This window comes from Rhizobium sp. TBD182 (genome assembly GCF_001950375.1).
GTDB classification, from domain to species: Bacteria; Pseudomonadota; Alphaproteobacteria; order Rhizobiales; family Rhizobiaceae; genus Agrobacterium; species Agrobacterium tumefaciens.
In genome coordinates this window covers 61,734-119,404 of the sequence record NZ_BDLN01000008.1, presented here as the reverse complement: position 1 = coordinate 119,404, position 57,671 = coordinate 61,734, and the positions used below count along the sequence as shown (strand labels likewise).

Annotated in this window: 51 protein-coding genes (2 of these 51 cut by a window edge); 17 read left to right on the top strand and 34 right to left on the bottom strand. The window is 58.5% G+C overall.

Annotated features, from left to right (window positions below; translation table 11 throughout):
* From T18_RS20875 to T18_RS20845, 7 genes are all read right to left on the bottom strand, one after another.
* Positions 1–270, bottom strand: partial view of an SDR family oxidoreductase gene (locus tag T18_RS20875; RefSeq protein ID WP_013762241.1) — the 5' portion only. Its footprint begins 462 nt before the window's first position; only the first 270 of its 732 coding nucleotides appear in the window; it begins with the start codon at positions 268–270; its stop codon lies beyond the left edge, outside the window.
* A gap of 38 nt (positions 271–308) precedes the next feature.
* Positions 309–1,286, bottom strand: coding sequence for an ABC transporter permease (locus T18_RS20870; protein ID WP_003518202.1), 978 nt, complete (start codon positions 1,284–1,286; stop codon positions 309–311).
* Positions 1,276–2,778: a sugar ABC transporter ATP-binding protein gene (locus T18_RS20865; RefSeq protein ID WP_013762240.1), complete on the bottom strand. Its 1,503-nt coding sequence runs from the start codon at positions 2,776–2,778 to the stop codon at positions 1,276–1,278. The genes T18_RS20870 and T18_RS20865 overlap by 11 nt, the downstream gene beginning before the upstream one ends.
* A gap of 71 nt (positions 2,779–2,849) precedes the next feature.
* Complete coding sequence (locus T18_RS20860) at positions 2,850–3,761, bottom strand: ABC transporter substrate-binding protein (RefSeq protein ID WP_013762239.1); 912 nt, start codon at positions 3,759–3,761, stop codon at positions 2,850–2,852.
* A gap of 95 nt (positions 3,762–3,856) precedes the next feature.
* Entirely contained in the window at positions 3,857–4,741 is an 885-nt protein-coding gene (locus T18_RS20855; RefSeq protein WP_003518205.1) for an AraC family transcriptional regulator, read from the bottom strand.
* A gap of 378 nt (positions 4,742–5,119) precedes the next feature.
* Positions 5,120–6,157: an NAD(P)-dependent alcohol dehydrogenase gene (locus tag T18_RS20850; protein WP_019566879.1), complete on the bottom strand. Its 1,038-nt coding sequence runs from the start codon at positions 6,155–6,157 to the stop codon at positions 5,120–5,122.
* 295 nt (positions 6,158–6,452) lie between these two features.
* Positions 6,453–7,043: a TetR/AcrR family transcriptional regulator gene (locus T18_RS20845; protein ID WP_003518207.1), complete on the bottom strand. Its 591-nt coding sequence runs from the start codon at positions 7,041–7,043 to the stop codon at positions 6,453–6,455.
* 121 nt (positions 7,044–7,164) lie between these two features.
* On the opposite strand from T18_RS20845, the gene T18_RS20840 reads away from it, so the two are divergent.
* Positions 7,165–8,391, top strand: coding sequence for an MFS transporter (locus T18_RS20840; protein ID WP_025595119.1), 1,227 nt, complete (start codon positions 7,165–7,167; stop codon positions 8,389–8,391).
* An 84-nt stretch (positions 8,392–8,475) separates the two neighbouring features.
* Here T18_RS20840 and T18_RS20835 read toward each other — a convergent pair whose 3' ends face one another.
* Genes T18_RS20835 through T18_RS20810 form a run of 6 tightly spaced genes read right to left on the bottom strand, consistent with a single transcriptional unit; the run spans position 8,476 to position 14,531 of the window.
* Positions 8,476–9,318: an amidohydrolase family protein gene (locus T18_RS20835; protein WP_038494846.1), complete on the bottom strand. Its 843-nt coding sequence runs from the start codon at positions 9,316–9,318 to the stop codon at positions 8,476–8,478.
* Positions 9,319–9,343: 25 nt separating this feature from the next.
* Positions 9,344–10,333, bottom strand: coding sequence for an aldo/keto reductase (locus tag T18_RS20830; RefSeq protein ID WP_038494843.1), 990 nt, complete (start codon positions 10,331–10,333; stop codon positions 9,344–9,346).
* On the bottom strand, positions 10,330–11,523 hold the full coding sequence (gene uxuA / locus T18_RS20825) for a mannonate dehydratase (RefSeq protein WP_038494840.1): 1,194 nt from the start codon (positions 11,521–11,523) through the stop codon (positions 10,330–10,332). The genes T18_RS20830 and uxuA overlap by 4 nt, the downstream gene beginning before the upstream one ends.
* A gap of 3 nt (positions 11,524–11,526) precedes the next feature.
* Positions 11,527–12,999, bottom strand: a complete 1,473-nt coding sequence (locus T18_RS20820) for a mannitol dehydrogenase family protein (protein WP_038495874.1) — start codon at positions 12,997–12,999, stop codon at positions 11,527–11,529.
* A gap of 19 nt (positions 13,000–13,018) precedes the next feature.
* On the bottom strand, positions 13,019–13,759 hold the full coding sequence (locus T18_RS20815) for an SDR family NAD(P)-dependent oxidoreductase (RefSeq protein WP_003518213.1): 741 nt from the start codon (positions 13,757–13,759) through the stop codon (positions 13,019–13,021).
* A 22-nt stretch (positions 13,760–13,781) separates the two neighbouring features.
* A complete protein-coding gene (locus T18_RS20810) occupies positions 13,782–14,531 on the bottom strand; it encodes a GntR family transcriptional regulator (protein WP_025595124.1) in 750 nt (249 codons plus the stop codon).
* Between the two features lie 151 nt (positions 14,532–14,682).
* Here T18_RS20810 and T18_RS20805 point away from each other — a divergent pair, with 151 nt between their 5' ends.
* The 4 genes from T18_RS20805 to T18_RS20790 all read left to right on the top strand — a co-directional run bounded on the left by T18_RS20805 (position 14,683) and on the right by T18_RS20790 (position 19,437).
* The gene (locus T18_RS20805; protein ID WP_038494837.1) at positions 14,683–15,723 is read left to right on the top strand and encodes a sugar ABC transporter substrate-binding protein; all 1,041 of its coding nucleotides are present in this window, start codon (positions 14,683–14,685) and stop codon (positions 15,721–15,723) included.
* Positions 15,724–15,862: 139 nt separating this feature from the next.
* Positions 15,863–16,903, top strand: a complete 1,041-nt coding sequence (locus tag T18_RS20800) for an ABC transporter permease (RefSeq protein WP_038494834.1) — start codon at positions 15,863–15,865, stop codon at positions 16,901–16,903.
* A gap of 10 nt (positions 16,904–16,913) precedes the next feature.
* Entirely contained in the window at positions 16,914–17,891 is a 978-nt protein-coding gene (locus T18_RS20795; protein ID WP_038494831.1) for an ABC transporter permease, read from the top strand.
* 4 nt (positions 17,892–17,895) lie between these two features.
* On the top strand, positions 17,896–19,437 hold the full coding sequence (locus T18_RS20790) for a sugar ABC transporter ATP-binding protein (protein WP_038494827.1): 1,542 nt from the start codon (positions 17,896–17,898) through the stop codon (positions 19,435–19,437).
* A gap of 55 nt (positions 19,438–19,492) precedes the next feature.
* Here T18_RS20790 and T18_RS20785 read toward each other — a convergent pair whose 3' ends face one another.
* The gene (locus T18_RS20785; RefSeq protein ID WP_038494825.1) at positions 19,493–20,479 is read right to left on the bottom strand and encodes a GlxA family transcriptional regulator; all 987 of its coding nucleotides are present in this window, start codon (positions 20,477–20,479) and stop codon (positions 19,493–19,495) included.
* Positions 20,480–20,619: 140 nt separating this feature from the next.
* Between T18_RS20785 and T18_RS20780 the strand changes: the two genes are divergently transcribed.
* From T18_RS20780 to T18_RS20755, 6 genes are all read left to right on the top strand, one after another.
* A complete protein-coding gene (locus tag T18_RS20780) occupies positions 20,620–21,870 on the top strand; it encodes a sarcosine oxidase subunit beta family protein (RefSeq protein ID WP_038494822.1) in 1,251 nt (416 codons plus the stop codon).
* Positions 21,871–21,880: 10 nt separating this feature from the next.
* On the top strand, positions 21,881–22,171 hold the full coding sequence (locus T18_RS20775; protein WP_003518230.1) for a sarcosine oxidase subunit delta: 291 nt from the start codon (positions 21,881–21,883) through the stop codon (positions 22,169–22,171).
* Positions 22,168–25,092, top strand: coding sequence for a sarcosine oxidase subunit alpha family protein (locus tag T18_RS20770; RefSeq protein ID WP_019566865.1), 2,925 nt, complete (start codon positions 22,168–22,170; stop codon positions 25,090–25,092). Before T18_RS20775 ends, T18_RS20770 begins: the two co-directional genes overlap by 4 nt.
* Positions 25,085–25,660: a sarcosine oxidase subunit gamma gene (locus T18_RS20765; RefSeq protein ID WP_019566864.1), complete on the top strand. Its 576-nt coding sequence runs from the start codon at positions 25,085–25,087 to the stop codon at positions 25,658–25,660. The genes T18_RS20770 and T18_RS20765 overlap by 8 nt, the downstream gene beginning before the upstream one ends.
* Before the next feature lie 236 nt (positions 25,661–25,896).
* On the top strand, positions 25,897–26,217 hold the full coding sequence (locus T18_RS20760) for a hypothetical protein (protein ID WP_233284967.1): 321 nt from the start codon (positions 25,897–25,899) through the stop codon (positions 26,215–26,217).
* 204 nt (positions 26,218–26,421) lie between these two features.
* The gene (locus tag T18_RS20755; protein WP_019566862.1) at positions 26,422–26,940 is read left to right on the top strand and encodes a hypothetical protein; all 519 of its coding nucleotides are present in this window, start codon (positions 26,422–26,424) and stop codon (positions 26,938–26,940) included.
* A 164-nt stretch (positions 26,941–27,104) separates the two neighbouring features.
* Here T18_RS20755 and nadE read toward each other — a convergent pair whose 3' ends face one another.
* The 9 genes from nadE to T18_RS20710 all read right to left on the bottom strand — a co-directional run bounded on the left by nadE (position 27,105) and on the right by T18_RS20710 (position 39,299).
* Positions 27,105–28,103: an NAD(+) synthase gene (gene nadE / locus T18_RS20750; protein WP_038494818.1), complete on the bottom strand. Its 999-nt coding sequence runs from the start codon at positions 28,101–28,103 to the stop codon at positions 27,105–27,107.
* Positions 28,100–29,632 carry a class I adenylate-forming enzyme family protein gene (locus tag T18_RS20745; RefSeq protein ID WP_038494815.1) on the bottom strand — a complete coding sequence of 511 codons (1,533 nt, stop codon included), beginning with the start codon at positions 29,630–29,632 and terminating at the stop codon, positions 28,100–28,102. Before T18_RS20745 ends, nadE begins: the two co-directional genes overlap by 4 nt.
* An 18-nt stretch (positions 29,633–29,650) precedes the next feature.
* Positions 29,651–29,914 carry an acyl carrier protein gene (locus T18_RS20740; protein WP_003518245.1) on the bottom strand — a complete coding sequence of 88 codons (264 nt, stop codon included), beginning with the start codon at positions 29,912–29,914 and terminating at the stop codon, positions 29,651–29,653.
* Positions 29,911–31,863, bottom strand: a complete 1,953-nt coding sequence (asnB, locus tag T18_RS20735) for an asparagine synthase (glutamine-hydrolyzing) (RefSeq protein ID WP_038494812.1) — start codon at positions 31,861–31,863, stop codon at positions 29,911–29,913. Before asnB ends, T18_RS20740 begins: the two co-directional genes overlap by 4 nt.
* Complete coding sequence (locus T18_RS20730) at positions 31,863–32,798, bottom strand: hypothetical protein (protein WP_233284966.1); 936 nt, start codon at positions 32,796–32,798, stop codon at positions 31,863–31,865. Before T18_RS20730 ends, asnB begins: the two co-directional genes overlap by 1 nt.
* Positions 32,799–33,232: 434 nt before the next feature.
* The gene (locus T18_RS20725; protein WP_019566858.1) at positions 33,233–36,022 is read right to left on the bottom strand and encodes a bifunctional aconitate hydratase 2/2-methylisocitrate dehydratase; all 2,790 of its coding nucleotides are present in this window, start codon (positions 36,020–36,022) and stop codon (positions 33,233–33,235) included.
* A 338-nt stretch (positions 36,023–36,360) separates the two neighbouring features.
* A complete protein-coding gene (locus T18_RS20720; RefSeq protein WP_003518253.1) occupies positions 36,361–36,918 on the bottom strand; it encodes a fasciclin domain-containing protein in 558 nt (185 codons plus the stop codon).
* Between the two features lie 262 nt (positions 36,919–37,180).
* Positions 37,181–38,437, bottom strand: a complete 1,257-nt coding sequence (locus T18_RS20715) for a Zn-dependent hydrolase (protein WP_038495868.1) — start codon at positions 38,435–38,437, stop codon at positions 37,181–37,183.
* A gap of 19 nt (positions 38,438–38,456) precedes the next feature.
* Positions 38,457–39,299 (bottom strand): BtpA/SgcQ family protein, encoded by an 843-nt coding sequence (locus tag T18_RS20710; protein ID WP_038494808.1) that lies wholly within the window; start codon positions 39,297–39,299, stop codon positions 38,457–38,459.
* Positions 39,300–39,323: 24 nt separating this feature from the next.
* Here T18_RS20710 and T18_RS20705 point away from each other — a divergent pair, with 24 nt between their 5' ends.
* Positions 39,324–40,220 (top strand): ribokinase, encoded by an 897-nt coding sequence (locus T18_RS20705; protein WP_019566855.1) that lies wholly within the window; start codon positions 39,324–39,326, stop codon positions 40,218–40,220.
* A gap of 31 nt (positions 40,221–40,251) precedes the next feature.
* Here T18_RS20705 and T18_RS20700 read toward each other — a convergent pair whose 3' ends face one another.
* The 6 genes from T18_RS20700 to T18_RS20675 are packed head-to-tail and all read right to left on the bottom strand — an operon-like array spanning position 40,252 to position 45,941.
* On the bottom strand, positions 40,252–41,022 hold the full coding sequence (locus tag T18_RS20700) for a glutamine amidotransferase (RefSeq protein WP_003518260.1): 771 nt from the start codon (positions 41,020–41,022) through the stop codon (positions 40,252–40,254).
* Positions 41,023–41,047: 25 nt separating this feature from the next.
* A complete protein-coding gene (locus tag T18_RS20695; RefSeq protein ID WP_013762214.1) occupies positions 41,048–42,115 on the bottom strand; it encodes a phosphotriesterase in 1,068 nt (355 codons plus the stop codon).
* A 4-nt stretch (positions 42,116–42,119) separates the two neighbouring features.
* Positions 42,120–43,124: an ABC transporter permease gene (locus T18_RS20690; protein WP_038494805.1), complete on the bottom strand. Its 1,005-nt coding sequence runs from the start codon at positions 43,122–43,124 to the stop codon at positions 42,120–42,122.
* Complete coding sequence (locus T18_RS20685; RefSeq protein WP_013762213.1) at positions 43,121–43,930, bottom strand: ATP-binding cassette domain-containing protein; 810 nt, start codon at positions 43,928–43,930, stop codon at positions 43,121–43,123. The genes T18_RS20690 and T18_RS20685 overlap by 4 nt, the downstream gene beginning before the upstream one ends.
* Positions 43,927–44,880: a substrate-binding domain-containing protein gene (locus T18_RS20680; protein ID WP_019566852.1), complete on the bottom strand. Its 954-nt coding sequence runs from the start codon at positions 44,878–44,880 to the stop codon at positions 43,927–43,929. The genes T18_RS20685 and T18_RS20680 overlap by 4 nt, the downstream gene beginning before the upstream one ends.
* 35 nt (positions 44,881–44,915) lie before the next feature.
* Positions 44,916–45,941, bottom strand: coding sequence for a LacI family DNA-binding transcriptional regulator (locus T18_RS20675; RefSeq protein ID WP_013762211.1), 1,026 nt, complete (start codon positions 45,939–45,941; stop codon positions 44,916–44,918).
* A 527-nt stretch (positions 45,942–46,468) separates the two neighbouring features.
* Between T18_RS20675 and T18_RS20670 the strand changes: the two genes are divergently transcribed.
* Positions 46,469–46,756: a hypothetical protein gene (locus T18_RS20670; RefSeq protein ID WP_019566850.1), complete on the top strand. Its 288-nt coding sequence runs from the start codon at positions 46,469–46,471 to the stop codon at positions 46,754–46,756.
* A gap of 111 nt (positions 46,757–46,867) precedes the next feature.
* On the opposite strand, the gene T18_RS20665 is transcribed toward T18_RS20670, so the two are convergent.
* The 5 genes from T18_RS20665 to T18_RS20645 form a co-directional block, all read right to left on the bottom strand.
* Positions 46,868–47,137 carry a DUF1488 domain-containing protein gene (locus T18_RS20665; RefSeq protein WP_013762208.1) on the bottom strand — a complete coding sequence of 90 codons (270 nt, stop codon included), beginning with the start codon at positions 47,135–47,137 and terminating at the stop codon, positions 46,868–46,870.
* On the bottom strand, positions 47,134–47,427 hold the full coding sequence (locus tag T18_RS27800) for a hypothetical protein (protein ID WP_025595135.1): 294 nt from the start codon (positions 47,425–47,427) through the stop codon (positions 47,134–47,136). The genes T18_RS20665 and T18_RS27800 overlap by 4 nt, the downstream gene beginning before the upstream one ends.
* A gap of 607 nt (positions 47,428–48,034) precedes the next feature.
* Positions 48,035–49,987 carry a putative bifunctional diguanylate cyclase/phosphodiesterase gene (locus T18_RS20655; protein ID WP_019566848.1) on the bottom strand — a complete coding sequence of 651 codons (1,953 nt, stop codon included), beginning with the start codon at positions 49,985–49,987 and terminating at the stop codon, positions 48,035–48,037.
* 159 nt (positions 49,988–50,146) lie between these two features.
* Positions 50,147–50,827, bottom strand: a complete 681-nt coding sequence (locus T18_RS20650; protein ID WP_038494801.1) for a DUF2161 domain-containing phosphodiesterase — start codon at positions 50,825–50,827, stop codon at positions 50,147–50,149.
* A 309-nt stretch (positions 50,828–51,136) separates the two neighbouring features.
* Positions 51,137–53,080, bottom strand: a complete 1,944-nt coding sequence (locus T18_RS20645) for a methyl-accepting chemotaxis protein (protein WP_038494799.1) — start codon at positions 53,078–53,080, stop codon at positions 51,137–51,139.
* A 597-nt stretch (positions 53,081–53,677) separates the two neighbouring features.
* Between T18_RS20645 and T18_RS20635 the strand changes: the two genes are divergently transcribed.
* The 4 genes in view from T18_RS20635 to T18_RS20620 are tightly spaced (at most 53 nt apart) and all read left to right on the top strand, a layout consistent with a single transcriptional unit that may run on beyond the window.
* Positions 53,678–55,276, top strand: coding sequence for a peptide ABC transporter substrate-binding protein (locus tag T18_RS20635; RefSeq protein WP_038494796.1), 1,599 nt, complete (start codon positions 53,678–53,680; stop codon positions 55,274–55,276).
* A gap of 53 nt (positions 55,277–55,329) precedes the next feature.
* The gene (gene oppB, locus T18_RS20630) at positions 55,330–56,253 is read left to right on the top strand and encodes an oligopeptide ABC transporter permease OppB (RefSeq protein ID WP_038494793.1); all 924 of its coding nucleotides are present in this window, start codon (positions 55,330–55,332) and stop codon (positions 56,251–56,253) included.
* A complete protein-coding gene (locus T18_RS20625) occupies positions 56,246–57,376 on the top strand; it encodes an ABC transporter permease (RefSeq protein ID WP_003518322.1) in 1,131 nt (376 codons plus the stop codon). Before oppB ends, T18_RS20625 begins: the two co-directional genes overlap by 8 nt.
* A gap of 1 nt (position 57,377) precedes the next feature.
* Positions 57,378–57,671 carry the 5' portion of an ABC transporter ATP-binding protein gene (locus T18_RS20620; protein WP_038494790.1) on the top strand. 1,317 nt of this gene lie beyond the right edge of the window, so only the first 294 of its 1,611 coding nucleotides appear in the window; its start codon is at positions 57,378–57,380; its stop codon lies off the right edge, out of view.

Genomic DNA, 57,671 nt, shown 5'->3' with positions numbered 1-57,671 from the left:
GCCTGCGTTGCAGTAGAGAATATCGATGTGATCGACCTTCTCAAGGATTTCCGGGATCATGGCATTGCAGCTGTCTGCATCCAGAAGGTTCGTGACTTGCGCGATGGCGCGCTTGCCGAGTTTACCGACAAGTTCATTCAGGGCTTTCTCGTTCCAGTCGACCATGACGACGGTTGCACCGTTTTCCAGTAGCGCCTCGGTGGTGGCGAGGCCAATACCGGACGCGGCGCCGGTGATGACCGCGATCTTGCCTTGCAGCAATTCAGACATTTAATTCTCCTGCTTCTTTGAAGATATGACGTGTGGGCTCAACGCCAGTCGCGCCCGATATAGATGGCGAGCAGAATGATGCCGCCCTTGATGACATCCTGCAGATAAGGGTTGATACCCATGAGATTGAGGCCGTTATTCAGGATGCCGAGCAGCACCGCGCCGATAAGGGTACCAAGAATGAGCCCGCGTCCGCCGGCAATCGCCGTGCCGCCGAGAACCACGGCCGCAATGGCATCCAGCTCGAAACCGACACCCGCATTGGGCTGTCCGCTCATCAGCCGGCCGGTCAGAATGAGAGCTGCAAGCGCTGCCGTCACGCCTGAGATACCATAGACGGCAAGCTTGACGCGCCGGGTCTTGACGCCGGAGAGGCGCGCGGCCAACTCGTTGCCGCCGAGTGCATAGACGTGACGACCGAAAGCCGTACGCTGCAAAAGCACCCAGGCCACGGCGTAAATCACCACCATGATGATAACAGGCACCGGCACGACGCCAACGCGGCCGACGCCAAACCAGGAAATCCAGCTCGGAATGCCGCTGACGGGATAACCGCCGGAATAGATGAGGCCGAGACCGCGCGCCATTCCCATCGTCGCAAGCGTGACGATGATGGCCGGCATCTTGCCCCAGGCGACAAGTGCTCCGTTGAAGATACCGATGCCAAGTCCGATGAACAGCCCGGCCGGCAAGGCGAGCGACGCAGGCAGGCCGGTATTCACCATCAGGCCTGCAGACAGCGTGCCGACAAGCGCCATGACCGCGCCGACCGACAGGTCGATGCCGCCTGTGAGGATGACGAATGTCATGCCCACGGCCAGAATGCCCACGACTGAAACCTGTCGCAGCACGTTCATGATGTTGTTCACGCTGAAGAAATTGTCGCTCGCAAGACCCATCAGGATCGATACGACAATCAGGCCCGCCAGAGGCAGGGCGAGTGGCGAGCGCAGCATGCTGCCAAGGCCGAAACCGCTCGTCTTTTCGGCAATGCCGGTATTTGCATCAAGCGACATGTTCAACCCTCCCGGTGGTGGCGTTTGTCATTATTGTTTCTGAATTGATGTCTGCGCCCTCGACGGTGGCGACGATGCCCCCGGAGCGGAACACGCAGACGCGGTCCGACATGCCGATCACTTCCGGCAGCTCCGAAGAGATCATGATGATCGAATAGCCCTTGGCTGCGAATTCGCGCATCAGCGCATAGATTTCCGCCTTCGCGCCGACATCAATGCCGCGCGTCGGTTCGTCGAAGATCAGGACGCGCATGTCATGGTTCAGCCAGCGGGCGATAACGATCTTCTGCTGGTTTCCACCGGACAGCGTGTCCACGCGGGCATAGGGTCCCTGTGCCTTGACCTGAACCTGCGCCATCGCCTTTTTCGTGTGCTCCAGCTCTTTTTTCAGGTCGATAAACCAGTGAGCCTTCTGGTACTTGCGATAGTTGTTGAGGGAGATGTTCTGCAGGATGGAGAAACTGGTGATCAGACCCTCTTCCTTGCGGCTTTCCGGCAGCAGGCCAATGCCGCGCATCAGCGCCTCATCCGGGCCGGAAAAGCGGGTCTCGACGCCATCGACCTTGATCTTGCGGCGCGAAGCGGAATGCGCGCCAAGCATGGCCAGCACCGTTTCCGTGCGCCCGGAACCGACAAGCCCGGCAAAACCGAGTATCTCACCCTGCCGCAGGGTAAAGCGCGAGACCGGCCCGCCTTTTTTCAGTTGAAGCTCTTCGACCTCGATCACGTTGCGCGCAGCTGTATCGATCTTCGGTTTGGGCGGAAAATTGGCCTCGATGCGCCGGCCGACCATCATCTCCACCAGACGGTCATTATCGACGTCAGAGGTGAGGCAGGAGCCGATGAGTTCGCCATCACGCAGGACGGTGATGCGGTCGCAGATCTCGAATATTTCCTCGAGATGATGGGAAATGAAGATGATAGCGACACCCTGACGCCGCAGCTCGCGCATGACCTTGAAGAGATGCTCGGTCTCGGACGGGGTAAGCGTCGCAGTCGGCTCATCGAGAACGAGAATACGGGCATCGAGTGAAAGCGCCTTGGCAATTTCCACGAATTGCTGCTGGGCAACGGAAAGGCGGTGCACCGGCACATCGAGCGGAACGTCCACGGCCAGACGGCTCATGATTTCGGCGGCACGTTTACGCATCGCGCGCTTGTTCAGCAGGCGCAGCGGTCCGCGGATTTCGCGTGCCAGAAACATGTTTTCAACTGCATCGAGATAGGGGATCAGGCTGAATTCCTGAAACACGATGCCGATACCGGCGGCAATCGCCTCATCGTAATTGGCGAAGCGGCGGTCCTTTCCGTCAATGCGGATCGTGCCCTCCGAGGGCTGCAAAATGCCGCACAGGATTTTCATCAATGTCGACTTGCCAGCGCCGTTCTCTCCCAGAAGCGCATGCACCTCGCCGGCGCGCGCCTGCAGGTCAACGCCGCGCAGGACCTCGATCTTGCCGAAGCTTTTTCTTATTCCATTCAGTTCCAGCATTTTACCCTCCTCGATGGTCGGGACATGTCCCGCCCCCACACGAGGCGGGGACGGAACCTGGGGAGGAATTCTTACCAGCTGAAGTCGCCGGCGTTCTTGCTGTCAACGACCATGACGTCGATCGGTACTTCCTTCGGAACGACGCGGGCGCCCCACTTCTGGGCAAGCGCCATGGCAAGGCCAACGCGCACCTGGTCACGCGGGAACTGCGCAGTCGTTTCGATGAAAGGGCCGCCGTCGGCAATTGCCTTCACAGCTTCGGGAGCACCATCAACCGAGGTCAGCTTGATGTCCTTGCCGGAGCCCTGGATCGCAGCGAGTGCACCCATTGCGCCGCCATCATTCACCGAGAAGATACCGGCGAGGTTCGGACGGGACTGGATCATGTTTTCAACGACGCCGAGCGCAACGGAGCGGTCCTGACGACCATTCTGCGTGTCGACAAGCTTGATGTCGGCAAATTCGGCAAGCGCTGCCTTGCAGCCTTCGACGCGCTGCAGGATCGGCACGACCGGGATACCGTCGAGGATTGCAACTTCACCCTTGCCGCCGAGCGCATCACCGAGATGCTTGCAAGACTTGTAGCCTGCGTCACGGTTCTTCGAGCCGACGAAGGTGTCGACCGGGCCGTTTGCGTTGGCGTCGACAGCAACGACAATCACGCCGGCAGCTTTGGCAGCGTGCACGGCGGCTTCGATGCCGGCGCTGTCGGTCGGGTTCAGAAGCAGGATGTCGATCTTCTGCTGCAGCATGTCTTCCACGTCGGAAATCTGCTTTGCCACATCGTGGCCGGCGTCGGTGACGACAACATCAGCGCCGATGCTTGCCGCGGCTTCCTTCAGCGCTTCCTGCATGGAGACGAAATAGGGGTTGTTCAGTTCCTGGAACGTCATGCCGATTTTCAGCTTGTCCTGTGCCAATGCCGGAGCGGCCATCATTGCAAGTGCGGCCGATGCCATCAGGAACTTGGATTTCATTCTCATAGTAACTTCCTCCCGTTTGGAAAATCTGGGCAATAAGAGCCCGTTTCCGGACAGTCCTCTGCCCGAATTGGTGAAAAATCGCGATGTATCTTGGTTTAATCCGCCATGACCGCTGCCTTCTGGGCCGCGAATACCGTACGAAACCTCGATGGCGACATTCCCTTCAGCTTCAGGAAATGCCTGTTGAAATTCGAAAGGTTTGAAAAGCCCACGTCGTAGCAGACTTCCGCCACCTTCACGTCCTGATCCACCAGAAGCATCTGGCAGGCCAGATCGATGCGCAGCTGATTGCGATAGCGCACCAAAGTCGTTCCCGTATGTCGCTTGAAGGCACGGGAGAAGGCACTCTGGCTCTGGCCAACCATGTCGGCCAGATCGATTTCCTCGACCTGTTCGGTCAGGTGCTGGCGCAGATGCGACAAGGCGCGGTTGATGCCGCTATCGCCGATGCCCGTCAGGTCCAGCTCGTAGCTCAGGCTCGCCAGCACCTCGGGCGCCGGCGCATTGACCAGCAGATCGAGAATTTCCCAAAAAATCGCAAGACGCTTCAACCCCTGCGCCTCGATCAAACGCAGTATCAGCGGGCGAACGCGATCGCTGGTCTCATCGTCGAACAGAATGCCGCGGCGGCTGCGGTCCAGAAGGGCGCGAACTACCTCCATCTCGGACATGGAAGCGCAGGCATCCTCGATAAAAGCTTCCGGAAACTGGATGACGAGAGAGCGCGTGGGAACGATCTCGTCCGGCTCGATCTCGCTGATCCAGTTTTGAGGGAGATTTGGGCCAGTCATGATTAGCTGGCCCGGGCCGAAGCGACCGACGAAATCGCCAATGTAGAACGTGCCTGACGTCGCCACGACCAGATGAATTTCATATTCGGGATGGTAATGCCAGCGCACGGTGCGGAACGGATAGCCATGCCGCCAGGCGGCGAAGGATTCGCCCTTGCGGATATGTACCAGTTCCAGATCGGGCTGCATCGATGTTTCCTCCCATCGGTCACGTCCGCCGTATTCGCGGAGCAAAGCCATTCCTCTTTATGGCTCGTCCCAGGCGTTGATGGGGAGCATATGGCCTGCGGCACATTTACTTCCACATCATACCGGGGAAATTACCGATACTTTTTTGACTGTTTTTTGTCAGAAATTGAAGAGTGCCGTGCATCCGCCGACAACTAAGCCAGCGGTTGCGCCCATTTTTTCGCGCAGTTGCACGCCATACGCCCAGAAAATGCGCATCTTAAAGATCGATGTGATGATTTTTTGAAGCTCGACCCGCCGATCACCGGCAGGTCGAGCTTATACTTTTCCGAAGGGTTTTTGACGCCCCTGCATCGGCAGGCGGCTTGCCGGAAGGGATTATTGCGGCATCAGAATTTGCAGCTTCACGTCCGTTTCCCTTGCCTCCACCGCACGATCAAAACCGGCAATGCTGTCTTCGAAGGGAATGGTCGCGGAGATCAGCGGCTTCAGATCGACCTTGCCGGACGCGATGAGAGCGACCGCACGGTCATACACATTGGCGTAGCGGAAAACCGTCTCTACCCGCAGCTCTTTTGCCTGCAAGCCGACGATATCGACCGGCACCGGATCGACCGGCATACCGACGAGGACGATGGCGCCGCCGGGACGTGCGAGTTTCGCCATACCGAGCACGGCGGGTGCAGCGCCAGAGCATTCGAAAACGACATCGCAACCCCAGCCATCCGTCGCATCAGCCACGGCCTGCGACAGGTCACGTTCGCGGATGTTGACGGTCTCGATGCCGTCATAGGCTGCGATGATATCCAGCTTCGGCTGGGCAAGATCGGCAACGATCACCTTTGCGCAACCGCCGGCTAGCGCCGCCAGCGCAACCATCATGCCGATCGGACCGGCGCCCGTCACGATGGCAACATCGCCGGGCTGAATACGCGCCCTGAGCGCTGCCTGCATGCCGATGGCGAAGGGTTCCACCATGGCGCCTTCGGCAAAGGAAACGTTGTCGGGCAACTTGTATGTAAAGGCGGCGGGATGAATGACTTCCGGTGTCAGGCAACCGTGAACGGGTGGCGTTGCCCAGAAGCTGACCGCCGGATCAACATTGTAAATGCCAAGTTTGGATGCGCGCGAGGTCGGATCGGGAATGCCCGGCTCCATGCAGACGCGATCACCCGGCTTCAGATGCGCAACCTCGGCACCGGTCTCGATTACCGTTCCGGAAGCTTCATGGCCCAGCACCATCGGCGCATGCACAACGAAATGGCCGATTTTGCCATGGGTGTAATAATGGACGTCCGAGCCGCAAATCCCGACGGTATGGGTACGGATGCGCACATCCTTGGGTCCGAGCTTGCCGGGAATGTCGAACTCCCTGAGCGAGAGCTTTCCTTTTTCTTCCAGCACCAGTGCTTTCATCTCATCCTCCGTAGTTTGCGAAAGGCCTTACAGCGAATTCAAACAGCGTGATGCGTTGCAATTTCGACAAAAGTAAACAGAAATCAGCCGGATCGGCCGGTTTTTCTTCAAGGAGGAAAAACTGTATCGATGAGCCCGCAATTTCTTATCATCCCTGGCGCGTTAACGAGTCTACGGGGGAGAGAGACAGCACGATTCGCTCAGCGCGCTTCAGGGAATATCGCCTGCTCGGGGTTACCCACTCAGCCGGAACGAGATTGACCCTGATGTGTACGCAGAACCGGCGACAAGCGGATCAGCGTGTGATCCTCAGCCCTTCCAGAAAGGTGCGGAAACTGTCGACGGCGCGTTTCGAGGTCGTTTCGGGGTCGTCGGAATTCGCGATCCACTGGGCTGCACTGCTGCTCGCCGCATTGATGAAACGCGCACAGGCCTCCGGATCAATGTCGACGATCGTCCCTTCCTGCTTCAGTGCATCGAGACTTCGCGCAACGGCCGAGATACAACCATTGGCATTTGGCCAGCGTGAAGGGTCGCCGAGAACGGCCGGTCCATCACGGAACATGATCCGCTGGATTTCCGGCTCCAGAGCCATGAGAATGTAACCGACATTTTCCTCGACAAAACCCTCCCAACGCGTCGCGGCCCTAGACGAGATGTCACAGAGCCTTTTCGTCATCTCGGCGTCGATCTCACCCACAACCGCCAGCAGCAGGCCTTTCTTGTCGCCAAAATGGTGATAGAGCGCGCCGCGGGTCAGCCCTGCTTCGGCAGTGAAGTCGTCCATCGAAGCTTCGGCATAGCCGATGCTGCCAAATGCCTTGCGGCCAGCGACCAGAAGCTTCGCCCGCGTCTCGGCAATCATTTCACTGCGAGGTTTGCGCATTTTTTCTCCGAATTCTACATACGTCGCGTATACTAGTTGACATACGCGACGTATGCAATTATTTCATTTGCATACGCCACGTATGTTTGTGGTGGATACTCCCTAAACAAGGTGCATCCCGATGTCTAATCCATATAGAGAAATTTTCCGGGCTCCGGGCGCCAAAGGCTTTTCCGCCGCAGGCTTCTTTGCCCGTCTTCCGATTGCGATGGCACCGATCGGCATCGTCGCCATGCTTTCCCAGACCCATGGTGAATATTGGCTTGCCGGTGCGGTCTCGGCAACCTTCGCGCTGACCAATGCCGCGGTCGCGCCGCAGATTTCCCGATTGGTGGACCGCAAGGGCCAGAGCAGCGTCCTTGTCCCGGCCACCATCATATCGGTCATCGCCTTTGCTATCCTGATTATCGCGACCAACCAGAGATGGCCTGCCTGGACGCTCTTTCTTTCGGCCTTCCTCGCCGCGGCCATGCCGAGTATTCCCGCGATGATGCGCGCCCGCTGGACGGAAATCTTCCGTGACCGGCCTGAGCTGAACACTGCGTTTGCATTTGAATCCGCCGCCGACGAACTTGTCTACATAGCCGGCGCCTCGCTCTCCGTTGGTCTCGCGGTCTCACTCTTTCCGGAAGCAGGTATGATGATCAGCACCGCCTCGCTGGCACTCGGTACCTTTGCCTTTCTGCTGCAACGATCGACCGAACCCAAGGTACGCGCGGTTGAAAGTGGCAGCAGGCAACATTCGGCTATCCGGCTGCGTTCGGTCCAGATCATCACGGTCGCCCTGATCTTCGTAGGCTCGACTTTCGCCACAGCCGAGGTCAGTGCAGTTGCCATCACCAAAGAACTCGGTCAACCGGAAGCTGCCAGCCTCGTCATCGGCGTCTATGCCATCGGTTCGTTTGTCGTCGGCCTGCTTCTGGGCGCGATCAACCCCAAAATGCCGCTGCAACGGCAATTGCTGATCGCCGTCAGCGTCCTTGCGCTCACCGCGCTGCCGCTCCTCTTTGCAAGCACGACAGTTTCCCTGCTTGCCTTCGCCGTATTCCTCAGCGGCGTTGCAATCTCTCCCATCTTCATCACGGCATTTGGCCTGATCGAGCGCCGCGTCCCGGAATCGATGCTGACGGAAGGCGTGACCTGGGTGATGACCGGCATCGGTATCGGCATGGCGCTCGGCGCCTTTATTTCCGGCTGGGTGATCGATAATTTCGGCCCGAGCAACGGCTTCTGGGTATCGATTGCCGCCACCCTGTCGACAGTCACCATTATCAGCCTCGGTCAGCGCAGCCTTTCTGGAGAGACCAACCGCTCTGCGACGACAACCGCAGTGCAGCCAGCCGAGTAAAGCACAGACGTATGAAGCGCGCGCCGGCGCGCTTCTTGGCATATCCGGCCGACGCAATGCACAATCGGCATGAAAAGCTGCACGCTATGTCGCCAAATAAAACAGTCTGGCATTGCGGTGGCCGATCGATGCCTGCTCGTCGGGCGAGAGCGTCGAAAGAAGCTCACTCGTCATACCGATCCATTCCGGTAGACCCGAGCCGAGATCGACCACCGGCCAGTCGCCGCCCCAGACCATTCTCTCAGGTCCGAACAGGTTGAGCACGGTTTCCACATAGGGTGTCACGCTTTCCAGCGTCGCGCATCCCGGTGCACAATAGGCGGTGATGCCGGAGAGTTTGACGAAGAGATTGGGCAGCGTCGCCAAGTCGGCCATACGCCCGCTCCACTCCCGAAAATCGTTTGCGGCAATGTCCGGCGTGCCGCAATGGTCGAGCATGAAGCGCACATCGGGGCAGGCCCCGACAAGTTCGGCGGCAATGGCAAGCTGGCGGGAATGAAAACACAGATCGACCGGCCATCCGGCCTTTCCAATCGTGCGCACGTTTCGTCGGTAATTTTCCTCGCGGCTGAGGTCGTCGGGCATAACGTGGAGAATGCGCCGGAAACCGACCACGTTGAGGTGGCGGCACTCCTCCAGCCAAGCTTCGAAACCATTATCCGTTTCCGGTCGGCAACTGGCGATCTGGCCGAACATCGGCAAGCCACCCTCGCCGATCATGCTGGCGATGAGGCGAGCCTCAGCCTGATAGTCGCCGTCATCCACCCCGCTTTCCATGAAGATCGTACCCACTACGCCACATCCCTCGACAAGCGCTGCGTAATCAGCCTGGGTGAAGCTTCCCGCAAGGCTGGGCTCCCCTCGTGTCCAGGCATAACCGAGCTTGCCTCGCAAGATCAGATGTTGGTGAGTATCGATCAGATCCATGGCGTCCTCCTCCCTGTCGTTGCGGTCAATTTTCGAGGGCGAGCGCGTCGAAACCCGCCCAGGCGGCGTCCGGCACGGCCGTTTCGAAAATAGACAGGTTGCGCAAAAGGCTGTCCGGTTTTGCGGTGCCGATCAGGACACTTGCGACATCGGCATTTTGCAGCGGAAAATGCAGGGCAGCGGCCGCAAGTGCAACCTCGTGCCCGGCAGCGTGGAGCTCCATGGCGCGCACCCGCTCCATGACATCTGCTGCTGCTTCACTATAGTTGAAAGTCGCACCCGGCCTTGCGCCCGTCGCAAGAATGCCAGAGTTGAAGACGCCGCCGATGACGAGCGAGGTGCCGGTTTCCGCACAACGCCCCAGCAGCTTTGCTGCAGCCGACCGGTCGAGCAGCGTATAACGACCCGCCAGAAGAATGCAGTCGATCTCGTCTATCTCCATGAGGTTCAGACAAGCCGGAACCTCATTCACGCCAAGACCGAACGCGCCGATCCGGCCTGTCGCCTTCAACTCGTGCAGGGCCTCGATGCCGCTTTCGGTGAATATCCTGAAATGATGGCGATAGGCCTCTTCCCCAAGCGTGGTCTCCTCCAGATCGTGGACATAGAGAATATCCACTGAACCGAGACCAAGCCGGGCGAGGCTTTGCTCATGCGAGCGCATGATGCCATCATAGCTGTAGTCGTATTCCACCACGAAAGGCAGTGCATCGACAAAACCGTAATCCGGTGTCACGCCCGCTTCAGCCGGTTTCAGGATCCGCCCGACCTTGGTGGACAGCACGAATTCGTCGCGTGGTTTCCCCTGAAGAAAATCCCCGAGGCGGCGTTCGGAAAGGCCCTGCCCGTAATAGGGTGCGGTATCGAAATAGCGGATGCCGGCGTCCCAGGCGGCTTGCAGCGTCTCCATCGCATCTTCGCGGCTGACGCTGCGATAGAGATTACCGATACCGGCCGCGCCGAAGGAAAGCTCGCTCAGCGACAGCGCCGTGCGACCAAGTTTGCGGGTTTTCATGCGGTACCCTCCTCGCGGCGAAGCTGGCGCTCAATGGTGCGGATGACGCCGCGGAGTTCGCCGAGCCCCTTCATGCGGCCAATGTAGGAATATCCGGGATTGGTCTTTTTGGTGATGTCATCACCCAGCAGATGGCCGTGGTCAGGCCGCATTGGAATATTGGTGCGGCGGCCAGCCTTGGCGGCGGCCCGCTCCTCGCGCAACAATGCCTCGATGACTCCAATCATGTCCGTTCCGCCATCCAGATGATCGTCCTCAAAGAAGGAACCATCCGCTTCAACGGTCACATTCCGAAGATGGGCGAAATTGATGCGAGACGCGAACTCCCGTGCCATCGCCACAAGATCATTGTCGCTGCGGGCGCCGTAGGAGCCGGTACAAAGGGTAATGCCATTGTTCGGGCTTTCAACGGCCGAGAGGATGGCGCGAATATCTGCAGGTGTCGAGACAACGCGCGGCAGGCCGAACAGGGAGAACGGTGGATCATCAGGGTGGATGCCGAGATGCACGCCCACCTCTTCCGCCACCGGCACGACCTCTCTCAGAAAGGCCAGAAGATTGCCCTGCATGGTCGCGCTGTCGATGCCATCGAACGAAGCAATCAGAGCGGCGATGGATTCGCGCGTCTGCACCAGGGCGCCGCCCGGCAGGCCGGCGATGATGTTACGCTCGAGAATCGACTGGTCATCTTCGCTCATTTGCGCAAAACGCTTTTCGGCTCGCGCCACGAGCGCAGGATCGTAATTTTCAGCAGCACGAACACGCTTCAGGATGAAGACGTCATAGGCGACGAAATCCGCCATTTCGAAGCGCAGCGCCAAGCCGGTATTGCGTGCCTGCCAGCGCAGGTTCGTGCGTGTCCAGTCCACCACCGGCATGAAATTGTAGCAGACGACGGGAACGCCCGCGTGACCGAGACGGGATAGCGTATCTTTCCAGCGCGCAATCGCCTTCGGCGCATCGGCATCGCCGCGCTTGATGGACTGTTCCATCGGAATGGATTCGCAGACACTCCATTCCAGGCCGGCCGCCTCGATCATCGCCTTGCGTTTGGCGATCTCTTCGACCGGCCACGCCGTGCCGTCGGGGATCTGGTGCAGCGCCGTTACAACGCCGCTGGCGCCGGTCTGCCGCACATGCTGCAAGGTGATGGGGTCCGATTCACCGAACCAGCGCCAGGTTTCCTTCATATTCTACTCCTCCGAAAAATGCCGTTCGATGGCGCCGAGCGCGCCGTATTGGACGATGTCGCGATAGGCCGCCCGAAGCGCCGTTACGAATGCCTCATCCGCCTGCCATTCAGGCCCGAAGACGCGACGGAATGTTAAAAACCGGTCGATGACCGCGTCCTGCTCCTCGCCGTTGCCGGTGGGTGCACTCCATTCGGAAAATGCCGGATCGGCCATGACAATTGCCTCTCCCCGCTCGTTCAGCGCTGCGCAGGACCGTATCCACATCGCAACCGCAAAAAGAGCGGCCTTATTCGGCGCGCCTGCGGCACGCAGCTCCGCAAGCGGCGCGAGAATGCGTTGCGGCACTTTCTGTGAAGCGTCAGAGGCGATCTGGGCGGCGCGATGACGAAGGGCGGGGTTGGCGAAACGCTGGCGCAGACCGGCAACATAGTCCGGTCCGCTGACGGCCGGGCTCAATGTCGAACCAACCTCCCGCCAGTAACGGTCGACGTAACCGCGTACACGCACATCGGCATAGATATCGGCGATCGTCTCAAGCCCGCTGCATTGGCCGATTGCGGCCATGGCGGTGTGAGCGCCGTTCAGCATCCTGAGCTTCATATGCTCATACGGCTCGACCTCATCAACGATTTCGGCACCTGACAGCTCGATGCCGGGGCGACCGTGCGGAAAGCGATCCTCGATTACCCAGCGGAAGTAGGGTTCCGCAATTACCGGCCAGGCATCCTCGCAGCCGAGACGCGCCGTCACACGCTCGCGGTCAGTTGCGGTGGTGGCGGGCACGATGCGGTCCACCATGACGCAGGGGCAGGAGAGATTTTCCGCGATGAAGGCAGCGAGATCATTATCGGTGAGACCAGCCATCTCCACCAGAAGACGGTGCAGGATGCGACCGTTGGACGGAAGATTGTCGCAGGAGAGCAAAGTCAGCGGCACAGCCCCGGCGGCCCGCCGGCGTCTTGTCGCTTCCAGCAGAAAACCGAGCGCGGAGCGCGGCTTTTGCGGATGCGCCAGATCATGAACGACATCGGGATGGTCACGAAGAAGCGTGCCCGCCGACAAATCGGCGAGGTAACCCTTTTCCGTGACCGTCAAAGTGACGATTCTGACCCGCGGATCAGTCATGGCTTGCAGCAGCCGCTCCGGATCTTCAGGAGCAACGATGGTCTCGAGGATTGAACCGACAATCCGCAGCGTTTCGTTTTCACCGTCACGCAGGCAGAATGTATAGAGATTGTCCTGCGGCGCGATGGCATCGCGAGTATCGGGGCTGCGCAGCGAGGTAGCGACAATGCCCCAGCCGCTTTCGCCCCGCGCCAGGCAATCATCGATGAAGACGGCCTGATGGGCGCGGTGAAAAGCGCCAACGCCGAGATGCACGATACCCGGTGTCACCGCTTTGCGGTCATAGGCGGGCAAAAGGACGTCGTTTGGCAGATGCGGCAACGCAAGGGACGAGAGGCGTTCTGTCATGGTCATTTATCTCCGTATCTCAGCCGAATTGCAGGCCGCCATTCATGTCAACGACAGTGCCGGTCATGAAGCCGGACAGCGGCGAAGCGAGGAAACCTACGGTATGGGCCACCTCTTCCGGCTGGCAGAACCGCCCGACGGGAATGGCCGCAAGCTGGCGCTGGCGGTCTTCCTCTGACAGTTGCTCCATGATCATCGGCGAAACCACATAGGCCGGCGCGACTGCATTGGCGGTGACGCCGAAAGGGGCAAGTTCGCGAGCGGACGAGTAAGTGAGGCCCACCAGCGCCGATTTCGAGACCGAATAGGCCGTGCCCGCCGTCAGGCCACCGGACTTCCAGGCATAGGACGAGATGTTGATCAGCCGCCCCCAGCGGTTTTCCTTCATGGCGGGAACGACGGCCTGCGTCAGCAGCAGGGCGGCATCGAGATTGACGGCCATCAGCCTGTGCCAGTCATCAAGCGTGGTCGCTCCCAGCTTGTGCGGCGACAGCACACCGGCATTGTTGACGAGAATGTCTATGACCTCGAAACGGTTGGCGACATCTTTCATGACGGCCTGCAGCGCCGTCGCATCGCCGAGATCGACGGCGACGGGATCACAAGCACCGCCAAACCCCTCCGCAAGCGCCGCAACAGCTTCGATGTCGCGATCGAAGGCGATTACCCTCGCCCCTTGCGCGACCAGCGCCGCAACCACGGCACGGCCGATGCCGCCACAAGCGCCTGTCACGAGCGCCGTCTTGTGTTTCAGTTCCATTCTGTCTCCTCCACGTCCACTATCAAATGGATAAATGCTTCCGCTCTTCTTCAGGCAACTGTTCGTAGATCACGAAAACCATATCCAGATGCGTCACCAGCGCCTTTTCCGCACCTTCGGCATCGCCACGGTCGAGAGCATCCACGACTGCCAGATGCTCTTCGATGACGGCGGGCAATCGTTCCGGCTTTGCCCAATAACGATGGAACCGCGACAGGGTCACCTTGGCAGCAAGGATCGCCTGCCAGACACCTTCGCGACCGGAAAACGTGCCGAGCAGGCGGTGAAACGCCTCGTCGGCATGAAAGAAACCGGATGCGTCGTTGGCGGCAATCACTCTTTCCTGCTCGGCGATGACGTCGCGCATCGTACGGCTCATTTCTTTCGTCCACTTCGGCGCGACTTCGCGCAGCAAAGCCACTTCGAGTGAACGGCGGATAAAATGGCTGTCCTGAATTTCGCCAAGCCTGATCGGCGCAACAAAGCTGCCGAGTTGCGGATAGACGTCCACAAGACCCTCTTCCGACAGGCGCTGGATCGCGGCACGCACCGGGGTGCGCGACACCGAAAACTGACGGCAGATCGAGTTTTCACTGATGGGCGCACCGGGCGCTAGGCGGACCTCGACGATCGCCTGACGCAACGCCGCATGAACCTGATCGGCAACCGAGCCATAACGATTGACCACAAGCTCCACGCTTTCGATTCCGGAGCCGGGGGCCTCTTGATGAGCGCCGCGCCCAGTGAAACCGGCATTGGTGTTTTTCGTCATGAACGCTCCCCTTCAAAAGGCGGTCGTGAAAATCTCGTTGCTACTTGGATACAAGTATACTAGTGTCCATGGTGCTTACGCAAGCCGGCTGTTGGGAGAAAGAGCGATTAAGGGAGGTTCCAGTCGCTTTTTTTAAGGAGCAGGCCGTTTCATGGAGGAGAAAAACATGACGTATTTCATGCGCAGCCTCGTCGCTGCCGCAATCATCGGCGCGGGAGCGTGCGGTGTCGCGCAGGCGGCGGACGCCAGCAAGATCGCCCTCGTTCCGGGCGGTCCGCACCCTTATTTCGCCGCCTGGGAACAGGCCGGCAAGGACGCGGCCAAGGACTTCGGCCTGGCTGGCGCCGACTATAAGGTGCCGCAAAAGTGGGAACTGGCACAGCAGAACCAGCTTCTCGAAAGCCTTCTGAGCCAGGGTTATAACGGCTTCCTGATTTTCCCAGGCGATCCCGTCGGCGCGGTCTCGACAGCAGAGGAACTGACCGGCAACGGCGCGAATGTGATTGCTGGCGCCGGATGCTTCAAGGACCCCTCGCCCGCCGCCTTCTGCCTTGGTACCGACACCGGTAATTCCGCTTATCTCGGCACCAAGGAGCTGATCAAGGCGATGGGAACGGGCAAAAAACGCATCGCCCATTTCACCGGCTTCCTTGTGGACCCCAACACCCAGCTTCGTATCGATGCCGTGAAAAAGGCAGCTGACGAAGCCGGCGCCGAGGTCGTTCAGGTCATCGCCGATATCGACGCGCCGGAACCGGCGGAAGAAAAGATCAGCGCCTACCTAGCCGCCCACGCTTCCGAAGTGGACGGCATCGTGACCACAGCCTGGGTTCCTGCGGTCGTTGCCTCCAACGCACTGCGCAAGATCGGCGACAAGCGCATCCACATGGTCGGCATCGACCACGACGAAGTCGTGCTGAAAGCGATCAAGGACGGTTTCGTCGACGGCACGATGCTTCAGAACCCCTATGGCCAGGGTTATATCGGCGCGTTTGCACTGAGCAAACTTCAGGCCGGCTGCAAGGTGAAGGAAGATGCGCCGTTCAAATCCAATGCGCTGACGACCAAGTTCATCGATTCCAGCACCGCCTATGTCGATGCCGCCAAGGTGGACAACTACATCGATGCCATGCGCGCCGAGACCAAAAAGCTGCTCACCAACTTCGATACGACCTATCTGAGCTGCAACTAATCATGCCTCGAGCAATTGCCGGGCGGCAAACGACCGCGCCCGGCAATCTGCCCCGCCAGAAAATATTCTTTCAGGCGGCAGCGCAATGACCAGGCGACCCGCGCAGGCGCTTCGGGCGAACCAATACCGGGACAGTTTCATGACCGTGAACGATACTTTGCTCACAAAGGGCTCGCAGGAGGGCGACAGACGAATGGGGTCCAGCCTTTCGCAAGGCCGCTTTTTTCTGACCAATGAATTCGGCCTCATTCTGCTGATCGTCGTCTTCGCCGTCATTTTTGGCGTCGCGGCCAGCGGCTTCCTTTCGCCTTTCAATCTGTTCACGCTTGGTCGCAGTGCCGCGATCAACATCATGATCGGCCTGTCGATGATGGCGGTGATCGTGACCGGCGGCCTCAATCTTGCCGTTGGAGCGATCGGTGTCTCGGCGGCCATGGCCTGTGGTTATCTGATCGAGGTGCTTGGCGTGCCGTGGCCGCTCGCCCTCATTGGCGGTCTCGCCACCGGCGCGGCGCTCGGTTTCGTCAATGGCTGGACCGTCATCCGCACGGGGCTGCACAGCTTCATCATCACGCTTGCCACCATGAGCATCTTTTTCGGCGTGATGATCTTCCTGACGCGCGCCGAGGCCTACCGTGGCCTACCGCCGATCTTCGCAGCCTTCGGAAAAATGAAGCTCACGACCTATTTCTCGCCGCTGCTTCTCGTCACGCTCGCAACGGCGCTTGCCCTGTCCTTTCTCTACCGACGCACCGTTCTTGGCCGCGAAATGCTGGCGGCAGGCGCACGCCCGGAAGCGGCGGAACTTTCCGGCATTCGGGTCGACCGTATCTTCATTGCCTGTCACATGCTGTCGGGCCTGCTTGCGGCACTTGCCGCCCTGATGCTGGTGACGCGCACGGGGGCCGCCATTCCTTCCATGGCAGGCCAGCTTGGGCAGGACTGGCTTCTGCCAGCTTTTCTCGGCCCGGTTCTCGGTGGCACGCTTTTGCAGGGCGGCAAGGTTTCGGTGCTCGGCACCTGTCTTGGCGCGCTTTTGGTCACCATGCTCACCAGCGGCCTGCTGCTGCTTCAGCTCGGTGAATTCTGGGTCCAGACATTTCTCGGCCTGCTGCTGTTGCTCGCGGTTTTGATGGACAAGGCGCGGCGAAGCTATCTCGCCCGACGCAACCTGGCTTAAGGACTGGACGATGAAGACCGACAACACCCTTCTACGCCTTGCCAGAACCGACTGGTTCGGCCCCCTATTGGTCACGGTGCTGGCAATCGCGCTTATCCGCGGCTTCAGCCCCAACTTCCTCTCTTCCTTCAACATCCAGATTCTCCTTCTTGCAATCGCGGTCAATGCGCTCATCGCCTTTTCCCAGATGATCATCATTGCCATTGGCCAGATGAACCTGTCCGTGGGCGCAATCGGCGGACTGGCCGCAATCTCCTTTGCGGGACTGATGCAGGTCTGGGGGCTTTCGGCACCGATGGCCGCCATTGCTACGGTACTGATCGGTGTTGTCTGCGGCATGCTCAACGGTCTGCTGATTGCCATCACCGGCATTTCCGCCTTCGTCATCACACTGGCGACCCTGTCGATCTACAAGGGTATCAACCTTGGCATCACCCGGGCGGAGCCGTTCTACGGCGTGCCGGGACAGGTGAAAGCCTTCGGCTCGGCACTGCTCGTTGGCCCGGTTCCGTGGCTCGCAGCACCCACCATCATCATCGCATTCGCGCTGTGGTTCATGCTGCGCCGCCAGCCGATAGGTCGCTTCATCCTTGCCATTGGCGGCAACAGCCATGCGGCAGAGCTTTCCGGCATTTCGATCCGCACGACAATGATCGTGGCGCACGGCATTTCCGGCCTTCTGGCGTCGGTCGCCGGCATTCTGCTCGTATCCCGCCTGCAGATCGGCCAGCCTTCCATTGGTGACGACTGGCTCATCCTGTCCTTTGCCGCACCCGTTATCGGCGGTGCGGTACTGGCTGGCGGGCATGTCAGCGTCGGGGCGACCCTGCTCGGCGTCGTCATCGTCGCCATCATCACGCAGGCACTCGTGCTGTTCTCCATCGATCCGTTCCTCGTGCAGGTGGTGCTCGGCGCAATGATCCTCGCCGCCGTTGGCATCAACCGCCTGCGCGAAACGCATCTCGGCAAAAAGACAGGAAAGGCCTGACATCATGGACAAGCAACCTGTTTTTCAGGCGCGCAACATCGAAAAAGTGTTTCCCGGCGTCCGGGCGCTCAAGGGCGTCAATCTTTCGCTGGAGCCGGGATCGATCCACGCGTTGCTAGGTGAGAACGGCGCCGGCAAATCGACGTTGATCAAGGTCATTACCGGCGTCCACCATCAGAGCAGTGGCCAAATCCTTGTCGATGGGCAGGAAGTACGCTTCGGCAACCCGCGCGAGGCCATTGCCCGCGGCATCGGTGTCGTCCATCAGGAACGCAACCTCATCCCGCGCTTCTCGATTGCCGAGAATATCCACATGGAAAAGCTTGGGGCGCACTATCTCAAACCCATCGACTACGCCGCGCTGAACCGCGACGCACGCCGCTGGCTGCAGGCTCTCAATCTGGAAGTCGATCCGGCGATGCCGGTATCCGAGCTTTCCGTTGCGCAAATGCAGCTCGTGGAAATTGCGAAGGCGCTTTCCCTGCAAAGCCGGGTTCTTTTGCTCGACGAACCCACGACATCGCTGACCCCGAGCGAAACGGACAACCTCTTCCGCATTCTGCGCCGCCTGCGCGATGATGGCGCAAGCCTGGTCTTCGTCAGCCACAAGTTGGAGGAGGTTCTCGACATTTGCGACCGGGTGACGGTGCTGAGGGATGGCGAAAACGCCTGCGAAAGCCGGTCGATGGAAGGTCTCGGACGCCAGGACCTGGTGCGCCTGATGATTGGCCGTGCCGAAGGCGGCGGTGGCTGGCGCAAACGCGCGGTCGAGCACAATCCGCTGGTGCTTGAACTCAAAGGTGTTTCTACCGCAATCGGCCATCGCGATGTCAGTCTTTCCGTGCGCAAGGGTGAAATCGTCGGCCTTTACGGGCTGGTGGGCGCTGGGCGCACCGAATTGGCAAAATCGATCATGGGTAAATTCGCCGTCACGGAGGGCGAAGTCCGGATCGAAGATCGCCCGGCCCGCATCCGCTCCGTTGCCGAAGCCATCCACGAATACGGCGTCGGTTACGTCAGCGAGGACCGCAAGGGTGACGGCCTCATTCTCCAGCATTCCGTTCTCGCCAATGCGGGCGTTCCCATCTGGCGCAAGCTCTCAAACGCATTCGGCGTGCTTTCCGACAGCCGCATCCGTGCGGCGGTCACCCCTTTCCTGCAGAAACTTGAGGTGAAGACGCCGAGCCTGAGCCAGACCGTGGGTAATCTTTCCGGCGGCAACCAGCAGAAGATCAGCGTCGCCAAGTGGCTTGCCGCCGACGTGAAGCTGCTGATCGTAGACGAACCTTCTGTTGGCATCGACATCAAGACCAAGGCCTATCTGCACGATCTGCTGCGCGAGCTTGCAGACAGCGGCACCGCCATTCTCGTCATTACCAGTGACATGCCGGAGATGGTGGCACTGGCCGACCGCATTGTTGTCATGGACCGCTATCGGGTTAAAGGCGTGGTCGAAAACAATGGCGTCTATGCCGATATGAGCGAGGGTATCATGGGCTTGATCCATGATGCGGAGCGCGTAACGGCCCTTTCACGTCAGGCATGACGCACGGCCTTGCCGAAGTGTCATCGCAAAAACCGCACGCTGTTCCGGTAGGGCGTCAGGTACCATCGGACGGCTGCTCGAAATCTCTCACGGCACGACGCCTTCTGCTGGGCGGAACGGCGTATTTCTGGGTGTAGCAACGGGTGAAATGGGCAGCGGTCGAGAACCCCGTCAGCAAGGCCACGTCAACGATCGAAAGCGAGGTCTGCTGCAGCAGCTCATCCGCCTTTGCCAGCCGAAGACCACGGTAAAAAGACATCATGGATTGGTCGAAATGGCTGGAAAACAGACGGTGGAGCTGGCGAATACTGCTGCCGCACAATTGGCCCAGCTGCTCCGGCGACAGGGGATCCGCAACATGGGTCGTCATGAGTTCAATGGCAGCTTCGAGTACCGGGTGGTGGACGTTGAAACGTTGGCCGGCGCGGCCCAACTGAGGCTCATCGGCCGTTCTCAAACGCGGATGTATGAACCATTCGCTGACATCGCGCGCGAAGGCAGAACCATGGTCTTTCGCAATAAAAGCCCCCATCATGTCAATGGCGGCAACGCCGCCCGCGCAAGTGTAGCGATCGCGATCGATGACGTAGAGCGCACGCTCGATCAGGAGATCGCTGGCATATTCACTAAGCGGATCGATGTGGGTCCAGTGAACGGTAAAACGTCTGCCCGTCATCAGACCGGATTTAGCAAGGATCGCCGCGCCGCCGGAAATGCCTCCGAGCTTGACACCCCGCTGGTTGAGCGTGCGCAGGTTGCGCACAAGTGCCGGATCTTCATAGAGCATGGGATTTCCGCCCGCGACGATGAAGACCAGATCCAGCTTCTCAGACAAAGCCCGCGAAACGGGCGCGGTATCAAAACCTCCGCCTGACGTGGATGCGCCAAACCCGCCATTCGCCGAATAAAACCGGCAATGGTAGAGCGTTTTGCCGGCAAGGTGATTGGCCGCGCGCAGCGGCTCAACCGCCGCAGCCAACGACATCAGCGCATAACCCTCAATGAGTATGAACCCGATCGACATCGACCCTTCGGCGTGCATGACCTGCTCCAAGACAATCCCCAGGGCAAGCTTAGCCGACTTGGCCAAAATGGACAATAATGCGTCCGTCACGGATAAAAAAATCGTGCGGTATCGCGCTATAAACTTGGACAACCGCCCTGTTTTCGAGGAACACAGATTTGCGCTATTCGGCTCTCCAGGTTTTCAAACAGGCCCTGACCGGCCACAAGGGCTGGCGCCCACTGTGGCGGAACCCCGATCCGCAACCTCATTACGATTTCATCATTGTTGGCGGTGGCGGTCATGGACTTGCAACGGCCTATTATCTAGCCAAGACCTTCTCCAAGTCGCGGATCGCCGTTCTGGAAAAAGGCTGGCTGGGATCAGGAAACATCGGGCGCAACACCACGATCATCCGCTCAAACTATCTGCTGCCCGGAAACGAGCCATTCTATGAGTTTTCGATGAAACTCTGGGAAGGGCTTGAACAGGAATTCAATTTCAATGCGATGGTAAGCCAGCGCGGCATTGTGAACCTGTTCCACACCGACGCGCAGCGCGATGCCTACCGCCGTCGCGGCAACGCCATGCTGCTGGCCGGTGCGGACGCGCAACTGCTGGCGCAAGACGATCTCCGCGCTATGATCCCGTTTCTCAATTTCGACAATGCACGCTTTCCGATCAAGGGCGGCCTTTACCAGCGCCGCGCTGGAACTGCCCGCCACGATGGCGTTGCCTGGGGTTACGCGCGTGGCGCCGATCTGGCAGGGGTCGATCTTATCCAGAACTGCGAAGTCCAGGGATTTCGCATCGAGGATGGAACGATCAAGGGCGTGGAAACCAGCCGTGGCTACATCGGTGCCGGAAAGGTCGGCGTCGCCGTGGCGGGATCGACCGGCCGCGTCATGGCCATGGCGGGCATGCGTCTGCCTATTGAAAGCCATGTGCTGCAAGCCTTCGTTTCGGAAGGGCTGAAGCCGACCATACCGGGCGTCATAACCTTCGGAGCAGGCCATTTCTACGTCAGCCAGTCCGACAAGGGTGGCCTGGTCTTCGGTGGCGATATCGACGGCTATAATTCCTATGCCCAGCGCGGCAATCTGCCCGTCATCGAAGATGTCGCCGAGGGCGGCATGGCGCTGATGCCGATGATCGGCCGGGCGCGCCTGCTGCGCATATGGGGTGGCATCATGGACATGTCGATGGACGGTTCACCGATCATCGACCACACGCCTGTGAAGGGCCTCTATCTCAATGCCGGCTGGTGTTACGGCGGCTTCAAGGCGACGCCGGCCAGCGGCTATGCATTCGCGCACCTGCTGGCCACGGATACCCCGCATAATACGGCCAAGGCCTACCGGCTCGACCGGTTCGAAAAGGGCTATGTCATCGACGAAAAGGGCGCCGGTGCCCAACCGAACCTTCACTGAGGCTTGAACAATGCTGATCCCTCACCCACTGCTCGGGCCGCGCGACGCTCAGGAATTCACCTATCTCGGCGATGCCGCCCTGTTGCGTCGACCGGACGGAATGGCCGAGAGCGCTGCGAAAGACTTCAACGATTATGTCTATCTGCGTGACAATCCCGCCGGCCTGCATCGGGAACTGTGGTTTCACGAACAGGGTGATCGCAGCTGGCTCGTGGTCACGCGAAACACCGTCACCCATGAAATCCTCGGAGCGGAACTCGCAAACGAGGTGGCGCTCCGTCAGAAGGCAGATGAAGCATGAGACTGAAGGACGGCTTGATCGACCGCAGCAAGGTGCTGCATTTCACCTTCGATGGAAAGAATTATCAGGGGCATCCCGGCGACACGCTCGCCTCGGCACTTCTGGCAAACGATGTCCGCCTGATGGGGCGCAGCTTCAAATATCATCGCCCCAGAGGCGTGATCTCTGCCGGCTCAGAAGAGCCGAATGCGCTGGTCGAATTGCGCACGGGATCGCGGCTGGAGCCGAATACCCGCGCCACGACGGTCGAACTGTTCGACGGGTTGGAGGCGAAAAGCCAGAACCGCTGGCCGTCCCTGTCTTTCGATGCCCTTGCGATCAATGATCTGTTTGCCGATTTCCTGACCGCAGGCTTTTACTACAAAACGTTCATGTGGCCGAAGGCGTTCTGGGAAAAGCTCTATGAGCCCGCCATTCGCAAGGCTGCGGGACTTGGAAGCCTGTCGATGAAACCGGACCCCGACAGTTACGACAAGGGGTTCCTTCACTGCGATCTGCTGGTCATCGGCGCCGGAGCGGCCGGTCTGGCTGCTGCCCTGACCGCGGCGCGTGCCGGTGCCAAGGTTATTCTGGCGGACGAGGACAATCGCCTCGGAGGTCGCCTGCTTGCAGAGAGCCACCTGCTCGACGGCGCCCCTGCAACCGACTGGATCGGAACGCTAGAGGCGGAGTTTTCAACCCTGCCGAACCTGCGCGTCATGCGCCGCACCACGGTTTTCGGCTCATTCGACCATGGCATATTCGGTGCGGTCGAGCGGGTTTCCGACCATCTTGCCGCACCTAAGGGCGTACGCCAGTCCCTCTGGCGCATCACTGCAAAGCGCACGGTGCTTGCCGCCGGGGCGACAGAGAGGCATATCCCGTTTAAAAATAACGACCGGCCGGGGATCATGCTTGCCGGTTCGCTGCGTGCCTATGCCAATCGCTGGGCAGTCAGTCCGGCAGGCAGGGTCGCAATCTTCACCAATAACGATGACGGCCATCGGACCGCTGTCGACCTGGCTGCGAAAGGTGTCGAGATCGCCGCAGTCATCGATCCGCGCCCGGATGCGCGGGCGCTTGCGGAATACCGCCTGATTGCGGGGGCGACAGTTACCGGCAGCAAAGGCAGGCTGGGGTTGGTTTCCATCGATGTCCGCAAGGATGGCTATGACGAAACCATCGATTGCGGTGCGCTTGGTATCTCCGGGGGCTGGAACCCCAATGTTCATCTTACATCGCACCAGCGCGGTCGCCCGTTATGGGATGACGGGCTACAGGCATTCCTGCCCGGTGACGTACCCTCGCATATGCTCGTTTCAGGGGCCGCGGCCGGCAAAGGCAGCACGGGGGCGGCGCTGATCTCCGGTGCATCCGCTGCCATAACGGCTCTGGAGCAAATGGGGATCGCCGCATCCAGGCCAGCCCTGCCGGAGGCCGAGGATACGCAAATCGGCATCAAGCCCCTGTGGCATGTGCCGGGGAAAGGGCGCGCCTGGGTCGATTTTCAGAACGACGTCACGGTCAAGGACATCAAGCTCGCCCATCAGGAAAACATGCGGCCCATCGAGCATCTCAAGCGCTGGACAACGCTTGGTATGGCAACTGACCAGGGCAAGACATCGAATGCCACCGCATTGGCAATCATGTCCGAACTGACGGGCAAATCGATACCGGATACGGGTACGACGATTTTTCGCCCTCCCTATACGCCGGTTTCGATGGCGGTACTCGGCGGCGGCGACACCGGCGCACATTTCCGTCCGCGCCGCCTGACACCCAGCCATGCCTGGGCTGAAGCGCATGGCGCCGTTTTCGTCGAAGTCGGTCAATGGATGCGTGCCCAATATTTCCCTCAAGCCGGGGAGACCCATTGGCGGCAATCCGTCGACCGCGAGGTTCTGGCCACCCGAAAGGGCGTCGGCATCTGCGATGTGACGACGCTTGGCAAGGTGGATGTTCAGGGCGCCGATGCGGCTGAATTTCTCGACCGTCTCTACTGCAATGCAATGAAGAGCCTCAAGGTCGGCATGGTCCGTTACGGCCTGATGCTGCGGGAAGACGGCCACGCCTATGATGACGGCACCTGTGCCCGTCTGCGTGAGGATCATTATATCGTCACCACGACCACGGCCCAGGCCGGCCCGGTCTATCGTCACATGGAATTCGCCCGCCAATGCCTGTGGCCGGAATTGGATGTGCAATTGATCTCGGCAACGGATGCCTGGGCACAGCTCGCAGTCGCCGGTCCGAACGCCCGCCGCCTTATCGAACGCATTGTCGATGGTTTCGACCTTTCCAACGCAGCCTTTCCCTTCATGGCCTGCGCCGAACTGACGGTTTGCGCGGGATTGCGAGCACGGCTGTTCCGGATCTCGTTTTCAGGGGAACTTGCTTACGAGATTGCAGTCCCCGCCCGTTACGGTAATGCCCTGATGTCCCGGCTGATGGAGATCGGTGCGGATCTTGGAGCCACCGCCTACGGGACGGAAGCGCTTGGTGTCATGCGTATCGAAAAAGGCCATGCTGCCGGAAACGAGTTGAACGGCCAGACGACGGCGCAGATGCTGGGCATGGGCAGGATGGTTTCGGCCAAGAAAGACGCGATTGGTACCGTCATGACTCGCCGCGAAGGGCTTGTCGGCGAAAGCCGGGTGCTCGTCGGCCTGCAGCCGCTTGCGGCAACGGACCCTGTGGTGTCAGGTTCACATCTGTTTACCCGCGGCGCCAGCCAGAATACCGAGACCGATCAAGGCTGGATCACATCCGCCTGCTATTCGCCCAACCTCGGTTTCAGCATCGGTCTTGGTTTCCTTGCCGATGGTGCAAACCGTATCGGAGAGATCGTCGTCGCGGCCAACCCCTTGCAGGGACAGTCGGTCGAATTGCGTGTGGTCTCGCCCCATTTCATCGACCCTGAGGGAGAGAGACTCCGTGCCTGATTTGAAGCCGACAACCGCACTCGGCGCGCAAACTTCGCGGCGCGCCCACCATGGCACGCTGCGACTTGAGGAAAATTCGGGGCTTGCCCTCGCATCGCTCAGCCTGCGCCGCAACGTCAAAGAACCGGTGCCTTTTGACCTCACCTTGCCGGGTCCCGGAAAATGGGTCCAGCAAGGCACGGTTTCAGCTTTTTGGACGGGGCCGGGCCAATGGCTGATTGAGGCCGCAGACCGGGCCGAAACGGATTTCGCCGCAGAACTCGCGAGCCTTTGCCCTTCCTGTTCCGTGACTGAACAGACCGATGGCTTCGTCGCCTTCGAAATCGAGAGCGACGCAGGCGAGGCGCCGATTGTCGCGCTCATGCAGAAGCTGGTGAACCTCGATCCCTCGGTATTCGGGCAAGGGGCCGCCACGCGCACAGGCATGGAACATATGAGCGTTTTCGTCATCCGGCGCGCGCCGGACCGCCTTGCCATCCTCGGCATGCGCTCCGCTGCGGAAACACTGTGGCATGTGATCGAGACTGCGATCCGTCGTCAGGCGGAACTTCTTGGCGCTGCCGCATAAAGCGGGACTGCAAAGCCACCAGACCGTTTTTTGCCAATCGTCGACGTGTACGGGCGAACTGTGTCGTGTTGACATGGGCGCATCGGGATCATCTCGAACGGTTACCGTTCTGAGCCATCAGTGAATAATCGCTCTGACGACGGCGCAAATCATATTGTCGCAAAAATCGACTAGATGGGCTATCGCCGCCTGTGAAAACGGCCGGACTAGTGCAGCGGAAATATGAGGTTATCGTAGTGACAAGCGACAATGTTCAATATTTTTCGGCAACACTCTATTTTGACGACGGCGCGACCAGAGCCTGGACTACCGGTCTCGAGCATTTCGGCCAAGCGAATTTGCTCTTCGACACGTCGTCGGATAACCAAACGGAGGCTCTTCTTGCCGTATTTGGGCTTGGACATCTCGCCGTCCACGGAAAATGCTTCAAGGCGGGCGAAGCCGTAACCTCATTCGACCTTCTTGCCCGGTTTGAATCCGCCGAGATGGGCGGGCAGCCCATGCTGCGGATTGTCAAACACGAAGCCGGCCAAACTGTATTGAATCGGCCGGGCTAGCAACAACAGAGCATTTTCATCCCCACTATGGAAATGCCGTCTTTCGCCACGCTTTCTTTGCGGTCGGATGACGAGTTTTGTTCTGGCGAGCTGGGGAAAACGCTTCGCGTATATCGACAGGGCGTGAATTATGGTGCTCCAAGGAATGGCAAAGCCTGACGCAATCTCTTCAAACGGACGACAGGCAAATTCCAAGGGACGCCAATGTTTGCATTCACACCTTTCCTTCGCGGCACCGTCGTAATGTCCGTAGCCATTACGGCGCTTCATGCCGGTAGCGCTTCGGCTGCCGAAATCGATCCCGCATTCTATGATGCGGCCCTGTGCAATCCGCCCTATTCGATGACATCGGCGACCGAAATTTATGATGCCGCCGAAAAACTTGCAAAGGCCGACACATCGTCTTTGGGCGCGGCTATCTATAAGCTTCCGAACCAGATCGGCCGCGATGGGTTTGAGAGTGACGAAGTCTTCTTCGCCAATGGCGCAGTCGGTGTTTTGATCAAGGGCCAGCGTGCCGATGCTCTGGCAGCGAAATATGATTTGAAACCGGAAACCTCAGACCTGATGGGTACATCGAGCAAGGGTTATGCCCGGCAGCTTCCGCAGGACCAGCAGCCGCCTGAAGGTCTGGCTGGACCGGGAAAAGTCTCCATTGTGGCGCGCGAAGGTGCGGCACTTGGCGACAAGACCCTGTTGGCGTGCGAATTCGCAGCGGACTGAATGGTGGCGAAGCACTGCCAATCCTAACGCCTTGACTAACAAATGTAATTGCCGCCCGCATACCGCTTTCACAGCTCTTCTGCTGGCGGGCGGCTACATATTCATATCGAGGTTTGTTTCATACGCCGGCCTGATCGCCCAGGCCGGCGCCGCTTGGAACAATCTCAGGATTTCGCCTGAGCGCCCTCATGGAAATGGATAGGGGCGTGGTGCAGATAGTGCGCAACCTTTCGCTTGGCGGCGATATCGGTCCAGACGAAACGGACATTGTCCTCCGTCAACCCGGTCGCCGTGGCGATCTCGGTTGCAGGCATGCCGTGTTCCAGACCGTAGAGGCAGATATCCATCTTGTCGTAAGGAAGCGCGAAATAGAACTCTTCCTGCGTCTGCGGCATGGAATAGGTATCCGTTGTCGGCGGGCGGGAGCGGATTTCCTGCGGGACGCCGAGATGGGCCGCGAGTTGATAGACCTGTGATTTGTAAAGATGGGCGATCGGCTTGATGTCGGCAGCGCCGTCGCCGTTCTTGACGAAGAAGCCCTGGTCGTACTCCAGCCGGTTCGGGGTTCCGAGCACCGCGAAGTTCAGGCGGTCGGCGTGATAATATTCGAACTGCTTGCGCGTGCGCTGCTTCATATTCGTCGCCGCAACGATGCCGAGATAGGCTTTTGCGGAGAGGCGAACCTTGCGCGTTTCGCCCGATGGCGAACGGACGACCAGCGAGGAAATATTATAGGCACCGGTGCTCATGGCGTTGTCGAAGACGATCTTGGAGGCCCAGCCCGGCCCGTATTCAGGGACAACCTCGCGGATGAAGCCATCGCGCCTTTCATAACAACCCATGGCGGCAAGCGAAGGGCCGATATCTTCCAGCACGCAGTCCATACCCAGCTTCGTCGCCAAAGCCTGCCCCAAGCGCAGGCTTTCCGGGTCGGAATCGTTTTCCGGCATGAACAGGCCAATAACATTTGCTGCCCCGAGCGCGTGAACGGCAAGTGCGGCGCAGACGCTGGAATCGATACCGCCGGAAATGCCGAGCACCAGCCCGCGCTTGCGCAGGTTGAAACGAAGCGACTGGCGGATTTTTTCCGCGATACGCTCTACCTCCGCCGCCGCATCAAGTTCAAGCGGCGAGAAAGGCAGGCTCTGTGCATTGTTCGTCATCGATTGTTCTCCGTATCTTGAGCAGCGAGGCGGCGACTGACCTTGCCGGTATCCGTCGTCGGCAGGAAATCGCGAAATTCAACCAGTGTTGGCACCATGTGGGTTTCGAGGTGCAGAGCGCAGTAGCGCATGACGTCTTTTGCGGTGATCGCCTCGTCGGATGCGATCACGATCGCCTTCACCGCCTGACCGAAAACCTCATGCGCAACGCCGACGACCAATGCGTCCGAGACGCCCGGCATGGCTTGCAGAACGGCCTCGACCGCCTGCGGCGCAACCTTTTCGCCACGCGACTTGATGATATCGTCCTTGCGGGCAACGAAGGTGAGATAACCCTCGGCATCGCAGGTAAACAGGTCGCCGGTGTGAAGACGCGTCCGGCCCGTTGCGGCATCAACGCGCAGCGCGCGCGCTGTGGCAGCCTCGTTGCGCCAATAACCGCGCATGACGTGCGGCCCGCTGACCACGAGTTCGCCGACCTCTCCGGGCAACAGGCTGTCTCCGTCCTTGTTCACCACCGCGATGGCAGTGCCCGGAATGGCGATGCCGACAGAACCGCGTTTCCTGTCGAGGTCTTCCGGCGGCAGAAAGCTGATACGGGTACACTCCGTCTGGCCATACATGCAAAACAGGTGCACATGCGGCAGAAAGGTCCGCAGCCAGTCGCTATGGGTGGGCGACAGGGGTGCAGCGGCAGCGGTGACGTAGCGCAGGCTTTCAAACAGCGCCGGCGGCAGATCGCGCGTCTGCATCATGATGGACAGCATGGTCGGCACCAGCGCGAAGCCCGTGATCCGCTCGTCGCGGATACGCTCGAAAATCAGATGCGGATAGGCGAAGGATTTCTCGATCACCAGCGTACCGCCGACGAAAACGCTGGAAAGCAGCTGGTTCAGGCCATATCCGAACGAAAGCGGCAATACTCCGAGCAGAATATCTTCCGGCCTATTGCCGAGATACGAGGTAATCGAACGGACGGCCGCATCCATGTTATCATGCGCCAGCATCACGCCCTTTGGCTCGCCGGTGGAGCCAGATGTATAGATGATTACTGCCAGATCGGTATCGAGCAGGTTTTGCGGCAGCGCGCCTATCGGTTCCTCGAGCATCGCGTCAAAATCGACACCATCGGCCGTCGGGTTCGGCGCGCCGGAAACGATGCGCAACAACGGAGAAGAACCGGCCGCATCCGAAACGACCTTTTCCAGCCGGGCCTCGGCAACCACCGCAAAGGGCGTACAACTGTCCAGAATTTGCGAAAGGCGTGCGGCCTTGGACGATGGGTTGATGGGGCAGGCAACAGCGCCCGCCATCCAGCAACCGAAAACCGCAACCGCCTTGCGCCAGCCATTGTCCAGCACAAGGACGACACGGTCTCCCGGGCTTGCGCCTCGCGCTATCAGAGCAGTGGCGAAAGCCTCGCTCATCGTCTTGAGTTCGCCGTAACTCAGGCGCGTCTCACCGGCCACCAGCGCCGTCTTGCCGGCATGGCGCTCCGCACTTCGATGCAGGTAGTGGTCGATACGCAATTGGCGCTTCCCGAAATTTCAGGCGGTCTGCTTGCGACCGATGAAGGCGGCGATGTTGTCGATCGTATCGAGATTGGCCGGTACGATATCGCCGTCGGCAACGCGGACGCCGTAGCGTTCCTCGATGAAGCTCACCAATTCGAGAATTCCCGTGGAATCGACCATGTCATTGTCGATCAACGAAAGATCGTCGCCAAACGGCCGGCTTTCGTCACCGAACAGAAAGTTTTCGATGATGAAACCGCGAATTTCGGCTTTCATGCCGGTGCTTTCATTGGTCATTTGGAGCTTCCTTCGATTTTTTGCGATGACATTGTGGAATTCTGGGTCGTGGCAGCATGCAGAAGCTGGGTCGAGAGTATGCCGACGAAGGCGGCGTTGTCGCGAAAGCCGGTAGCCTGTTTTTGCCGCACCTTGGTTGTCAGCTTTTCCACCGCCTGGGCATGGAACAGGCCGGTGGTCCTCACTTGACCGGTGGAAAGTACGGTGTCGAGATAGCCGGCATCCGCGAAGGCTTCAGCGTCGGGCGCGCGATAGGGCTGCTTGGGTCGGTTTAAGATCGCATCGGGCACCAGCTCGGCTGCAGCCTGTTTAAGGATATATTTTTCCTTCAGACCGTGCAGTTTCGCCTCGGGATGGAGCGCTGCGGCAAAGTCCACCACACGGGGATCGAGGAACGGAAACCGGCCTTCCACTCCATTTGCCATCATGACCCGGTCTCCCTGACTGGACAGAATATAGCCGGGCAAGAGAAATGCTGTCTCGAGGTACTGCGCCTGATGAAGCGGATGCCAGCGGCGGAAATCCTCCGGCAACTGCGCGGCAAGATCGGCCGCAGCGTCGTAGTCGCCAAGCTGCGCTTTCAATTCCGCTGAAAAGAAGATTTTCGCCGCCGCCGTAGAGCGCAAGCGCGGCCGATGGGAAAACAGCGGTTCGTCGGTGGCTTCTGCGCCGAAGGAGAAGAAGCGTGCCAGATAATCCGGCGTCTGCTGTTTCAGCCCCGGAAGGTAGGGATAAAGCCGCTGGAACAGTTTCGGCCGGCGAGCAGATTGCGGCTGGCGGCTGCAAAAGCGCCGTACCCGCGCTTCGCGGAAAATATCGTAGCCAGCGAACAGCTCATCAGCACCTTCACCGGTCAGCACCACCTTCATTCCCCGTTCGCGCACATGCCGGGAAAGCAGGTAAAGCGGCACCGGTGCTGTGCGAAGAATGGGCGTCTGCACGTGCTCCATGACCTCAGGCATGTATTGCGCTATGTCCGCAGTTGAGCACTCCGTGGTTTCGGATGCGACGCCAAGATGCTGGCTCATTGTTTTCTGCCAGATACTTTCGTCGTGCTCCGCACTTTCGAAGGCCAGCGAAAATGTGCGCAGGCCTCGGCTAACGCTTTGCGCAGCCAGGGCAGAAACGAGGGAGGAATCGAGCCCGCCGGACAGATAGGAGCCGACAGGCACATCGGCGCGAAGCCTGATCCGCGTTGCGTCGGCCAGAAGCGCCGTCAGCTCTTCCACCTGCGCGCCTAGGCTTGCCGGCGGCGCCATGTCCTTGCCGTCAGGATAGGAAAGCTGCCACCAGCGCCGTACCGTGGACGCGCCATCGCGCAGGATCATCAGATGACCGGGCGGCAATTCGTGAATGCCGCGAAAGGCGGTGCGCGGCGGCAACGGGAACCAGAAGGTGAATATCTGATCCAGCGCCACCGGATCGATCTCGGCCTTCATTCCCGGCAACGCCAGAAGGGCCCCGATCTCGGATGCGAAATAAAACGTACCTTCATGCCACGTATAATAAAGCGGCCGGACACCCATCCGGTCACGCGCAAGCACCAGCGTTTCGTTGCGGGCGTCGTGCAGGGCGAAGGCAAAATCGCCGTTGAATTCGTTGAGGCAATCCAGCCCCTTGTCGCGATAGTCATGCAGGATGACTTCGGTGTCGGAGTGGGTGCGGAAATGGTGGCCGCGCGCGGACAGCGTTTCGCGCAGTTCGACGTGATTGAAGATTTCACCGTTGAAGGAAATGGCAAGATCGTCTTCGACGGTGCGCATCGGCTGCGCGCCATCTGCAATTCCCACAATCGCCAGCCGTGCGTGGGCAAGGCCGACATCGCCGCGCAGCAGGGCTCCATGCGCATCTGGACCACGATGCTTAAGACGCGACGCCATCAGCGCAAGGCGCTCGTTTGCGCGCTCGGCCGGCATGTCGTGTCGATAAAATCCGGCAATTCCGCACATTACTCGACCGCCTGACCAAAGCTGTCACCGATGAGGCGCGTCCAGCTTTCACCGCAAAAGCCGTTAAAAAATGCCGTTCCATCCGTCGCTGCCTTGAGGAGGTCCGCATTGCGCGAATGCACGATGGTGGATGACGCATGCAGAAACGTGCATTTCTTACCGAGCATCGCCCGCAGCAGTGCCGGCTGGGTGCGACCTCTGATGGCCGCGAGACCACGATCATAGGCATTGCGGATCAGCCGGTCGATCACGATCTGCTCCTGCCCGGGCACGGCCATGATCTGCAGCGTCCGGCCGATGCCCGTTGGATTGCCGTGGTAAAGAAAAAGCCCCACCGCCCTGCCGCCGCGGGCCCTCACAATCCGCTGGACTGGTTCGCCGTGCAGACGTTTGCGTTTGGCGTGTTGGAGCATGTGCAACAGGCTTTCCTCGGTCCAAACGGGATGGAGCGGAAAGTGGCCGACGAGTTCGCGTGCCAGACGCGCGAATTCGGTATCGCTCGCGTCGTCGTCGGTAAAGCTGTCCACCTTGTCCGGATGTGATGCGTAATAGGATAATGCTCGCCCATGGCCACGCGCCGAAATGGTGCGGTCGATGATCTTGCTGAACGGCGTCAGCGCGCGGAAAGTGCTGGAGAAACGATCAGCGGCTATTTCCAGCCCGAATGAAGCCGGGCGTAAAATCCGCAGCCAATCGAGACTGTAGGAGGCGAGCAGCTGGCCGCGCATCGTCTTCCACATATCGGCGGAAACGTCGTTGATCGTCTCCCCGAATGTCAGCTCCTGAGGTCCACCCAAAACTTCGCGCAGCAAACGCGCTCCGGCAAAGGGATCGGTCTCACGGTCTTCAGCGACAAAGGAAGAGCAGACAGCGGCCTGTATGTTCCGGCCATTAAGTTCCATTGCCACGGGCAAAACGCCCAGAAATCCAGACACGCGGCCATCGTCGCGCACATAGACCTTGGAGTGAATATCCGGATTTATATTTGAATTTTCGAGAAAGACGGCGCGCAAATATGAGGTCAGATCATCTGTCGCGGCCCCATCTTTCTTCCGCAAAAAACGGTGAAACATGTCAGCCACGGACACGAGATCGTCCGCAATAAATGAGCGTATTTCAGACATACTCGCCGCTTCTTGCCGGATAGATATTTAATCGAAAGTAATTATCATTCCTATTCTGCCGCAGGCGTATTAATCAGAAGTTATGTGCCGGCGTTTTTTCGCGTGATTGTGGCGTTTTGCAAAGAATTTGACGGGTAATTTCAACCCTAGAGCGCGTCCGGTTTCAACTGAATTCGGTGGACGCGCTCTATATCTTTGGTTTCAAACGTTTTTCCGGACGTAAAAGTCCTACGTCCGGAAATACTTTAGTATTGGACAGACAGGGAATCGATTGGCGCAGCTTTCGGCGGTGCGAACTTGGTCAGATCGATACCTACCACGGCGGCCTTGTATTCCTCAGCGCTCGGTGTGCGGCCAAGGATTGCCGACAGTACCACGACAGGGGTCGAGGCCAGCAGCGATTCACCCTTCTTCTCGGCAGTGTCCTCAACAACGCGGCCCTGGAAGAGACGGGTCGAGGTTGCCAGAACAGTATCACCCTTCTCCGCCTTCTCCTGGTTGCCCATGCAAAGGTTGCAGCCCGGGCGCTCCAGATAGAGGATGTTCTCGTATTCCGTCCGGTTGGCAGTCTTCGGCTTGAGATCATCGAACTCGAAGCCGGAATACTTCTGCAGGATTTCCCAATCCCCTTCCGCCTTCAGCTCGTCGATGATGTTATAGGTCGGTGCCGCGACCACGAGCGGCGCCTTGAACTCGACCTTGCCTTCGGCCTTCTCGATGTTCTTCAGCATCTGGGCGACGATCTTTATGTCGCCCTTATGCACCATGCACGAACCGACGAAGCCCAGATCGACCTTCTTGGTGCCGCCGTAATAGGACACCGGACGGATCGTGTCATGGGTGTAGCGCCGGGAGACATCGGTGTTGTTGACGTCGGGGTCGGCGATCATCGGTTCGTCGATCACGTCCAGATCCACGACGACTTCAGCGAAATATTTCGCATTGTCGTCAGGGGCCAGAGCGGGCTTTTCGCCCGAGCGGATTTCGGCAATACGCTGATCTGCCTTGGCGATCAGGCCCTTCAGTGTCTGGGCGGCATTATCCATGCCCTTGTCGATCATGATCTGGATACGCGACTTGGCGATTTCCAGCGACTCGATCAGCGTCTCGTCTTCAGAGATACAGATCGACGCCTTGGCCTTCATCTCGGCCGTCCAGTCGGTAAAGGTGAAGGCCTGGTCAGCGAGCAGCGTGCCGATATGGACTTCGATGATGCGGCCCTGGAAAACGTTGTCGCCATGCTGCTTCAGCATCTGCGCCTGCGTCGCATGGACAACATCGCGGAAGTCCATATGCGGCTGCATCTTGCCCTTAAAGGTGACCTTGACGGATTGCGGGATCGGCATGGTCGCCTCGCCCGTCGCCAGTGCCAGCGCCACAGTGCCAGAGTCGGCACCGAAGGCCACGCCCTTGGACATGCGGGTGTGGCTGTCGCCGCCGATGATGATCGCCCAGTCGTCCACGGTGATGTCGTTCAGCACCTTGTGGATCACGTCCGTCATCGAATGATAGACGCCCTTGGGGTCGCGGGCAGTGATGACGCCGAAGTTGTTCATGAAGGACATGAGCTTCGGAATGTTCGCCTGCGCCTTCTTGTCCCAGACGGAGGCCGTGTGGCAACCCGACTGGTACGCACCATCCACCAGCGGCGAAATGACGGTCGCCGCCATCGCCTCAAGTTCCTGCGCCGTCATCAGACCGGTCGTGTCCTGCGAGCCGACGATGTTGACCTTCACGCGCACGTCGGAGCCGGCATGCAGCACCTTGCCGGGCGTGACGCCAACGGCATTGCGGTTGAAGATTTTCTCGACGGCCGTGAGGCCCTGGCCTTCGATTGAAATTTCCTTGTTGGGCGCAAAGACCGGGGTGGCCTCGACGCCAAGCGTTTCAGCCGCAAACGTCTGGAGCTTCTTGCCGAAGACGATGGCATAGGAGCTGCCTGCCTTCATGAATTCCATCTTCTGCGGTGTGAAGGAGGATGAGAGATCGACCAGTTCCGTGCCGTTCTCGTCACGAAGCTTGTAGTTCTTGGCGTCGATCTTCAAAACGGTGCCGGTCTCAACCGAATATTTCTGCTCCAGAACCGGATTGCCGTCATTGTTGAGGATAGGCTTGCCGTCTTCGCCGAGTTTCTTCACCCAGTTCTTCAGGTTGATGCCGATGCCGCCCGTCACATCGACAGTGGTGGCGAAGATCGGCGAAATGCCGTTGGTGCCAGCAACGATCGGGGCGAAGTTGACGAAGGGCACATAGGGGCTGGCCTGCTTGCCGGTCCACAGCGCCACGTTGTTGACGCCCGACATGCGCGACGAGCCGACGCCCATCGTGCCCTTTTCGGCGATCATCATCACCCGCTTGTCGGGATGCTGCTTCTGCAGCGCGACGATTTCCGCCTGCGCTTCCGGCGTGATCATACACTGGCCGTGCAGCTGCCGGTCGGAGCGCGAATGCGCCTGGTTGCCAGGGGACAGAAGATCGGTCGAAATATCGCCTTCGGCGGCGATGAAGGTCACGACCTTGATCTCATCCTCGACATCGGGAAGCTTGGTGAAGAACTCAGCCTTGGCATAGCTCTCAAGAACGCCCTTCGCGACGGTATTGCCCGCCTTGAAGGCATCACGTAGCCGGAACATGTCAGCGTCATAGAGGAAGACCTGCGTCTTCAGCACTTCGCCTGCCTGCTGGGCAAGCCCGGCATCATCACCAAGGGCGATGTCGAGCAGCGCTTCGATGGAGGGGCCACCCTTCATATGCGACAGCAGTTCGAGGGCGAAAGTGGGCGTGATCTCCGGAACGACAGTTTCGCCCAGAATGATCTGCTTCAGAAAGGCGGCCTTGACGCCGGCAGCGCTCGTGGTGCCTGGCAAGGTGTTGTAAATGAAGAATTTGAGGGCATCCGCGCGATATTCGCTACCGGTATCCCTGATCAAGGCAATGATTTCGCCGGTTAATCCGCCATCGTCGATCGGCTTGGGAGCGAGCCCTTGAGTTTTTCTGCTTTCGATCTCAGCCAGGTAATCCAAGTAAAGGTTCATCGCAATCCCAACGTCATGAGGTGTATGGCGCCGAAACGCAGCGCCACGAAACACTATTGTTAATCGGCCCAGGGTCCTATCGATTTCGAGTACGTCAACCAGGGCCGGAAGGCAAGATAGCGCACTCTGTTTCTGTTTTCGATAACGGGACAGGAGAACATGCGGGCAGGCATGCCGTCTGCCGTCGTGCCCTCAGGGATGCGCCCGGCATTCCTCCCCGCGGCCTGCCGTACGCGATGCCGGCAAACCATTGCGTCACCGATAGAAGCAACGTCGAGCACAAAAAAATCCGGCCACCGAGGAGGTGGCCGGATCAGGCATGCAGAAGATAAGAGCAATCACATCTTCGGAAGCAGAACCTTGTCGATGACATGAATGACGCCGTTCGACTGCTTGACGTCGGCGATCGTCACATGCGCAACACCACCCGCTTCGTCGGTCAGGGTAATCTTGCCCATGCTTTCCTTCGCCTTGAGGATGCAGCCGCCGACCGTCTTCACATCATGGGTGCCGTTGTCATCCTTGATCATCTTCTCGATGGCGCTGGACATGGCATCGGCCGCCACGACATGACAGGTCAGGATCTTGGTCAGCTGCGCCTTGTTTTCCGGCTTCAGCAGAGTTTCGACTGTACCCTTCGGCAATTTGGCAAAGGCCTCATTGGTCGGAGCAAAGACCGTGAACGGTCCCTTGCCCTGAAGGGTTTCTACGAGACCGGCAGCCTTGACGGCCGCGACCAGCGTGGTGTGATCCTTCGAGTTGACGGCATTCTCGATGATGTTCTTGTTTTCGTACATTGCTGCACCGCCGACCTTTGGATTTTCAGCAAAGGCACCCGAAGCAAGAGTCGAGATTGCCGTCGCAAGGGCGAGCGTACGGATTGCGGACTTGAACATTGAATATTCCTCTTCCCTAATCGCCTCGGCGCGGAAGCGCGCCTCTGAAGGCCTGTCGTTCCCGTCTCGGGGAACAGCACAAGTGACGAGAGCGACAGGAGGAAAGTTTCAAGCAAAAGGCAGTTTCATACGATCGCTTGCTACAGCGCTGATTCATTTCGGCTTTTTCTCAACCGAATTACACTCGCGATCGGCCAGCGCGCAGTGATCTGCAAACGGAGCAACCCTAACAAGGGACGAAAGCTCCCCGCAAACATTCGATTTACAACGCTCCCGTCGGCGCTAGCAGCTGGAGAAGCGAAGCCAAGAGCATGTTGCCACCCGCAATACTATGCTCCTGCTCCACGTATTCAGCCTCATTGTGACTGAGACCATCCCGGCAGGGTACGAAAATCATGGCCGATGGCGCGACGCGGTTCATAAAAAGCGCATCGTGGAATGCGCCGGAGAGCATTCTCTTTGTTGAAAAGTCCCGCTCTTGTGCGGCCTGATCCAATACGGCAAGTAATTCATCCGGAAAACTTGCCGGCGGCATGTCGAAAATCTGCGAAATAGTCGCCGAGCAGCCTGTGTCCGCCGCTGCCTGCTGGATAGCCATGCGGATTGTCTGCTCCATGACGCCGATTGTTGTCAGCGAAGGGTGTCTAAAATCGATCGTGAAGCGCACCGTTGCCGGGATCGCGTTCACCGCGCCGGGTTCAAGGGCCATTCGGCCAATCGTGAAACGCGCGGCCGGATCGGCTGGCATGATGTCGCGATAGAGTTCAGCAAGCGCGTTGGCCGTGGCTTGCATAGGGTCATGCCGATATTGCAGCGCCGTTGTTCCAGCGTGGGCGGTCTGCCCTTCGATAATCACCTCCAGCCAGCGCGTTCCCTGTATGCCGGTGACAATGCCGATCGGTAAGCCCTCTTTTTCCAATGAAGGGCCTTGCTCGATATGGACCTCGAGATAAGCGAAAACCGGCGTGCCCAGAGGCCGCATCACGGCAACCGGGAGACTTTCCAGCGTGGCGGAGAGTTCATCTGCGAAAAGCGCACCGTCAGTCGCGCGCATGGTCTCCCAGGCGCTTGGAATTGAACCGGCCGCAAAGGCCATGGAGCCCATGCAGCCCGGCGCGAAGCGGCAGCCCTCTTCATTCGTGAACGACACGACCTCCACCGGCCGCTCGGTTTCCACCCCGCAATCCTCGAGTGTTTCCAGAACCTCAAAAGCTGCGAGCGTGCCGAGCGCACCGTCAAAACGACCGCCTGTGGGCTGACTGTCGAGATGACTTCCGATAAGCAGCGGCGACAGATCCGGGTTGCGCCCCTCGCGGCGAATGAACAGATTGGCAATCGGGTCCTGAAAGACCTTGAAGCCGCGCTGCAGCGCCAGCTCCGTCAGCAATTGCCGCGCCTGCCGGTCGGGGCCGGTCAAGGCCTGGCGGTTGACGCCACCCTTTGCCGTCGCGCCTATTTGCGCAAACCGGTCGAGTCGATCGATAAGTCGCTGCCCGTTGATCGAAAGAGTTTGCGTCATCATCATTTCCCGTTTGCCCTCAACCCGAAAGCCCTGGCTGCGCCGCCTCAACAAACGATCGCACACGGGCAGGCTCGACAGGGTTCCACCAGACACCGCCCTGTTTTAGCGACGAAGCGACGATGACACCGCTGGTGCGCTTCAGGATTTCAACGATATTGGCTTCCCCAACACCAGAACCGACCAGAAGCGGAAGATGTGTGGCCTGCCCGATCTCTTCGATTTCCGCCATCGTTGCGCTGTTGCCGGTTCGCTGGCCAGTAGCGATCACCGCATCCGCATCAAAAAAGGCAAGGTCGCGGGTCAGCTCATCGATGCTACGATCACCCGTGATAGCATGCGCGCCGTGCTTGACGTGGCTGTCGGCGAAAACCTTTATGTGCTCGGCCCGGAGCAGGGATCGATAACGCATCGCTTCCGCCGCACGCCCTTCCATGAAACCCTCGTTGGCGACATAGGCATTGGCCCACTGGTTGACGCGGATGAATTTCGCTCCGCCCGCCATGGCAATGGCGAAAGCCGGGATCGGCGCATTGGCAAGCACGTTGATACCGAGCGGAACGCCAGTCGCCCGCGCGACCCGGTCAGTCACCACGCTCATGAAGGCAGCTGTCTCATGACCGATATCCTCCGGCTTGGAAAAGGGAATATCGCCATGGTTTTCAACGAGAAGACCATGCATACCGCCTTCGATCAAAGCCTCGGCATCGCGCATGCAGACGTCGTAGATGGCATCCATGGCCGCGCCACGATACCTCGGTGCTCCGGGAAACGGTGGGCAATGCACCATGCCGATCAAGGCCTTGTCACGACCAAAGATTTCCTGGATGGCGTTCGCCCTATTGTCGGATATGATCTGCATGCCTTGTCCTCTCGAAAGTTTTTCATGCGTGCCTTCGTCATCGGCAATATCGCGCTCGACGAAACCTATTCCGTTTCCGCCCTGCCGGAAGCCGGGGCTTCGATTTTCGGCCGGCAGGCCTTCCGCGATCTTGGCGGAAAAGGCTGCAATCAAGCCATTGTCATGGCCCGATGCGGGCTCGATACCACATTGACTGCTGCTGTAGGTACAGATGACAGGTCTGCGACCATCCGCGCCCGCCTTGCAACCGAACCTCTGACCGCCGACCTCATTGGCATGGATGGGCAGACCAGCGATCTCTCCATCATCTTCAATACGCCCGATGGTGAAAACAGCATCGTCACGACCACGGCCTGCGCAGAATCTCTGACCCCGGAAGACGTGGCCGGAACCCTTGGTACAGCCAGCCCCGGCGACCTTCTCGTCGTGCAAGGCAATCTGGGCGAAACAACCACCCGTCTCGCACTGTCGCAGGCAAAGGCAACGGGAATGATCACCGCATTCAATCCGTCACCTCTCCAACCATGGTTTGAAAGTCTCTGGCCGCTCACGGACATCGCTTTCCTCAACCGCGGCGAAGCGGCCGCCCTGACCGGGGATACCGGCTCGACAGCGATAAAATTGCTCATTTCAGCCGGTGTCCGCCAGGTCATCCTCACCCTTGGCGGCGAGGGTTCGATGCTCGGCACGACAAACCAATGCCTGACCGTGCCCGCCGAAAAAACTGGCGTTGTCGACACGACGGGTGCTGGCGATTGCTTCATGGCCGTCACGCTGGCCTCCGCCGCGTTGAGAAACGTCAGTGTGGATGAACGGGCGTTGAGGCATGGCGCAAAGGCATCTGCGTTGACCGTCAGTCGTCGGGGCACGCTTTCAGCCTTTCCCGATATCCTTGAGCTCGCGGATATTTTGTCCAACTGACGATCCTCTCCACCGATACATGCCGCCGCGCTCAGCGAGCTTCTGTCAGCCAGCCCAGAATGTTTTTCCACAAACGGCCGTAGCCCTGCCATTCGCAGAAGGCGGGAGAGAGCCAGTGCGGACCAATGTCGGATGTCCACGCCGCTGTCCGACCCTGGCCAAAAACGCCGGTGACCAGAAGCGGATGACCGCCCTGCTCCGCAGGCAGGCGGGCGACCACGTCCACATCCGCGCGCTCGCGCACCTCTACCTCATTGACACCGAGGAGAAGCGGCCATTCGCCGGAAAGACCTGCAACGGTGGGATGATCCGGCATCAGAATGTCGGCCGTCGATCCTTCTGGAATTTCAACGCGGTCATCCCATGGCAGGCAGGTCACGGGAAGCGTATCTTCCACGGGGGTGCGACGCCACCGGGCCTTGCCATCGATACCCTGGAACGAGAAATATCCGCCAACCATCAGCAGGCCGCCACCCTTTTCGACCCATGCCTTGAGAAGCTTCAGACGGTTTGGAACGGTTTTCGAGTGCAGCCAAACCGCAGGCGGCAAAAGCAGCGAGTTGGCACCGATGTCAGAGAGGATGATAGCGTCATACGCATCCAGCCCCGCCATATCGAAGGGAAGTTTCTCGACAGCATCATGAGCCGTCAGGTAGGTCAGCTCGTATTCACTACCTTCGAGCGCCTTTACCAGAGGTTCCGCGCCCAAGTGAAAGGTGACGCTGCCGAACTGGTCGAAGCCCTTGTAGTGAGTGGCGGAGCTGACCCAGCTTTCGCCCACGAGAAGTATTTTCTTTGTCATGTTTTGTTCCATTTCTATAGGTTCGTCACGTCTTCGCCTGGAAGACCGAGCGCGGGTTATCCCGCATGAGGATTTGCAAGGTGAGGTCATCCAGACCATGCCGCTTCAATCGCGGCAGGAAATGCTTGAGGATATAGGCGTAACCATTGCCGCCATACCGCGTCAGCATCATCTTCAGGAAAACATCGTGGGAAAGCAGGATGCGGTCCAGATATCCGCGCTCCACCAGCTGGACGATGGCTTTGGCCGCTTCGTCGTCACTCGGGCATTGGACCTGCTGATCGGCATAGAAGAAATCCATGCCGATCATGTCGTATTCGATGAAGGCACCGCGGCCGGCAAGTTCTCCCTGATAGCCAAGGTCATCATGCGACGGGTTCATGTGACACAGAACGGTGTGACTGACATCCGCGCCTTCCTGCTCGACTACATCGAGAACCCTGTGACCCAGCCTTAACCAGCCCGGAAGATGCACCATGAGGGGCAAACCTGTACGGGCCTGCGCCCTCGCCGCACCCCGCAGCGATTTTTGCTCCTCGGGGGTGAAGTCCGAGGACACACCGATCTCTCCGATCAGACCGATTTTCACGCCGGTTCCGTCGACGCCCTGAAGCGCCTCGTGAACGATTTCATTGGCGATGTCGTCGATGCTGAGCGCTGCCACTTTCTCAGGATGAGAGGAGGCCAGATAATAACCCGCCCCCATCACGATGTTGAGCCCGGTCGCCTCGGATATCCGCCTGAGGGCAAGCGGATTTCTGCCGATACCCTGGCAGGTCGGCTCCACCACCGTATGGCCGCCCTGAGCGGCGAATTCATGCAGTTCTTTAATCGCAAGCGGCTCATCATCCAGCGTGATGTTGTGCTTGTTGACGAAGGGATCCTGGCGAAGTTCGCCGAGGATTTCCTGGCAGACCAAGCCCTCCGCCAGATATTGCCGCTCCGGCGTTTTCGGTGCGTGCCACCAGCAGCGGCAATCGTTGAGAATATGCTCGTGCATCAACGTCACGCCGAGCTTTTCCACCGGGACGGGACCGGCAACCGTCATGAAATTACCGGAGCGAATATGGCCTTTCGAGAGTTCATCCACCATGGCCTCAACCCTTTTTTCTGGAACCCAAGCGGAAGTTGGTGGTGAAGATGCGTGTGTTGAGCCAGATGGCGGCAAGAATGATCGCGCCCGTGACAATCTGTGTGAAAAAGGGCGAAATATGCATCAGGATCAGCCCGTTGCCGATCACGGCAATGGTCATGGTGCCAAGAACGGAGCCGAGAATGGTTCCGCGTCCGCCCATCAACGACGTACCGCCAAGCACAACCGCTGCCACGACTTGCAGCTCAAAGCCGACAGCAGCATTGGAGGAACCCGAGCCGAGGCGTGACGCGATCAGCAGCCCAGCGATTGCGGATGCCACGCCTGCGACCATATAGACCGATGCAAGGATCCATTTTGCCGGCATACCCACACGACGGGCAGCCTCCAGATTGGAGCCTACCGCCACGACCCGGCGTCCGTAGCGGGTGGACGAAATGACCACATAGGCCACGACAGTGATGAGGATACCGATCAGCGCCGGCACCGGGAAACCGAACAGGTCTCCGCGACCGAGAAAAAAGAAGCCGGGCGCATCCGGAATAGGCACCGAATACCCTTGGGTGATATAGAGTGCGACCCCTCGAAGGATGGACAAGCCTGCGAGCGTAACGATGAAGGCCGGAATGCCCTGATAGGCAATGAACCAGCCCTGCAAGAGACCAAGCACGGCTCCGAGCATGAGCATGGCGACCAGCACCAGAGGCCAGGGATAGCCCGCCGCCATGAGGATGGCACCGACGGCGTTGATCAGCGCAACCATGGAGCCGACCGACAGGTCGATGCCGCCGGTGATGATGACAAGCGTCATGGCGACGGAAACGATGAGGATGGGAGCGGCCTGACGCACGACGTTCAGCAGGTTGCCTGCCGTCAGGAACGTATCCGTGCTTACGGCAAAGAACAGCATGCAGGCGATGAAAAAGGCCGTTATGGACAAGACCTGCGCGTTTTCGGCGATGAAATCGGCGACGGGTGAGCCCTTGGCGCGTTCAGTGTAGACGGTCAATGGCGACCTCCCACGATCAGTTTGACGAGGTCTTCGAGGCTGGTTTCGTTGATCTGCCGTTCGGCGACCTTCGTTCCCTCGTACATGACGGCGATGCGATCACACACGCGGAACAGATCCTGAAGACGATGAGTGATGAGGATGACGGACACGCCCTTGGCCTTGACCCGGTTGATCAACGCCAGAACGGCCTCCACCTCTGCCACGGCAAGCGCCGAAGTGGGTTCGTCCATGATCAGGACCTTGGGATTGAAGGACGCGGCACGGGCGATTGCGATTGCCTGCCGCTGTCCGCCGGAGAGTTTTTCCACCTTGGCCGTCAACCTTGGAATACGGATTTCCAGCGCGTCGAGCATCTTGCGGGCCTCGGCCAACATCGTCTGCCGGTCGAGGAACGGACCCTTGGTGATCTCGCGCCCAAGAAACAGGTTGCCGATCACGTCTATATGGTCACAGAGGCTCAAATCCTGAAAGACCATCTCGATATTGCGATTGCGCGCATCGGCGGGACCGGAGAAACGGACCTCTTCCCCTTCGAGCGTAATGGATCCTTCATCTGGAATGTAGGTTCCGGAAATAACCTTCGTCAGCGTCGATTTTCCAGCCGCGTTGTCACCGACAAGGCCCAGGCATTCACCGGGATAGATGTCGAGATCGACGCCGCGCAGCGCCTGATGTGAACCGAAGGTTTTTACGATACCGCGAAGCGAGACGCGCGGTTCTTGCGCCGCACCGGAGAGATGCTGGGGGAGAATATCTCCCCCAGCGCCGGTGACAGCGGTTGGGTGCTGTCCGCCGGCGATCATTTGAAGACCGCCCGGTAGGGCTCGACATTGGCCTTGGTAACGATGGTCACGGGCACGGCAATCGTCTTTTCGACACTGCCACCATCAGAAACAGTCTTCAGCGCCTTGACGGCCGCAGCACCCATGGCCGCCGGGTCCTGCTGGATGACACCCGCGACATAACCGGCGTCGATGCCAGCGATCGCCTGCTTGGTCAGATCCCAGCCGAAGACCTTGATGTCCTTCTGCTTGCTCTGGCTTTCGACGGCAGCGACGGCGCCGAGAAGGGCCGGTTCACCCGTTGCGTAGATTGCGGTCATATCCGGATTGCCAGTTATGAGGTTTTCCGCCGCGGAAAGAGCCGTATCCTGCACGTTCTGTCCGTCAACGACGCCAGCCGCCGTGATGCCGGGCTGATCCTTGAGCGTGTCCTCAAAGCCCTTCTGACGGATATTCTGGATGAAAGAGTTGAGGGCCCCGACGACGCCGATCTTGGCCTTGCCGCCCATGTCTGACTTCACATAGTCGACGAAGAACTTGCCCATGTCGGCACCAGCCTTGGCATTGTCGACGCCAATCTGTGCCTTCTGAGGCCCTTCGGGCAATATTGCGTCGATAGCGACCACTGGGATGTTCGCTTCGGCGGCCTGCTTTACCGCAGGCATGATGCCGTTGACATCGATGGCGACGACCGCAATCCCATCGACCTTCTGCTGGATATAGGTCTCGATGGCGCTGTTTTGCGCTGCCGGATCGTTATTGGCATTGAAGATGACGAGCTTGACGCCCGCTTCCTTTGCCGCCTTTTCCGCACCCTTGTTCATGTCGTTGAAAAAGATGGCCTGCTGGTTGATCTGCACGAGGGCTATCGTCTTTTCCGCGGCACCGGCAATGCCGGCGGAAAGCGTCGCCCCGGCCAGAACGGTGGCGGCAAGGGCTGCGGAGAAATATCTGCGTTTGATTATTGTCATTTGCGTTCTTCCTCTGTTGGTTTTGTCCGTCGCAATTATTGTTTCGACGGCGGCGCAACGGAGCTCCGCACGACGATTTCTACGGGAAGCAGCTCTTCCGGATGGGCCGGAGTTTCCTGTTCCCAATTGGTTTCGGCGAGCAACGACAGGGCGCGCTGGCCAATGGCCCTGACCGGCTGGCGAATGGCGGTAAGCGGCGGATCGAACAGATGCAGCGGGCCGACATCGTCGAAGCCGATCATCGATACGTCCTGCGGAATGCGCACACCCTGCGCCCGCAAGACTTCAATCATCCCGATGGCGATTTCGTCGGAGCTGGCGAAAATTGCCGTGGCGGGACGGCCTTCGGAAAGAAAACGCAAGGCCGCCTCGCGACCGAACTCCGCAGTATAGTCGCCGCAATAACGCATGATCGACGGCTCGGAGCCGCAATGTGTCCGCAACGCTGCCTCCAACCCAAGGAAACGCCGCTGCGTGCTGAGCATCTCTGCCGGGCCGCCGACATAAAGCACGCGTTCGTGGCCATATCCAGCAAGGTGTTCGCCGGCCAAGCGGCCGCCCTGTTCATTGTCACAGAACAGCTTCGGCACGGATGCCCCACTGACGTCTTCATCGACCACAACGACTTTGCCGGTGGCGCTGATAAGCTCGGCAAGCTCGTCCGTATCGGGGTGGTTGGTAACGAAGACCAGCCCGTCGACATGGTTGCGGGCAAGAAGCCGCAGATAGGACAGTTCGCGTCCCGGCCGGTTCAACGTTGCGAAAAGCGATACGGCAAGACCGCGTCTGTCTGCCTCCTCTTCCACTGCTGCAACCAGCATGCCGAAGAACGGGTTGCCGATATCGGGAACGACGAGACCGATCGTATCGGAGCGCCCACGGCTCAGACGCCGGGCATGCGGGTTAGGAACATAGTTGAGCTGGCGAATTGCGTCTTCGATGCGGGCCTTCGTGTCCGCAGGCAATTCCAGCGAGCCGTTGAGCAGCCGCGACACCGTGGCGACGGAAACACCCGCGGTGCGGGCAACATCCTTCAGACTGGTCGCACGATTTGGCGCCATCATTCTTCCCGTTCCTGTTCCCGTGGGCCTTTGGCCTCTTGATAGGCTTGTAAAGCGATTTACTAAACCGGTTTACAAGGAAATCTAAAACTTGCCCCCTGTCAAGATCATTTGGTGAGGCATTCGAATTTTGGCATATCGGAGACTTTTGCGGCCTTCCGACGGACAAAGGCCATCGCAGGAAGAGTGACGGCGCTCCTCGCCTTCACATAGAGGTGTCTTCGATCAGCACCTCTGATTATCAGGATTGTTTCATTGCTAAACGAGTGAAACGGGTCCACTGTGTTTGTTCCAGCAGCTGTAGTACGGGCGCTGCTGTTTAAGGGTTGAATACCCTGGCCCCGACAAAGGAGGACGCCATGTCTTCCATATTCCACCAACCGACAAAACAGAATCTCGCAACGCTAGCTGGCTACGTCTTGTCTGCGGCAAGTGTGGCGCTGATCGTTTACATCCTGATCGGCGCATAGTTGCGATAACCGGCTGTAACTGTGCAGGTTTTAACGCAACGGAAAGCGGTGTTGGACATGATCGAAAGAACCACAGAGACCGAAATCACATTCACGCATCCGTTCCGTCTGGAGGCCCTTTCGGAACCCTTGGGAGCGGGCACTTATCGCCTGGTCATAGACGAGGAATTGATAGAGGGCCTCAGCTTCACGGCGTATCGCCGCGTGGGAACCCATCTAGAGATTCCCGCGATCGCTGTCGCCATGAACCGCCGCCAGTTCCTTCAGGTGTCACCAACTGAAATCGATGATGCATTGGCTCGCGACGTCGCAACCGCAGACGTCGGCCCGCGCGCCATTCCATGATCCCGCAATGGTCGCGCATTTCCTAAAGTGCGTAACAGTTTTACGCCCGGAAAATGCGTAAAAACAAATAGCGAGAGCACGTCAGACAATTTTGTTTAAACAGGATGTGCTCTAGCCGAAGTCGGAAGTCGTCAGGACGTTCAAATTGCGCCGGTACTTGGCATACACCTTCTTGGCAGCCTCGTAGATCGGCGTGCGCATTGCGTCAAAAGACGAAAGGCATTGGGCTTCCGACATGCCTGTTGCATGCACGCCGCCCTTGGCGAGTGCAGCAGCTTCGACAAAAAACCGGATTTCGAACATGCCGTCATGGCCGAAAAACCGCACAGCTTTACGCACGTCGTCAAAACTGCGGGCCGAGTTGGGGAAAGCCAGTGTCATGCTTCACACCTGCTGCGTTCTTCCCTTCGCAAAACGTTGCGACGATTGAGTGAAAGCATGCCATCGGTTGCTTCCGATATGCTGAGTTCGGTCAGCCTGCGGCCACCCACCCGTACCGGCACACCGGTGAATACATGATATATGGTCCAGGTTTGGTCCCTCTCGATCCTTCTTCCATATTGGGAGTCGACCGTATCGGCAACGGAAGTCCCGCCTTCGTTCTCCCAAACTTCGATCCTGAGCGCCTGGCGTCTTTGGTCGTTATAACTATTCATGGTCTTGCCTTTTATCCGAGGCTTCAGCGCGGCTTTGATCCGCGTGGAGCCGGTTTTATTCTACATTGCAACTGCTGCGTTCCTGTCTCTCGGTCGAAAGTCCCTATCGATCGGAGTGGTGCTTGAGCCAGACATCCCTAAGAACCAGATGCGGTGTCGTGTCCGGGCGGTACCAAGAAAATCCAGGAGCGAAACGACCAGACGCCATGAAATGGCACTGGAGAAATGCAGATGGTTTGCGTTGTGCAACTGATGGCAGCGTAGTCCCCCGTCAACCTGCATGCTCGTGACGCAACAGGTGACATCTCGGTGATTACCGCAAAGAAATACGGCACCGTCAGCGCAAACATTCACTAAAGGACAACGAAGAAGAGGCGGTGCCTCTCTGACACCGGGGAGCCGTGCTGCCAGCACAACGAAGCCTATACTGCGCCTGGATTGCGCGGAAAACAAGGCGGACGCTAAAACCTGCCGGGCAGACAAAGCAAACACGTCTATTCAAAGCACGCATTTCTACGCCATGATAGAGGTAGCCGAGCCCTGTTTTCCTGTCCTTCCCCGGATCAACATCAGCAGGCAGGCATCGCAGCCGGCAAATCGGGCCCGAAAAACCCAGGCCACTTCAGGCTGACAGGATCATGCGCTTTTTTTCCTGTCCGGAAAGAAACTCACGGACATCCTGTTCTCGTAGCGGTGCCGCATAGATATAACCCTGCACCAACGTAGCACCGAGACCTTCAAGCGCCGCGAGTTCCTCCCGTGTTTCGACCCCTTCCACCACGCATTCCAACCCCATGTCGCGGCTGAGCGTGAGCAGCGATTTCACGATTTTGTAGCTGGCTGGCTTTTCGTGCAGATCCGTAACGAAGCTGCGGTCAATCTTGATCTTGGTGAGGGGAAGAGCGTGCAGCCGTGTCAGGCTGGAATAACCGGTGCCGAAATCGTCAAGCGAAATGCCGCAACCGAGCCGCCGCAGCATTTCGACCGACTGCCTGACCTGTTCGAAATCATGCGCAAAGGCCGTTTCGGTAATCTCTAGGTCAATACGTGTTGCGTCGAAGCCGCTGTTTTCGATGATGCCGATCAATGACAGCACGCCTTCGCAGGAATTGAGGTCATGGGCGGAGAGGTTGAAGGACAGTCTAAGGGATGGCTCCCATGCCGATGCGGAAACGAGAGCGGCTCGAAGAAGAGGCCGTGTCAGCGAGCTGACGATACCGGCCCGCTCGGCAATGGCGAAGAACTGGGCAGGCGGGACATGCCCAAGGACCGGGCTGTGCCAGCGCGCCAGTGCTTCAAAGCCCGCAGCTCTTCCATCGCGTATGTCGACGATCGGTTGGAACACGACTGAAAGCTCGTTTTCTATCTCTTTCTGCTTGAGCAGATGTTCGATACGGGCTTCGATATTGATCTGCTTTTCATGCTCCGCATCGAAGAGGACGGCATCGCCGCGCCGGGTTTTCTTGGCGTGATACAACGCATAGTCCGCGCGGTCGAAAAGTTGCTCAAGCGTCAAAGCGAGGCACGGAAATACGGCTATCCCCATGGAAGCAGCGACATGCACCGTTCCCTCGGGCAGATGATAGGGCGCCCTCAACCGTTCCGAGATCAAGTTCGCATTTACGACGAGTTGCGCATCATCGGGTATGATTGGTGCAACGATCGCAAACTCATCTCCCCCAAGGCGGAATGCCTTGCTGGTCGTCAGAGTTTCGGTGAGACGTTTGCTAACGTTGACGAGCAGCCTGTCGCCCACGGAATGGCCGTAAAGGTCGTTGACGGGCTTGAACCCATCAAGATCGATAACGCCAAGCGCCAGTCGCGTTCCCGCCACCCTTGCTTTTTCGATTTCGGCTTCGAGATGGGCGAAAAAGGCGCGGCGGTTGGGCAGTTCCGTCAGGCTGTCGATATTGGCAAGCAGCAGGTTCTCATTGTTCAGCGCTTCCGTGCGCTGCTGCGAAACAATCATGCGCTCGAAATTGCGGTAGTTGGTCAACAGGATGGACATCATGCCAGCGCAGACCAGAAGGACATTGATGGCAATGGCGATGAATGTCGGTTGCCTTGAGGCCAAAAAGAAGATGATGAAGGCGCCGTTGACGATGGCCGTGACCATGAAGGCGGCCGAACGCACATACATCAGACAGAAGATGCAGGAGATAACGGTAATCGCCATGTAGAAGGCGACATGAGACTGCGTATAGGCGTCCCCATAGGGCACCAGCAAAAAAGACCAGAGCGTGAATATAATGGCGATACCGGCTGCCAGGCGATTTGTGCGCTGAAGCGCTGCATGGGCCACCTTCGGCGGGGGATCGATACCGCGGGTTCTCCACCAGAATGCAACCCTGACGGTGCAGCCGAGTGTGAAAAAAGCGGGAATTCCAATGGTGAGCCAAAACGGCGCCAGTTGCAGATGTGTAGTAGCCAGCGCCCATGTACTTGAAATCAGTATGAAATACATCATCGGCATCTGCCGCGTGAAAGCGCGATATTGCGCTTTCAGCAGGTCCGGATTGTCGGACCGGACAGACATAAAATACAGCAATTTCTGTTTGGCGCCAAGTATGTTCATTTGCACGACTCATCGAGTACAGAGTCGGTTATTTATCAAGTCCGTGTTACATCATCGGAAATACACAAGGTAAATCAAGAGGAAATGAAATCAACTCCAAGGTGTGCAGTCATGTTTTTACATAATCTGCGGCAAATAAGCTCTATTGCTGAATAGAAATCAGCTGAGTACGACGATCGTTGCCGGCGTTTCTTGTTGCGGCCATCGCTGCAGCGCCTCCTGTCCGGCAGGGGTCAAGCCATAGACGCCTCTATCCAGACGTTCAAACCAGCCATAGACGTTTGCAAGCAAAATCTTCCCGGCATCCGGTATGCCGGATCTGACCTGACGCACGCGCAGCGGCCCTGATGCCAACGCCAAAGCGCAGCCGAGTGCCTGTTGGCGGTACGCGGTCATGATTGGTGCGCGAGTGCTTCCACCCACCGCCGGATCTCCGCGTCGCCTCTTGTGTTCACGTATCAATCGCGAACGCCGTTTCGGATTGGTTCGCGGCATCGGTGATATGGAACTGACGATAACGCTGACGTCGCCAACATCGGAAATGCCGAGCATGCCGATCCCGAGCCTGCGGCAGAGGTCGCGGTAACGTTTGTCAGCCTCGCGGCCCTTGCCCTTGGCTGAGACCCGTGCCGCAATCCAGACCTCGTCTGCCATAGCCGCGCGATCAACCGCCTGCAAAATAAGCTCCAGATTGAAGCTCAGTTTCAGCTCGCAGATGACGACAACAGGCGGATCGTTATCGCTCAAGCCCACGAGGTCGCAACTGCCAACCTCGCCTTTGACAGTGTAGCCCGCTTCCTCGAGGAAACTTTTGACGGGCAGATAAAGCGAAGTTTCCATGTACCCGCAGATTAAATTGACGAACCAGGCCCTAGATATATCGATCCGCCTGCGCAGAACAACCGCTATAACCACCAATGCGGTTGCAAGTTGTCGGTGATGCGGGCAATCGCCAATAGTACCGGAATGATCAACTGGCACTTCTCCCCAGAGCGGACGCTTTTTAGGGGAGATAGGATCAAAAATCGTCACGGATTCGATGTGCGATCGGCAAGACACCGGCGATCAGAGTCCAATCGCCGGTGCAAGTTTTTTAAAACAATGCTTTCAGTCTCTCATCAGACGTCAGGCGTGAAAGACGCGCATTTATCAAAACTCTTCCCAGTTATCCGGCGATGTGTTCAGCGCAGCATTGCCGGAGAACGCAGCTTTAATCTTTCCGCCGAGTGCACGCGCAGGAGAAACTGCAGGCCTGTCGGCGGACGAGGCTGCGCGAACCGGTGCGGAGATGTCGCTGTAACCACCTTCTGACAACTTGAACCGAGCGAGCAATTGGTTGAGCGACGAAGCCTCGCGTGCAAGCCCGTGGCTTGCCGCCGTGCTTTCTTCCACCATGGCAGCGTTCTTCTGGGTGTCCTGGTCCATCTGGTTCACAGCCGTATTGATCTGCTGGAGACCAGAGGATTGCTCCTGTGCCGATTCCGCGATCGCCATCACGTGACGGTTGATTTCCTGTACTTCCGTGACGATCAGTTCGAGTGCCTTGCCCGTTTCGCCAACCAGTTGCACACCCTGCTGAACCTGACTGTTCGATGTCGTAATGAGATTCTTGATCTCCTTGGCGGCACCGGCGGAACGCTGTGCCAGTTCGCGAACCTCTTGGGCAACAACCGCAAATCCCTTGCCCGCCTCACCGGCACGGGCAGCTTCCACGCCTGCATTCAGCGCCAGAAGGTTGGTCTGGAAAGCAATCTCGTCGATCACGCCGATAATGTTGGAAATCTCATCAGCGGATGAAGCAATTTGCTCCATTGCCGTGACAGCTTTCTGCACCACTTCTCCCGACTGTTCCGCGCCCACTTTTGCGCGACTGACAAAGTGGCCCGCTTCTTGCGCCCGTTTGGTCGAGTCTTTCACCGTCGTGGTGATCTCTTCCAGTGCAGCAGCTGTCTCCTCGACGGCCGCTGCCTGCTGTTCCGTACGCTTGGCCAGATCGTCGGCTGCGGCCCTGATCTCGTTCGCGCCGGAGTCGATGCCGCGCGCGTTCTGCGCCACCTGGTTCAGAGTCGATTGCAGCTGTTCCGCTGCCCTGTTGAAGTCGCCGCGAATACCGTCAAGGCTGGACACGAACGGCTGAGCGATCCGGTAAGTAACGTCGCCCTGAGCGATCTTCGAAAGGGCAGCAGCAAGGTTGTCGACGGCGAATTGCACGTCGGCAGCTTCTTTCGCCTTCTGTTTCTCGCGCTCTATCCGGTCCTGCTCTGAAGACGACCGATGGTTTTCCGTTTCATTCTCAAGCCGGAGGCGCTCGATGGCGTTCTCGCGAAATGCCTGAACAGCAGCGGCCATCTGGCCGACTTCATCCTTGCGGTCCATACCTTCGATTTCGCTGGCTGTATCGCCTGCCGCCAACGACCCCATCCGCTCACGAAGCCGCGCAATCGGGGTGGTAATGCCACGCGAGGAAATAAGCAGGCCGAGCGCGATCAGTGCCAGGGAAACGAGTGCTATGCTGACCAGAGCGGTCCAGATTGTCGTGTTGGTGCTGGCCGTGAGGCGCTCTCTCCCATCGTTCATCACCTGGATCAGTTGCTCGTTCCCCGCACTGATTTTCGGTGAGACTTCGGTTATTTTTCGAAGGACGTTAAGCGCCATCTGCTGAGCTTCAGCATTTTTTCCCGCCTCCATGAGAGCGATGACCTGATTGCCGATTTCCTCAACCTCGGCAACGCCCTTGAGGATATCACGAGCGGCATCCGTCCGGGCCGGCACCAGCTGCATGATTTTATTCTGCCGTTCTTCCAGTTGCTTCCGGTCGGCCTTGAATGTTTTGACAGCGGCCTCGAAATCACTGCTGGTCGAGTCATTGAGGCTGGCGCGAAGCATCTGCATGCCGAGTGCATTGAGATTGCCGCTGGTTCGGGCGTTCAGCACCGCAGCAAGCGCCTCATTGGCGATGAAATCGCTGTAAACATTGTCGGTATTTTTATACTGCAAGCTGACGTAGCTGATTCCGGAAAGCGACATCAAACTCATCACTGATATGACGAATAAGACCTTTGTTTTTATTTTGGTATTCTTCAGGAAAGACATGAATAGCCTCAGGGCAAGCGCTCCTCCAGCTGTCCGCGCAGGAAGCCAGGGAAACAAACAATGGAACATCGCGGGTAGCTGTGCCCCTCCTCATAGGGCGACAAGCGGATATCCGCTCCGGGCCGCCAAAGGCTGGGCGCGTTGGATCCACTCGTTCTACCAGCCCCGCCGATGAAACTTTGGAACCTGCGTATTTTAGATTTCACAAAATTACTAAATGAAGTGTTACCCGGCATATGCAAACGATGACATGTATGATGCCGTAAACTTACTCGGGCTTTGCTTTTCGACGGGCTGCGCGCTTTCGCGAGCCGGACTCGAAAGAGAAGATTATCCTCGCCGTTTCAGCACTGCTTGATGCTGGCGGCATCGGTATTTTCACGAGGATATCGATAGGGCCGGCGGCTTCCCGCATCGATTTAACCGTCCCGGAGGTCGCGTCACGCGAGGCAATGTCCAGCGTGCGGGCCATGGCTTTGCCCTTATTCTGTTCGATCAGCAGTCACGGTGTATGCATAAACTCACAATTTATTGTGGTTGCCCTTCGGAGCAATTTGGCCTTATTTGTAGACTCACACTCTTCACGGGAGGGAAATTATGTCGATAAAAACAACAACTCGCGCCACGCTGCTGGTAGGATCGCTTCTGATTGGCGCAAGTTCCGCACTTGCAGAAACAGTTCTTCACCGCGGCAATTCCGGGGAGCCTCAGACGCTAGATCAGGCACAGACCTCGATCAATATCGAAGCCTTTATCCTCAAAGACCTTTATGAAGGTCTCACCATTTACGATGCTGCCGGCAAGATCGTTCCCGGTACGGCGGAAAGCTGGACGCTGTCTGAGGATGGTACCGTCTACACGTTCAAACTGCGTGCAGATGCGAAGTGGTCGGATGGCACTCCGGTAACGGCTGGAGATTTTGTTTTCTCCTATCAGCGCGTCGAAGACCCGAAGACCGCAGCAAAATATGCGAATATTCTCTATCCGATCAAGAACGCCGAGAAGATAAACAAGGGCGAAACTTCGGTTGACCAGCTTGGCGTCAAGGCCGTGGATGACAAGACCCTTGAGATCACACTCGAGCGCTCAACACCGTTCTTCCTTGAACTCCTTGCCCACCAGACAGCTCTGCCGATCTCGAAGGCAAGCTTTGACAAGAACGGAACCAACTTCGTAAAGCCGGGCGTCATGGTCTCGAACGGTGCTTACAAGCTTGAAGCGCATGTTCCCAATGACAGCTTGACGGTGGTCAAGAACACCAACTTCTGGGACGCATCGAACACCAAGATCGATAAGGTCATCTTCTACCCGATCGACGACCAGGCCGCATCCGTTCGTCGTTTCGAAGCCAAGGAAATGGACCTCGCCTACAACTTTTCCGCGGACCAGATCGACCGTCTGCGCAAGGCCTATGGCGAACAGGTTCACGTTTCGCCGACGCTTGCGACCTATTACTATACCTTCGACACGCGTGAAGCGCCGTATAACGATGTCCGCGTCCGTCAAGCCCTGTCCATGGCAGTCGACCGCGATTTCCTCGCCAAGGAAATCTACAGCGGTTCGCAGGTTCCCGCCTACTCCATGGTTCCTCCGGGCATGGACTCCTACGGTGAGCCTGCGAAAGCAGAGTTTGCGACGCTGTCGCAACTCGATCGTGAAGACGAAGCCGTCAAACTCATGAAGGAAGCCGGTTACGGCGAGGGCGGCAAGCCGCTTTCCGTCGAAATTCGCTACAACACAAGCCAGAACCATGAGCGCGTTGCCACCGCTATTGCGGATATGTGGAAAAATACCTTTGGCGCCAAAGTGTCACTGGTGAACCTCGACGTCGCCTCGCATTACGGCTACCTGCAGGAAGGCGGCAAGTACAACGTAGCGCGTGCAGGCTGGGTTGCCGACTATGCGGATGCGGAAAACTTCCTCGCCCTTTCGGTATCCTCCAACAAGACCTTCAACTACTCGAAGTTCAATAATGCCGAATATGATGCGCTGATGCAGAAGTCCTATGACGAAAAGGATCCTGCTGCTCGCTCCAAACTGTTGCACGAGGCAGAAACCATCCTCATGAAGGAACAGCCGGTTGCTCCGCTTCTCACACAGGCGGACCTTTGGCTGGTTTCCAACCGCGTGAAGGGTTGGGAAGACAATGCTGCTAATAACGAACACCTCAGCCGCTTCCTGAGCGTTTCCGAATAAGCAGTGCTGGCACGGTGGCCGAAACCACCGTGCCATGCCGGAGCCTGAAAATCATGATTTCATTTATCCTGCGCCGTTTGGCGAGCGCCGTGCCGACATTGTTCATCGTCGTCACGATTTCGTTTTTCCTGATGCGTTTCGCACCGGGCGGTCCGTTCAACCTCGAGCGGCCCCTGCCCCCGCAAACAATGGAAAACCTGATGAGAACCTATCATCTGGATGAGCCATTGTGGCGCCAGTATCTCATCTATCTCGGCAACGCCGCCACCGGCGATTTCGGTCCGAGCTACATCTACAAGGACAACACCGTCGCCCAGTTGATCGGCAAAGGCCTGCCCTATTCGCTGGAGCTCGGTTGCTATGCTCTTTTGCTGGCGTTGGTCGGCGGCATTCTTGCCGGCACCTTTGCCGCACTCAGGCAGAATAGCACTTTCGATTTCTCCATCATGTCCATCTCGACCATCGGCATCACCGTGCCGAATTTCGTCGTCGCACCTGTCCTCACGCTTATCTTCGCCGTCTTGCTGGGGCTTCTGCCCGCAGGTAGCTGGGGTGATGGGTCGCTACGCTATCTCATTCTTCCGATGATCGCGCTCGCCTTGCCGCAGCTCGCGGTCATCGCGCGTCTGACGCGCGGTGCAATGATCGAGGCTCTGCGCATGGACCATATCCGCACCGCCAGGGCCTATGGCCTCCCGGCTCGCAGCGTCGTGGTGATTTACGCCATGCGCGCGGCGATGCTGCCGGTCGTTTCATATCTTGCGCCTTGCGCCGCAGCGCTGCTGACGGGCTCGGCGGTCATCGAGACGATCTTCACCATTCCCGGTGTCGGCCGCTACTTCGTTCTTGGCGCCATCAATCGTGACTACACGCTGGTCATGGGAACGGTCGTTCTCATCGCCATTTTCGTCATCCTGTTCAATCTCGTGGTCGATATTCTCTACGGCCTGCTCGATCCGAGGGTCAGACATGACTGATATCTCCGGCAATATCGCCCCTCAGCCATCGGTGAAAAGCCGAAGCCTGTTCCAGCTTGCAGCCCTGCGTTTCAGACGAAACAAGGCCGCCATGGCTGGCTCCATCATGCTTGTGCTGATCACACTTTTCTCGTTTATCGGCCCGCATTTCCTTTCACACACCTATGATCAGGTGTTTTCGTCCTACGTCTCCGTCGCGCCAAGCCTCGAGCCGCGCCCGGACGTGAACAACCTCCAGAGCGTCATGGAAGGTGTGGCAGGCCGTGCGCGCGTCGAACTGAAGGAGTTTGCCGTCGAAGGGCAGACCTTCACGGCAACGGTTACCTCCAGCAGCCCGATTGACCCGCGCACGACACGTTATTTCGACCGCGCCAACGAATTCGAAAACACGAAAGTCGTTGCTACGGAAGATGATGGTCGAACGCTGAAGTTGGAAGGCGATGTCAATCGCGAATACTTCTTCTTCGGTACAGATTCAAACGGTCGCGACATGCTGGCTCGCGTAATGCTGGGCGGCCAGATCTCCATTGCCGTCGGCGTTCTCGCCAGCCTCGTTTCGCTCGGCATCGGCGTGCTTTACGGCGCTACGGCGGGTTACATCGGCGGGCGGGTCGACAATGTAATGATGCGTTTCGTCGAGATCCTCTATTCGCTGCCCTTCGTCTTCCTGGTCGTGGTTCTCGTGGTTTTCTTCGGGCGTAGCTTCATCCTGATCTTCCTTGTCATTGGCGCAGTGGAGTGGCTGGATATGGCGCGTATCGTGCGTGGCCAGACGCTTGCCTTGAAACGGCGGGAATTTGTGGCGGCAGCTCAGGCCTTGGGTTTGAGCGACTGGCAGATCATCCGCCGTCACATCATCCCCAACACCATCGGTCCCGTGGTCGTGTTCGTGACGGTCGTTGTCCCGAAGGTCATACTTCTTGAAAGCTTTCTCTCCTTCCTGGGGCTTGGTGTTCAGGCACCACTCACGAGTTGGGGTGCGCTCATTTCCGAAGGCGCCAACAATATTCAGTCGGCCCCGTGGCTGCTGATATTCCCGGCAATCTTCTTCGTGCTGACGCTTTTTTCGCTGAACTTCGTAGGCGACGGATTGCGTGATGCACTCGATCCCAAGGATCGTTGACATGAATACGACATCTGAAAACATTCTCACCGTCCGCAATCTCAAGGTCGATTTCACTACGCCAGACGGCACCGTCAACGCCGTCAAAGGTGTCGATCTCCACGTAAAGCAGGGTGAAACGCTCGCTGTCGTCGGGGAATCCGGCTCCGGCAAAAGCCAGACCATGATGGGCATCATGGGCCTCTTGTCTTCCAACGGCGTCATTCAAGGCTCGGCGCAATATCGTGGACGCGAGTTGGTAGGCTTGCCGGTCAACGAGCTGAACAAAATCCGTGGCGCGAAAATCACCATGATT

Bases quoted from the DNA above. Each gene is read 5' to 3' on its own strand.
- T18_RS20870 (WP_003518202.1), bottom strand. From the start codon at position 1,286: ATGTCGCTTGATGCAAATACCGGCATTGCCGAAAAGACGAGCGGTTTC.
- T18_RS20865 (WP_013762240.1), bottom strand. From the start codon at position 2,778: ATGCTGGAACTGAATGGAATAAGAAAAAGCTTCGGCAAGATCGAGGTC.
- T18_RS20860 (WP_013762239.1), bottom strand. From the start codon at position 3,761: ATGAGAATGAAATCCAAGTTCCTGATGGCATCGGCCGCACTTGCAATG.
- T18_RS20855 (WP_003518205.1), bottom strand. From the start codon at position 4,741: ATGCAGCCCGATCTGGAACTGGTACATATCCGCAAGGGCGAATCCTTC.
- T18_RS20850 (WP_019566879.1), bottom strand. From the start codon at position 6,157: ATGAAAGCACTGGTGCTGGAAGAAAAAGGAAAGCTCTCGCTCAGGGAG.
- T18_RS20845 (WP_003518207.1), bottom strand. From the start codon at position 7,043: ATGCGCAAACCTCGCAGTGAAATGATTGCCGAGACGCGGGCGAAGCTT.
- T18_RS20840 (WP_025595119.1), top strand. From the start codon at position 7,165: ATGTCTAATCCATATAGAGAAATTTTCCGGGCTCCGGGCGCCAAAGGC.
- T18_RS20835 (WP_038494846.1), bottom strand. From the start codon at position 9,318: ATGGATCTGATCGATACTCACCAACATCTGATCTTGCGAGGCAAGCTC.
- T18_RS20830 (WP_038494843.1), bottom strand. From the start codon at position 10,333: ATGAAAACCCGCAAACTTGGTCGCACGGCGCTGTCGCTGAGCGAGCTT.
- uxuA (WP_038494840.1), bottom strand. From the start codon at position 11,523: ATGAAGGAAACCTGGCGCTGGTTCGGTGAATCGGACCCCATCACCTTG.
- T18_RS20820 (WP_038495874.1), bottom strand. From the start codon at position 12,999: ATGACAGAACGCCTCTCGTCCCTTGCGTTGCCGCATCTGCCAAACGAC.
- T18_RS20815 (WP_003518213.1), bottom strand. From the start codon at position 13,759: ATGGAACTGAAACACAAGACGGCGCTCGTGACAGGCGCTTGTGGCGGC.
- T18_RS20810 (WP_025595124.1), bottom strand. From the start codon at position 14,531: ATGACGAAAAACACCAATGCCGGTTTCACTGGGCGCGGCGCTCATCAA.
- T18_RS20805 (WP_038494837.1), top strand. From the start codon at position 14,683: ATGGAGGAGAAAAACATGACGTATTTCATGCGCAGCCTCGTCGCTGCC.
- T18_RS20800 (WP_038494834.1), top strand. From the start codon at position 15,863: ATGACCGTGAACGATACTTTGCTCACAAAGGGCTCGCAGGAGGGCGAC.
- T18_RS20795 (WP_038494831.1), top strand. From the start codon at position 16,914: ATGAAGACCGACAACACCCTTCTACGCCTTGCCAGAACCGACTGGTTC.
- T18_RS20790 (WP_038494827.1), top strand. From the start codon at position 17,896: ATGGACAAGCAACCTGTTTTTCAGGCGCGCAACATCGAAAAAGTGTTT.
- T18_RS20785 (WP_038494825.1), bottom strand. From the start codon at position 20,479: ATGCACGCCGAAGGGTCGATGTCGATCGGGTTCATACTCATTGAGGGT.
- T18_RS20775 (WP_003518230.1), top strand. From the start codon at position 21,881: ATGCTGATCCCTCACCCACTGCTCGGGCCGCGCGACGCTCAGGAATTC.
- T18_RS20770 (WP_019566865.1), top strand. From the start codon at position 22,168: ATGAGACTGAAGGACGGCTTGATCGACCGCAGCAAGGTGCTGCATTTC.
- T18_RS20755 (WP_019566862.1), top strand. From the start codon at position 26,422: ATGTTTGCATTCACACCTTTCCTTCGCGGCACCGTCGTAATGTCCGTA.
- nadE (WP_038494818.1), bottom strand. From the start codon at position 28,103: ATGACGAACAATGCACAGAGCCTGCCTTTCTCGCCGCTTGAACTTGAT.
- T18_RS20740 (WP_003518245.1), bottom strand. From the start codon at position 29,914: ATGACCAATGAAAGCACCGGCATGAAAGCCGAAATTCGCGGTTTCATC.
- asnB (WP_038494812.1), bottom strand. From the start codon at position 31,863: ATGTGCGGAATTGCCGGATTTTATCGACACGACATGCCGGCCGAGCGC.
- T18_RS20725 (WP_019566858.1), bottom strand. From the start codon at position 36,022: ATGAACCTTTACTTGGATTACCTGGCTGAGATCGAAAGCAGAAAAACT.
- T18_RS20720 (WP_003518253.1), bottom strand. From the start codon at position 36,918: ATGTTCAAGTCCGCAATCCGTACGCTCGCCCTTGCGACGGCAATCTCG.
- T18_RS20715 (WP_038495868.1), bottom strand. From the start codon at position 38,437: ATGACGCAAACTCTTTCGATCAACGGGCAGCGACTTATCGATCGACTC.
- T18_RS20710 (WP_038494808.1), bottom strand. From the start codon at position 39,299: ATGCAGATCATATCCGACAATAGGGCGAACGCCATCCAGGAAATCTTT.
- T18_RS20705 (WP_019566855.1), top strand. From the start codon at position 39,324: ATGCGTGCCTTCGTCATCGGCAATATCGCGCTCGACGAAACCTATTCC.
- T18_RS20700 (WP_003518260.1), bottom strand. From the start codon at position 41,022: ATGACAAAGAAAATACTTCTCGTGGGCGAAAGCTGGGTCAGCTCCGCC.
- T18_RS20695 (WP_013762214.1), bottom strand. From the start codon at position 42,115: ATGGTGGATGAACTCTCGAAAGGCCATATTCGCTCCGGTAATTTCATG.
- T18_RS20685 (WP_013762213.1), bottom strand. From the start codon at position 43,930: ATGATCGCCGGCGGACAGCACCCAACCGCTGTCACCGGCGCTGGGGGA.
- T18_RS20680 (WP_019566852.1), bottom strand. From the start codon at position 44,880: ATGACAATAATCAAACGCAGATATTTCTCCGCAGCCCTTGCCGCCACC.
- T18_RS20675 (WP_013762211.1), bottom strand. From the start codon at position 45,941: ATGGCGCCAAATCGTGCGACCAGTCTGAAGGATGTTGCCCGCACCGCG.
- T18_RS20670 (WP_019566850.1), top strand. From the start codon at position 46,469: ATGATCGAAAGAACCACAGAGACCGAAATCACATTCACGCATCCGTTC.
- T18_RS20665 (WP_013762208.1), bottom strand. From the start codon at position 47,137: ATGACACTGGCTTTCCCCAACTCGGCCCGCAGTTTTGACGACGTGCGT.
- T18_RS20655 (WP_019566848.1), bottom strand. From the start codon at position 49,987: ATGAACATACTTGGCGCCAAACAGAAATTGCTGTATTTTATGTCTGTC.
- T18_RS20650 (WP_038494801.1), bottom strand. From the start codon at position 50,827: ATGGAAACTTCGCTTTATCTGCCCGTCAAAAGTTTCCTCGAGGAAGCG.
- T18_RS20645 (WP_038494799.1), bottom strand. From the start codon at position 53,080: ATGTCTTTCCTGAAGAATACCAAAATAAAAACAAAGGTCTTATTCGTC.
- T18_RS20635 (WP_038494796.1), top strand. From the start codon at position 53,678: ATGTCGATAAAAACAACAACTCGCGCCACGCTGCTGGTAGGATCGCTT.
- oppB (WP_038494793.1), top strand. From the start codon at position 55,330: ATGATTTCATTTATCCTGCGCCGTTTGGCGAGCGCCGTGCCGACATTG.
- T18_RS20625 (WP_003518322.1), top strand. From the start codon at position 56,246: ATGACTGATATCTCCGGCAATATCGCCCCTCAGCCATCGGTGAAAAGC.